Origin of the sequence: Luteolibacter flavescens (assembly GCF_025950085.1) — a bacterium.
GTDB lineage: Bacteria > Verrucomicrobiota > Verrucomicrobiia > Verrucomicrobiales > Akkermansiaceae > Haloferula > Haloferula flavescens.
In genome coordinates this window covers 1-55,783 of record NZ_JAPDDS010000003.1, presented here as the reverse complement: position 1 = coordinate 55,783, position 55,783 = coordinate 1, and the positions used below count along the sequence as shown (strand labels likewise).

The 55,783-nt window shown below is 63.2% G+C and carries 54 protein-coding genes (1 of these 54 cut by a window edge); 27 read left to right on the top strand and 27 right to left on the bottom strand.

The annotated features are described in order from the left end of the window. Positions 1-271, bottom strand: partial view of a hypothetical protein gene (locus OKA04_RS06030; protein ID WP_264500241.1) — the 5' portion only. 353 nt of this gene lie to the left of the window's left edge; only the first 271 of its 624 coding nucleotides appear in the window; it begins with the start codon at positions 269-271; its stop codon lies off the left edge, out of view. 95 nt (positions 272-366) lie between these two features. Here OKA04_RS06030 and thiD point away from each other — a divergent pair, with 95 nt between their 5' ends. The 3 genes from thiD (at position 367) to OKA04_RS06015 (ending at position 4,199) form a co-directional block, all read left to right on the top strand. Then, positions 367-1,164: a bifunctional hydroxymethylpyrimidine kinase/phosphomethylpyrimidine kinase gene (thiD, locus tag OKA04_RS06025; RefSeq protein ID WP_264500240.1), complete on the top strand. Its 798-nt coding sequence runs from the start codon at positions 367-369 to the stop codon at positions 1,162-1,164. 64 nt (positions 1,165-1,228) lie between these two features. Then, a complete protein-coding gene (gene coaD / locus OKA04_RS06020) occupies positions 1,229-1,717 on the top strand; it encodes a pantetheine-phosphate adenylyltransferase (RefSeq protein ID WP_264500239.1) in 489 nt (162 codons plus the stop codon). A 430-nt stretch (positions 1,718-2,147) separates the two neighbouring features. Then, positions 2,148-4,199, top strand: coding sequence for a carbon starvation CstA family protein (locus tag OKA04_RS06015; RefSeq protein ID WP_264500238.1), 2,052 nt, complete (start codon positions 2,148-2,150; stop codon positions 4,197-4,199). A gap of 225 nt (positions 4,200-4,424) precedes the next feature. On the opposite strand, the gene rpsU is transcribed toward OKA04_RS06015, so the two are convergent. Continuing rightward, entirely contained in the window at positions 4,425-4,691 is a 267-nt protein-coding gene (gene rpsU / locus OKA04_RS06010; RefSeq protein WP_264500237.1) for a 30S ribosomal protein S21, read from the bottom strand. A 140-nt stretch (positions 4,692-4,831) separates the two neighbouring features. Here rpsU and OKA04_RS06005 point away from each other — a divergent pair, with 140 nt between their 5' ends. From OKA04_RS06005 to OKA04_RS05970, 8 genes are all read left to right on the top strand, one after another. Then, positions 4,832-5,302 carry a peroxiredoxin gene (locus tag OKA04_RS06005; RefSeq protein WP_264500236.1) on the top strand — a complete coding sequence of 157 codons (471 nt, stop codon included), beginning with the start codon at positions 4,832-4,834 and terminating at the stop codon, positions 5,300-5,302. 46 nt (positions 5,303-5,348) lie between these two features. Beyond that, positions 5,349-5,777, top strand: coding sequence for a hypothetical protein (locus tag OKA04_RS06000; RefSeq protein ID WP_264500235.1), 429 nt, complete (start codon positions 5,349-5,351; stop codon positions 5,775-5,777). 17 nt (positions 5,778-5,794) lie between these two features. Beyond that, positions 5,795-6,394 (top strand): recombination mediator RecR, encoded by a 600-nt coding sequence (recR, locus tag OKA04_RS05995; RefSeq protein ID WP_264500234.1) that lies wholly within the window; start codon positions 5,795-5,797, stop codon positions 6,392-6,394. A gap of 54 nt (positions 6,395-6,448) precedes the next feature. Continuing rightward, positions 6,449-7,030, top strand: coding sequence for an ECF-type sigma factor (locus OKA04_RS05990; RefSeq protein ID WP_264500233.1), 582 nt, complete (start codon positions 6,449-6,451; stop codon positions 7,028-7,030). 141 nt (positions 7,031-7,171) lie between these two features. Further along, complete coding sequence (locus tag OKA04_RS05985; RefSeq protein WP_264500232.1) at positions 7,172-9,076, top strand: serine/threonine-protein kinase; 1,905 nt, start codon at positions 7,172-7,174, stop codon at positions 9,074-9,076. Between the two features lie 120 nt (positions 9,077-9,196). Then, positions 9,197-10,000 (top strand): SIMPL domain-containing protein, encoded by an 804-nt coding sequence (locus tag OKA04_RS05980; RefSeq protein ID WP_264500231.1) that lies wholly within the window; start codon positions 9,197-9,199, stop codon positions 9,998-10,000. 245 nt (positions 10,001-10,245) lie between these two features. Continuing rightward, positions 10,246-10,896: a hypothetical protein gene (locus tag OKA04_RS05975; protein ID WP_264500230.1), complete on the top strand. Its 651-nt coding sequence runs from the start codon at positions 10,246-10,248 to the stop codon at positions 10,894-10,896. A 120-nt stretch (positions 10,897-11,016) separates the two neighbouring features. Continuing rightward, positions 11,017-11,877, top strand: a complete 861-nt coding sequence (locus tag OKA04_RS05970) for a class I SAM-dependent methyltransferase (RefSeq protein ID WP_264500229.1) — start codon at positions 11,017-11,019, stop codon at positions 11,875-11,877. Here OKA04_RS05970 and OKA04_RS05965 read toward each other — a convergent pair. The 9 genes from OKA04_RS05965 to OKA04_RS05925 all read right to left on the bottom strand — a co-directional run bounded on the left by OKA04_RS05965 (position 11,864) and on the right by OKA04_RS05925 (position 18,833). Beyond that, positions 11,864-12,610 (bottom strand): hypothetical protein, encoded by a 747-nt coding sequence (locus OKA04_RS05965; RefSeq protein WP_264500228.1) that lies wholly within the window; start codon positions 12,608-12,610, stop codon positions 11,864-11,866. The genes OKA04_RS05970 and OKA04_RS05965 overlap by 14 nt on opposite strands. Positions 12,611-12,646: 36 nt before the next feature. After that, the gene (locus OKA04_RS05960; protein ID WP_264500227.1) at positions 12,647-12,997 is read right to left on the bottom strand and encodes a hypothetical protein; all 351 of its coding nucleotides are present in this window, start codon (positions 12,995-12,997) and stop codon (positions 12,647-12,649) included. A gap of 574 nt (positions 12,998-13,571) precedes the next feature. Beyond that, the gene (locus OKA04_RS05955) at positions 13,572-14,003 is read right to left on the bottom strand and encodes a GNAT family N-acetyltransferase (RefSeq protein WP_264500226.1); all 432 of its coding nucleotides are present in this window, start codon (positions 14,001-14,003) and stop codon (positions 13,572-13,574) included. Between the two features lie 338 nt (positions 14,004-14,341). Continuing rightward, positions 14,342-14,737 (bottom strand): VOC family protein, encoded by a 396-nt coding sequence (locus tag OKA04_RS05950; RefSeq protein WP_264500225.1) that lies wholly within the window; start codon positions 14,735-14,737, stop codon positions 14,342-14,344. A gap of 24 nt (positions 14,738-14,761) precedes the next feature. Further along, positions 14,762-15,619, bottom strand: a complete 858-nt coding sequence (locus OKA04_RS05945) for a carbon-nitrogen hydrolase (protein WP_264500224.1) — start codon at positions 15,617-15,619, stop codon at positions 14,762-14,764. Positions 15,620-15,703: 84 nt separating this feature from the next. Further along, positions 15,704-16,267, bottom strand: a complete 564-nt coding sequence (locus OKA04_RS05940; RefSeq protein ID WP_264500223.1) for a Uma2 family endonuclease — start codon at positions 16,265-16,267, stop codon at positions 15,704-15,706. 53 nt (positions 16,268-16,320) lie between these two features. Continuing rightward, positions 16,321-17,256 (bottom strand): DUF2167 domain-containing protein, encoded by a 936-nt coding sequence (locus OKA04_RS05935; RefSeq protein WP_264500222.1) that lies wholly within the window; start codon positions 17,254-17,256, stop codon positions 16,321-16,323. A 37-nt stretch (positions 17,257-17,293) separates the two neighbouring features. Next, positions 17,294-17,872: a hypothetical protein gene (locus tag OKA04_RS05930; protein WP_264500221.1), complete on the bottom strand. Its 579-nt coding sequence runs from the start codon at positions 17,870-17,872 to the stop codon at positions 17,294-17,296. 40 nt (positions 17,873-17,912) lie between these two features. Continuing rightward, entirely contained in the window at positions 17,913-18,833 is a 921-nt protein-coding gene (locus tag OKA04_RS05925; RefSeq protein WP_264500220.1) for a sigma-70 RNA polymerase sigma factor region 4 domain-containing protein, read from the bottom strand. 111 nt (positions 18,834-18,944) lie between these two features. Between OKA04_RS05925 and OKA04_RS05920 the strand changes: the two genes are divergently transcribed. Then, the gene (locus OKA04_RS05920; RefSeq protein ID WP_264500219.1) at positions 18,945-20,054 is read left to right on the top strand and encodes a hypothetical protein; all 1,110 of its coding nucleotides are present in this window, start codon (positions 18,945-18,947) and stop codon (positions 20,052-20,054) included. A gap of 14 nt (positions 20,055-20,068) precedes the next feature. Here OKA04_RS05920 and OKA04_RS05915 read toward each other — a convergent pair whose 3' ends face one another. Further along, complete coding sequence (locus tag OKA04_RS05915; protein ID WP_264500218.1) at positions 20,069-21,475, bottom strand: MBL fold metallo-hydrolase RNA specificity domain-containing protein; 1,407 nt, start codon at positions 21,473-21,475, stop codon at positions 20,069-20,071. 119 nt (positions 21,476-21,594) lie between these two features. Here OKA04_RS05915 and OKA04_RS05910 point away from each other — a divergent pair, with 119 nt between their 5' ends. Continuing rightward, complete coding sequence (locus OKA04_RS05910) at positions 21,595-22,071, top strand: ExbD/TolR family protein (RefSeq protein ID WP_264500217.1); 477 nt, start codon at positions 21,595-21,597, stop codon at positions 22,069-22,071. Positions 22,072-22,083: 12 nt separating this feature from the next. Here OKA04_RS05910 and OKA04_RS05905 read toward each other — a convergent pair whose 3' ends face one another. Beyond that, complete coding sequence (locus OKA04_RS05905; protein ID WP_264500216.1) at positions 22,084-24,063, bottom strand: ABC-F family ATP-binding cassette domain-containing protein; 1,980 nt, start codon at positions 24,061-24,063, stop codon at positions 22,084-22,086. A gap of 119 nt (positions 24,064-24,182) precedes the next feature. On the opposite strand from OKA04_RS05905, the gene OKA04_RS05900 reads away from it, so the two are divergent. Next, positions 24,183-25,415 carry a hypothetical protein gene (locus OKA04_RS05900; protein WP_264500215.1) on the top strand — a complete coding sequence of 411 codons (1,233 nt, stop codon included), beginning with the start codon at positions 24,183-24,185 and terminating at the stop codon, positions 25,413-25,415. Between the two features lie 191 nt (positions 25,416-25,606). Here the strand turns inward: OKA04_RS05900 and OKA04_RS05895 are convergent, their stop codons facing one another. The 6 genes from OKA04_RS05895 to gluQRS form a co-directional block, all read right to left on the bottom strand. Beyond that, complete coding sequence (locus OKA04_RS05895) at positions 25,607-26,626, bottom strand: hypothetical protein (RefSeq protein ID WP_264500214.1); 1,020 nt, start codon at positions 26,624-26,626, stop codon at positions 25,607-25,609. Beyond that, a complete protein-coding gene (locus tag OKA04_RS05890) occupies positions 26,623-27,135 on the bottom strand; it encodes a hypothetical protein (protein ID WP_264500213.1) in 513 nt (170 codons plus the stop codon). The genes OKA04_RS05895 and OKA04_RS05890 overlap by 4 nt, the downstream gene beginning before the upstream one ends. A 24-nt stretch (positions 27,136-27,159) precedes the next feature. After that, positions 27,160-27,873: a hypothetical protein gene (locus tag OKA04_RS05885; RefSeq protein ID WP_264500212.1), complete on the bottom strand. Its 714-nt coding sequence runs from the start codon at positions 27,871-27,873 to the stop codon at positions 27,160-27,162. Between the two features lie 297 nt (positions 27,874-28,170). Beyond that, entirely contained in the window at positions 28,171-28,674 is a 504-nt protein-coding gene (locus OKA04_RS05880; protein WP_264500211.1) for a peptidylprolyl isomerase, read from the bottom strand. 61 nt (positions 28,675-28,735) lie between these two features. Further along, positions 28,736-28,945: a hypothetical protein gene (locus OKA04_RS05875; protein WP_264500210.1), complete on the bottom strand. Its 210-nt coding sequence runs from the start codon at positions 28,943-28,945 to the stop codon at positions 28,736-28,738. A 29-nt stretch (positions 28,946-28,974) separates the two neighbouring features. Continuing rightward, the gene (gene gluQRS, locus OKA04_RS05870; protein WP_264500209.1) at positions 28,975-29,814 is read right to left on the bottom strand and encodes a tRNA glutamyl-Q(34) synthetase GluQRS; all 840 of its coding nucleotides are present in this window, start codon (positions 29,812-29,814) and stop codon (positions 28,975-28,977) included. Positions 29,815-29,948: 134 nt separating this feature from the next. Between gluQRS and glpK the strand changes: the two genes are divergently transcribed. Together glpK and OKA04_RS05860 are read left to right on the top strand one after the other, a co-directional pair. Beyond that, the gene (gene glpK, locus OKA04_RS05865; protein ID WP_264500208.1) at positions 29,949-31,427 is read left to right on the top strand and encodes a glycerol kinase GlpK; all 1,479 of its coding nucleotides are present in this window, start codon (positions 29,949-29,951) and stop codon (positions 31,425-31,427) included. A gap of 19 nt (positions 31,428-31,446) precedes the next feature. Continuing rightward, positions 31,447-33,000 (top strand): glycerol-3-phosphate dehydrogenase/oxidase, encoded by a 1,554-nt coding sequence (locus OKA04_RS05860; RefSeq protein WP_264500207.1) that lies wholly within the window; start codon positions 31,447-31,449, stop codon positions 32,998-33,000. On the opposite strand, the gene OKA04_RS05855 is transcribed toward OKA04_RS05860, so the two are convergent. Further along, entirely contained in the window at positions 32,997-33,902 is a 906-nt protein-coding gene (locus OKA04_RS05855; protein WP_264500206.1) for a DMT family transporter, read from the bottom strand. The two genes, OKA04_RS05860 and OKA04_RS05855, sit on opposite strands and share 4 nt — an antisense overlap. Before the next feature lie 98 nt (positions 33,903-34,000). Between OKA04_RS05855 and OKA04_RS05850 the strand changes: the two genes are divergently transcribed. Further along, a complete protein-coding gene (locus OKA04_RS05850) occupies positions 34,001-34,597 on the top strand; it encodes a trimeric intracellular cation channel family protein (protein ID WP_264500205.1) in 597 nt (198 codons plus the stop codon). A gap of 508 nt (positions 34,598-35,105) precedes the next feature. Here OKA04_RS05850 and galK read toward each other — a convergent pair. The 5 genes from galK to OKA04_RS05825 all read right to left on the bottom strand — a co-directional run bounded on the left by galK (position 35,106) and on the right by OKA04_RS05825 (position 41,895). Further along, positions 35,106-36,284 (bottom strand): galactokinase, encoded by a 1,179-nt coding sequence (gene galK / locus OKA04_RS05845; RefSeq protein WP_264500204.1) that lies wholly within the window; start codon positions 36,282-36,284, stop codon positions 35,106-35,108. A gap of 169 nt (positions 36,285-36,453) precedes the next feature. Next, the gene (locus OKA04_RS05840; RefSeq protein WP_425503662.1) at positions 36,454-38,460 is read right to left on the bottom strand and encodes a sodium:solute symporter family transporter; all 2,007 of its coding nucleotides are present in this window, start codon (positions 38,458-38,460) and stop codon (positions 36,454-36,456) included. 169 nt (positions 38,461-38,629) lie between these two features. Then, complete coding sequence (locus OKA04_RS05835) at positions 38,630-38,827, bottom strand: hypothetical protein (RefSeq protein WP_264500202.1); 198 nt, start codon at positions 38,825-38,827, stop codon at positions 38,630-38,632. 22 nt (positions 38,828-38,849) lie between these two features. Continuing rightward, positions 38,850-40,613 (bottom strand): sodium:solute symporter family protein, encoded by a 1,764-nt coding sequence (locus OKA04_RS05830; RefSeq protein ID WP_264500201.1) that lies wholly within the window; start codon positions 40,611-40,613, stop codon positions 38,850-38,852. Between the two features lie 136 nt (positions 40,614-40,749). Further along, positions 40,750-41,895: an aldose epimerase family protein gene (locus tag OKA04_RS05825; RefSeq protein ID WP_264500200.1), complete on the bottom strand. Its 1,146-nt coding sequence runs from the start codon at positions 41,893-41,895 to the stop codon at positions 40,750-40,752. Positions 41,896-42,210: 315 nt separating this feature from the next. On the opposite strand from OKA04_RS05825, the gene OKA04_RS05820 reads away from it, so the two are divergent. The 6 genes from OKA04_RS05820 to OKA04_RS05795 are packed head-to-tail and all read left to right on the top strand — an operon-like array spanning position 42,211 to position 47,770. Then, positions 42,211-44,319, top strand: coding sequence for a hypothetical protein (locus OKA04_RS05820; protein WP_264500199.1), 2,109 nt, complete (start codon positions 42,211-42,213; stop codon positions 44,317-44,319). A gap of 59 nt (positions 44,320-44,378) precedes the next feature. After that, positions 44,379-44,822: a GAF domain-containing protein gene (locus tag OKA04_RS05815; protein WP_264500198.1), complete on the top strand. Its 444-nt coding sequence runs from the start codon at positions 44,379-44,381 to the stop codon at positions 44,820-44,822. Positions 44,823-44,857: 35 nt separating this feature from the next. Then, a complete protein-coding gene (locus tag OKA04_RS05810) occupies positions 44,858-45,343 on the top strand; it encodes a Jag family protein (RefSeq protein WP_264500197.1) in 486 nt (161 codons plus the stop codon). Next, positions 45,340-45,807 carry a DoxX family protein gene (locus OKA04_RS05805; RefSeq protein WP_264500196.1) on the top strand — a complete coding sequence of 156 codons (468 nt, stop codon included), beginning with the start codon at positions 45,340-45,342 and terminating at the stop codon, positions 45,805-45,807. The genes OKA04_RS05810 and OKA04_RS05805 overlap by 4 nt, the downstream gene beginning before the upstream one ends. Positions 45,808-45,814: 7 nt before the next feature. Next, entirely contained in the window at positions 45,815-46,162 is a 348-nt protein-coding gene (locus OKA04_RS05800; RefSeq protein ID WP_264500195.1) for an acyl-CoA thioesterase, read from the top strand. Positions 46,163-46,213: 51 nt separating this feature from the next. Further along, complete coding sequence (locus OKA04_RS05795) at positions 46,214-47,770, top strand: NAD(P)/FAD-dependent oxidoreductase (protein ID WP_264500194.1); 1,557 nt, start codon at positions 46,214-46,216, stop codon at positions 47,768-47,770. A 65-nt stretch (positions 47,771-47,835) separates the two neighbouring features. Here OKA04_RS05795 and OKA04_RS05790 read toward each other — a convergent pair whose 3' ends face one another. Together OKA04_RS05790 and OKA04_RS05785 are read right to left on the bottom strand one after the other, a co-directional pair. After that, positions 47,836-49,560: a LamG domain-containing protein gene (locus OKA04_RS05790; RefSeq protein ID WP_264500193.1), complete on the bottom strand. Its 1,725-nt coding sequence runs from the start codon at positions 49,558-49,560 to the stop codon at positions 47,836-47,838. A 182-nt stretch (positions 49,561-49,742) separates the two neighbouring features. After that, the gene (locus OKA04_RS05785) at positions 49,743-50,675 is read right to left on the bottom strand and encodes an AraC family transcriptional regulator (protein ID WP_264500192.1); all 933 of its coding nucleotides are present in this window, start codon (positions 50,673-50,675) and stop codon (positions 49,743-49,745) included. A gap of 176 nt (positions 50,676-50,851) precedes the next feature. Between OKA04_RS05785 and OKA04_RS05780 the strand changes: the two genes are divergently transcribed. The 4 genes from OKA04_RS05780 (at position 50,852) to OKA04_RS05765 (ending at position 55,513) form a co-directional block, all read left to right on the top strand. After that, on the top strand, positions 50,852-51,583 hold the full coding sequence (locus tag OKA04_RS05780) for an SDR family oxidoreductase (protein ID WP_264500191.1): 732 nt from the start codon (positions 50,852-50,854) through the stop codon (positions 51,581-51,583). A gap of 22 nt (positions 51,584-51,605) precedes the next feature. Continuing rightward, the gene (locus OKA04_RS05775) at positions 51,606-51,827 is read left to right on the top strand and encodes a hypothetical protein (RefSeq protein WP_264500190.1); all 222 of its coding nucleotides are present in this window, start codon (positions 51,606-51,608) and stop codon (positions 51,825-51,827) included. 21 nt (positions 51,828-51,848) lie between these two features. Then, positions 51,849-52,610 carry an SDR family NAD(P)-dependent oxidoreductase gene (locus tag OKA04_RS05770; RefSeq protein ID WP_264500189.1) on the top strand — a complete coding sequence of 254 codons (762 nt, stop codon included), beginning with the start codon at positions 51,849-51,851 and terminating at the stop codon, positions 52,608-52,610. A gap of 1,169 nt (positions 52,611-53,779) precedes the next feature. Then, positions 53,780-55,513: a thrombospondin type 3 repeat-containing protein gene (locus OKA04_RS05765; RefSeq protein WP_264500188.1), complete on the top strand. Its 1,734-nt coding sequence runs from the start codon at positions 53,780-53,782 to the stop codon at positions 55,511-55,513. Positions 55,514-55,783 lie beyond the last annotated feature (270 nt).

The following is a 55,783-nucleotide window of genomic DNA, read 5'->3' as shown; positions in this document are numbered from 1 at the left end:
CCAGGTAGAACATGCTGGTCATCACGGAGATGGGCCATAGGTCCTCCTGATACTTCCGCTGCACGACGATCGAGGGATCGTCGGGGTTCATGGAGTGGATCATCGACTGGAACTGCGTTGAGAAGAAGCCAATGAGGGCGAAGATGACCCCAAGACCCGCCAGGACGAGGTGCAGGATTCCGAAAACCTTCACCGACTGGGGTGGCGGCCCCTGCGGCAGGGCAGGCGGGGCGGCACTGTGCGGCGTCTGGTAGGGTGAATACTCGTCCATGACGGAATGCATGGGATGCCAGATCCCCCGGACCTGTCGATGACGTATTGGCGTGCTTTGACCTTTGCCCCGGAGCTGTCTAACTTTTCCTCGGAATGAATGCCTCCCCGCCCGTCGCCCTGACCATCGCCGGCTCCGACTGCTCCGCTGGCGCCGGATTGCAGGCCGACCTGAAGACCTTCCAGCATTTCGGCATCTTCGGCCTGACCGCCGTCACCTGTGTGGTGGCCGAGACGCCGAAGGTCGTGCGCTCCGTCCACGCCGTGCCCCCGGCCATCCTGCAGGACCAGCTCCGCGTGATGCTCGATGCCTTCCCCGTGGCGGCGATCAAGACCGGCATGCTTTTCTCGAAGGCCCACATCGTGGCCGTCACCGAGATCCTCCAGCAATACCCCGGCATCCCGCTGGTGATCGATCCCGTGATGATCGCCTCCACCGGCGATCCGCTGCTGGAGGAAAATGCCATCTCCGCCTACAAGGAGCGGCTTTTCCCGCTGGCCACCGTCATCACGCCAAATCTGGACGAGGCCGAAGTCCTCTGGGGTTCCCCCGCCCGGGACGAGGCGACGATGGAGCGCGCCGCGCGCGAATTGTCTGCCCGGCATGGCTGCGCCGTGCTCCTGAAGGGCGGCCACCTCGGCGGCCCGGAGTGCGCGGACCTGCTGATGGAAAAGGATCTGCCCACGTGGTTCCGCTCGCCGCGGATCGCCACGCCTGCCTCGCATGGCACCGGCTGCACGCTCTCCGCAGCCATCGCCGCCAGCCTCGCGCTGGGGAAGGATCTCCACGAGGCGATCGCGGAGGCAAAGGGCTACCTGGAGGCGACGCTGCACACGTCCTTTGGCTGGGGAGATCTCGCCGTGCTGAATCAAGGCACGCTTCCGCTTCCGTGAGCCCCGGGAAAGCGGCTCATTCTTGGCACTTGGAAGTTCCGCGATCCCGCTCCACTTTCCCCGCATGCGCACCGCGGTGTATGCCGGCTCCTTCGACCCTCCGACGAATGGTCATCTCTGGATGATCCAGCAAGGCCTGGAGCTGTTCGACCGCCTGATCGTCGCCATCGGCAGCAATCCGTCGAAGAGCTATACCTTCACCGTCGAGGAACGCCTCGAGGTGCTGCGTGCTTCGGTGCCCTCGTGCGAGCGCCTCACCATCGCGCATTTCCACAACCGCTATCTGGTGGACTATGCGAAGGAAATGGACGCCCGCTTCATCCTCCGCGGCATCCGCGGGCCGGACGACTACGAGTACGAGCGCGTGATGCGCCACATCAATGCGGACCTCGCGCCGCACATCACCACCAGCTTCCTCATGCCCCCGCGCGACATCGCCGAGGTCTCGTCGAGCATGGTGAAGGGTCTCATCGGTCCCGAAGGCTGGGAAGACCAGGTCCGCCGCTACGTCCCTGCGCCGGTCTTCGAACTGCTGGAAGTGCGGACCCGGTAGCTTCAAGGGAGGCTCCGCAGGAGCATCCCGCTCTGGGAGCGAGACCGCCCCGAATTTTTCGACGCACCACAAAGGCTCGCATCGCCCGCCACTGGGAACGCGGAATTTATTCCGCTCGAGTGAGCTGGCGTGGCACGCTTCGCTAGGTGCCATGGTGGTCCGTATCGCTCCGCGTGCGGTGGAAGCAGTTATCACGGCGGGCTTTTAGGGACCACTCGGGCGGAATGAATTCCGCGTTCCCAGTGGTAGGCGATGAGGGCACCTCGGGTGACTCCAGCAGTCAGCGACCACTGGGGCCGGTCTAATGACCGGCGCTCCCAGGGGGCTGCCAAAGAGGGCACGCTTTCCCATTTCCAGCCGCCGCGACTTCGCTCATCTTCCCGTCTCGTCGATACCGGTGACCCAAGACACCGGTGTCGGCTTGATCGCGATGAAACCCTTCCTCCGGATACTTCTCTGGATCGCCATCTCCTTGCTCGGTGTCGCCGCGGTGTCGGTGGCTGCCTTTCAGCGTGGCGAGCCTGTCAATGCGCTGTGGCTCGTGGTGGCCGGCGTCTGCACCTTCGCCGTGTCCTACCGCTTCTACTCGGCGTGGCTGGTGGCAAAGGTGCTCACCATCGATGACCGCCGGGCTCCGGCCGCAGTCACGTGCAATGACGGCAAGGACTTCGTCCCCACGCCGAAGTGGGTGGTCTTCGGCCACCACTTCGCCGCCATTGCAGGACCGGGGCCGCTCGTCGGGCCTGTGCTTGCGGCGCAATTCGGCTACCTGCCCGGCACCTTGTGGATCCTCGTCGGTGCGACGCTCGGCGGCGGAGTCCACGATGCCGTGGTGCTCTTCGCCTCCATGCGGCGGAAGGGAAAGTCCCTCGGCCAGATGCTGAAGGAGGAGCTGAATCCCGTGATCGGTCTCGTCGCGATGATCAGCCTGCTCGCCATCATGACGATCATCCTCGCGGTGCTGGGACTGGTCGTCGTGAAGGCGCTTGCCGAGAGCCCGTGGGGCCTCTTCACCATCGCGGCCACCATCCCGCTCGCGATGGTGATGGGAATCGCGATCAAGAGCGGGAAGGTCGGCGTCACCGCCACGTCCGTCTTCGGAGTGGTCGGCCTCCTCGCTGCGGTCGTCGCGGGGAAATACCTCACGCCGGAAATGACGAGGGCGCTCACGCTGAGCTCCACGGATCTCGCGTGGGCCATCATGATCTACGGCTTCGCTGCCAGCGTCCTGCCCGTATGGCTGCTGCTCGCTCCGCGCGACTACCTCAGCACCTTCATGAAGCTCGGGACGGTCGCCATCCTCGCCGTCTTCATCGTCCTGCTCGCGCCCCCGCTGCACATGCCCGCGGTCACGCCATTCATCGATGGCTCCGGCTTCGTCGTCACCGGGCCGGTCTTTCCCTTCGTCTGTATCACCATCGCGTGCGGGGCCATCAGTGGCTTCCACGCGCTGATTTCCTCCGGCACCACGCCGAAGCTGCTGGGCCGGGAGAAGGACATCCGTCTCGTCGGCTACGGCTCCATGGTGGTGGAAATGCTCGTCGCGCTCATGGCGATCATTGCCGCCTGTGCGCTCCAGCCGGGGCAGTACTTCGCGATCAATTCACCCGTCGATCCGAACAATATCCCCGCCGTCGAGGCCCAGATCGCGAAGATCAATTCCTACGGCCCCGAGTACGCGGTCACGCGCGCGGAGATGGAACAGCTCGCCCACGATCTCGGCGAACCGCACATCATCGGCAAGGTCGGCGGTGCGCCCACCTTCGCCGTCGGCATGGCGCAGATGTTTGCGAAGGTCATCCCGGGGAATACCGCGCTGTCGCTGTGGTATCACTTCGCCATCATGTTCGAGGCGTTGTTCATCCTGACCACGCTCGATGCCGGCACGCGGGTCGGCCGCTTCATCCTCCAGGACCTGCTCGGCCAGATCGTTCCAAGGATGCGGGACACCGGCTCATGGACGGCGAATGTGATCTCCACCTTCCTGCTCGTCGCGGCGTGGGGATATTTCCTCTATCAGGGGGCCATCGATCCGGAAGGCATCGCCAAGAGCCTGTGGCCCATCTTCGGCATCGCGAACCAACTTCTGGCCGTCATCGCCTTCTGCCTCGGCACCACCATCCTCATCAAGATGGGCAAGGCGCGCTACGCCTGGTGCACCGTGGTGCCGATGATCTTCCTCACCATCGTCACCTTCACCGCGGGCATCATGAAGATCTGGTTGCCGAAGGCCGCAGGCTTCCTTCCGACCATCGAGAAACTGGAAGCGGCCATCGCCGGTGGCCTCAGCGGCGAGGCTCTCAAAAAGGCCCAGGTGTCGCTGACCAATGCGAAGGTGGATGTGGCGATCACCGCGCTCTTTCTCATCTTCGTCTCCATCATCGTCTTCGGCAGCATCCGCGAATGGTGGCTGCTCCTGAGCAAGCGGAAGCCCGCCGTGCTTCACGAGAGCGAATACGTCACCCTCGCCGACGAGGCGTGAGCAGGGCGGGGGAGCCAGCCCCCGGACCTTGGTCAGATCAAGCCCCAGACGGGTCGGCCATCACAGCAGCGATGGAAATCCGCAAATCATCATCCTCTTCATCTGCGTCCATCCCGTCCATCCGCGGTTGGAAAAGTCCCCATCCCCGATCTTCTCCCCCGGAAAAGCAAAACGGACGCCCTTGCGAGGCGTCCGTCCTGATCGACTTTGGAAAACGGAAAGTTTTTACGCGTTGGCGGCAGCGGCTGCAGCGGCGGCTTCTTCGGCCTTGGCGGCTTGGGCCGGGCTGGTGTAGCGCCAGCGCACCTTGTGGCGCTTCGGAGCGGTACGGGCCTTGCGAATCTTGCGGGCGGCCACGGACTCAAAGGAGCGGCGGCGGCGCATCTCTTCGAGGATGCCTTCGGTGTCGAGTTTGGTCTTCAGACGCTTCAAGGCGCGATCCACTGGCTCGCCCTTTTTCACGTTCACTCCACGCATGCTACGATCGCTCATTCGATTTGGGTATGGTTTTCCTAGAAGTCGGGGCGCGGAAGCTGAGGCGAGTGCGTTCCCTTGTCAATCCGGGAGTTCGGGATTTTTGCCACTTCTTGCCAGCCTTGCACCGGGCGGACAGGGATGCATTTTGGCGCTTCATGAAGCCAGCCATCGGATCGCCCGCCCCGGATTTCACCGCTCCCGTCACCGGGGAGGGACATGGAGAGGACGCTACCGTGACTCTGTCCGCCCTCCGTGGCCAGCGTGTGGTGCTGGTCTTTTACCCGAAGGACGATACCCCCGGCTGCACGAAGCAGGCCTGCGCGCTGCGGGACGGCTGGGCGGACGTGCAGGCTGCCGCCCGGATCTATGGCGTGAGCATCGATCCGGTGAAAAAGCACCGGAAATTCATCACCAAGTACGACCTGCCCTATCCGCTCATCGCCGACGAGGACCAATCCATCGTCACGGCCTACGGCGTCTGGGTGGAGAAGTCGATGTATGGGAAGACCTTCATGGGCACGGAGCGGACCACCTTCATCATCGGCGCGGATGGCACCATCGAGGCGATCTTGGAAAAGGTCTCGCCGGATGCCCATCTGGCGCTCTTGCTCGAAGCCCTGGGTTAATGGGATTGAGCTTTCCCGTCCGCTTTTCCTATTCTCCGCCCGTCCGATGTCCGCTTCCGCGCAAAAACCACCTGCCCACCCGCTCGCCGCACTGACGTCGATCGGCGGGATGTCGCTGGTCCTGGCGGGCGTGTTGGAGCTGCTCGGCTTTTCCCAAAAGGTCGATCTGATCGTCGCCGGCTGGGTGCAGACCACCGGCCTTGGCGGGGATTTCCGCATCCTGCCGTCGTATGTCCCGTGGCTGTGGACCATCCCGATGGTGCTCGGCCTCGTTGGCAGCATGCTCGGCTCGCGGAGGAATTGGCGGCGCACAGTCCTGTGGGCCACCGCCGTGGTGCTCACCATCGGGTGGGTCCCCGTGCTCGCGCTGGCAGGCTATCTGGCGGAGGTGACCATGCCGCTGCTGGCGCTGGTGTGGGGCGGCCTGTGGGCGATGATCTACGCGACCCGCCACCAGGAGCCGGGCGACGCCTGACCCCGACCGACTTTTCCATGGCCCGCATCGAATACCCCGAAGCCGTCGGCAAGCTGGTGGACGAGCTCCGCCGCCTCCCCGGTGTGGGACCGCGCAGTGCGGAGCGGATCGCCATCTGGCTGCTCCAGAGCGCCCGCGCCGAGCCGCTGGTGCTAGCCGCCGCACTGGAGAAAGCGAAGGCCGAGGTGGTGGCATGCCCCACCTGCGGGTTCTTCGCCACCGCCGACCGCTGCGCGATTTGCTCGGACCCCTCGCGCGACTCCGTCCTCTGCGTCGTCGAGCAGGCCACGGATGTCCTCCCGCTGGAGCGCTCCGGTGCCTTCAAGGGCCGCTACCACTGCCTCGGGGGAAAGCTCTCGCCGCTCGACAATGTCACGCCGGATGACCTGCGCATCGGCCCGCTGCTCCGCCGCATCGAGCACGAGCACGTCACAGAAGTCATCCTCGCCCCCGGCTCCGATGTCGAAGGCGAGGCCACCGCGAACTACCTCGCCGGCCTGCTGAAGGGGAAGTGCCACGTCACCCGCATCGCCCAGGGCCTGCCCGCCGGCGGCGGCCTCGAGCACGCCGACGCCCTCACCCTCGCCCGTGCCCTCGAAGGCCGTCGCGGGCTCTGACGGGAATTTGATGCTCGCCGGACCGATGGATTCCGGCAGACAAGATTCCCATCCATGGCGCAGACACAGGAAACCGGAGGCGACCAGATAACCCGCGTCCTCCATGCGGCCTGTGAGGGCGACAAGCAGGCGGCGGAGGATCTCATCCCGCTCGTTTACGGTGAGCTGCGAAAGCTGGCGGCCTGGCGGCTGAGACAGGAAGCGGAGGCTCCCACGTTGCAGGCAACCGCTCTTGTTCACGAGGCATTCCTCAAGCTCTCGCCCGGAGAACCCCGGTGGGAAGGCAACCGGCATTTCTTCAGCGCGGCCGCGGAGGCGATGCGGCGAATCCTCATCGACCGGGCGAGATACCGGCAGGCCGTCCGTCACGGCGGCGGATTGCAGCGGACAGGCTTCGCGGAAGATGCCATCGCCGTTCCCGTCGCCCAAGATGACGAAATCCTCGCGATTCACGGCATCCTTGACCGCTTCGCTCTGATCGAGCCTCGCAAAGCCGAAGTGGTGAAATTGCGCTATTTCGTGGGCATGACCATCGAGGAAACCGCAGAGGCACTCGGCATCTCCACTCCCACCGCGAAGCGCGACTGGCTCTACGCGCGGGCCTGGTTGTTTCGCGAGCTGCACCGGGACGATTGAAGGAGGCGTGTCTGGTTCCGCATCGCGCCGGGCAAATCTTTTGATCCACTTTTCGGGAAGATTTCGCATGGATAATCCCGCGCGATGGATTCCGCGGGATCGCACCCGCCTGCCGCCATGCCTGATCGACCTTCCTTGGAGATGATTCTGCAGAATGCCTTGGAGCTCCCGGGGCCGGAGGAGCGCGCCCTCTACCTCGCCGATGTCTGCCGAGGTGACGGAGACGTGCTCAAGGAAGTCGAGTCGCTCGTCGCCGCGCATCTTGCGGACGAAAGTTTCATGATGCCGTCAGCCCACCCCCTGTGGGACGATGCCCGCACCGAAAGGGAAGGCGACACGATCGGTCCCTTCAAGCTGCTCCGGCAACTGGGTGAGGGCGGATTCGGCACGGTCTATCTGGCGGAGCAATCCTCGCCGGTGAGACGCCAGGTGGCGCTCAAGTTGATAAAGCCGGGCATGGACTCCCGGGAAATCATCTCCCGCTTCGAGGCGGAGCGCCAGGCGCTGGCGATGATGGACCACCCGCACATCGCCAAGGTCTACGATGCGGGAACCACCGCAGGCGGGCGGCCCTACTTCGTCATGGAGTTGGTAGAGGGGGTGCCGATCACGGATTTCCGCACCAAGGCCAATCTCGGGATCGCAGCGACTTTGGGACTATTCGCCGACGTCTGCGCGGCTGTGCAGCACGCGCATCAGAAAGGTATCATCCACCGCGACCTGAAACCCGCAAACCTCCTCGTGTCTGTCCACGACGGCGAACCGGTCGTGAAGGTGATCGACTTCGGCATCGCCAAGGCGATCGGTACCGAAGCTTCCGGGATCACCCTCCACACCCAGATGGGGCGGATGATCGGCACCCCGCAGTACATGAGCCCGGAGCAAGCGGAACTCCACCCGCTGGCGGTGGACACCCGCAGTGACATCTATTCGCTCGGTGTCGTATTGCACGAACTCCTGACCGGGACGACGCCTCTGGATCCCGAGCGGCTCCGCGGCGTGCCCTACGGTGAGATCCGGCGGCTCATCCACGAGGTGATCCCGCCGAAGCCAAGTACCCGGCTTTCAGGTTTTCCCGCCGCCTCCAATGCCGATGGCCGGGCCGCCATCTCTTCTCGCGCCCTGCGTGGCGATCTCGATTGGATCGTCCTGAAAGCCCTCGAGAAAGATCCCGAGCGCCGCTACGAGTCGGCCGGTGCCTTCGCGGAGGACCTGCTGCGCTATCTCCAGCACAAGCCGGTCGAAGCCCGCCCGCCTAGCGTGGCCTACCTCATGCAGCGCTTCGCCCGCCGCCATCGCGGCCCGGTCGTCGCGGGCACCGCATTGCTGGCCGCTCTGATGCTCGGTGCCGCGGGGACCTCCATCGGTATGAAGCGGGCACTCGATGCCAAGGAGGAACTGGAGTGGAAGAACCGCGAGCTGGATCGGCAGAAGCTCGAGCTCGTCGATCACAAGGAACGCCTCTCCGATCTCCTCGAGTCGAACCAACGGATGCTCGGAGAGATCCAGCGGATGAGCACGAATGAAGCGCAACTGCCCGCGGAATTCGAAGCACTGCGGCAAGAGAACCAAGCGCTGCTAGACAAGGTGAGCAGCGGGGTGGCCGACCAAGAAAGACACACCGAGCAGCTCGGCGAGCTCCAGCGTGCCAACGCGCTGCTGGAGAAGCTGCTGATGGAATCCAAGGACGCCGACGCTGCTGTCGGATGGGCGCGCGCCCGGTTGTTCAAGACCTCTACCGTTGCGCTCGATATGAATGGACGCGGCCAGTTCTACCTCGATGGAATGCTGATTCCTTACCCCGTGCTGCTCCAGGCATTCGCCTCCCGTCCGGACGATGATGCCGGAGGGAAATCCCTGCCGCGCCGGCTGGATGTTTCCTTGCCCAAGGGTGCCAAGTCCACCGATCCAGTCTTCCACTCCCGCCTCATGCAACTCGCCGCTGCCGCCGACCGGATCGGGTTCCGGCACGACCTACCGCTGCCGCGGGAGAAGGCCGTGACACCGGAAAAGGCGCCGCCGAAGGAGAAGCTCCCGGCGAAGTGAGGGGTAGGGCGGAAATCTTCCGAGGCCTGCATTTTCCCTGATCCTTCCCGACGGGAAATTCCGCATCTGCTGATCGGCGGATGATCCGGTTCATCCGCGATCCTCCACTCCGATCCCACCATGAGCCTCGAATCGAGTCCGCAACGCCCTGTCCGCAACATCAGCCTCCCGCCGCTTGCCGCCATCCCGCTCGCGCTGGGTCTTGCGGTCTCCACCTACATCGCCGCCGACACCTGGCGGGACGTGCGGAAGCCGCCCGAGAAGAACAACATCCTCATCACCGGATCGGCCAAGAAGAGGATCGTCTCCGATTACATCCAGTGGTCGGCCACGATCGAGGGCTCGGGTGCCGACCGCACTGCAGCCTACCTTTCGCTCAAGGGCGGCACGGAGAAGGCGGTCGCCTTTCTGAAGGACCAAGGCATCGAGCCGGGCGACATCAAGATCGAGTCCGCCTCCATCACCGAGGAATTCGAGATCATCCGTGAGGACAAGGTTCTCCCCGGCACCAATGTGCCGCTGCGCACCGAGACTTCCAAGTCCACCGGTTTCCGCGCGGTGCAGGTGGTCTCCGTGGGATCCTCGCAAGTGATGCTGATCGAGAAGGCATCGCGCGAGATCACGTCGCTGCTGGAGCAGGATGTCTTCGTGACTTCCCATCCGCCGCGCTACTACTACACGCGCCTGGGGGAGCTGAAGCTGGAGATGCTGGCGGAGGCCGCCAAGGATGCCCGCAGCCGCGCCGAGAACATCCTCAGCTCGGCCGGCAACGCCGGGCTCGGGGCGCTCGTGTATTCCTCGATGGGAATCATCAACATCAATCCCGCGAACTCCACCGCCGCGTCCAGCGAGGGCAACAACGACACCACCTCTTACGAGAAGGATATCATCACCATCGTGCGCGCCGAGTACAAGGTGAACTGACGGGCCACATGGAATGGATCTCACGGAGGTGCGCACCCCGCTGCGCCCGGGCAGTGTCAATCGGGGCAGCCGCCGCTCCTTGAGCCATCTCTGATCTGTCGCGTGACCTCGATCCGCATCCGGGTATGACAAGCTCTCGCCTGACCAAGCATCGCATGAAGAGGGCTACCGCGCATCTCTCTCCCGCGGCCTCGATCCATTCCCAGATGCGATCGGGAAACACCGCACCGTTGCTTCATGATGGCATGGCCGCGCTCCTGATTTTCGGTATAGGATTCTCACCGATCACGGCTCTTGCCTTGTCGCTCATGGGGATTTTTACCCTTCCCATTGCCTCCGTCCTCTTGGTCGTTCCCGCGCTTCTCATCGCCATCGGATTGAGCTGCTACCGGGCTCGCTATGGCAGGTTGATGCGGCATGGTTTCATCATGGGGATCCTTGCGGTTGCCTGTTACGACGGCGTGCGGATCCCTTTCATCATGGCTGGTTGGCTGGGTGACTTCATCCCCCGTATCGGCGGCATGTTGATCGGGGATGGCAAAGATCATGCGGTCATCGGCTATCTCTGGCGATACCTCGGGAATGGAGGAGGGATGGGGATGGCGTTTGTTGGCGCATTTTCCCTACTCAGGCCACTCCTAGCGGAACACCATCAGGCACGCATCACGCCCCTCGTGATGAAACTCATCGGCCTTGGCTTCGGGTGTTTCGTGTGGTCGTGCCTCATCGTCACGCTCAAGATTTCCCCGCAAGGCGAGGAGAAGATGTTCGCGATCACCCCTGCCAGCTTGCTGCTCAGTTGGGTCGGGCATCTCGTTTTCGGTTACGCGCTCGGGTGCTTGGTCGATCGCTTCAGGTCGGAGAAAATTAGCAAGGGATTCTCACACTCGGGATAGGAACGGGGTGCGCGGGCGCGGGTTGGCCAGCGTGGGATGTCTTGCACAGGGGCAGGGCCGCTGCCAAACAAGCGGCGGGTTTCGCCCGTGACCCGACATTCCCACGCCCGTAGGTCTTCCATGTCAATTCCCCGCAAACGCCCGCAGTACCAAGCCAAGAAAACGTGGCAGCGTTCAGGCCCGCCGATGCCGAAGAAGCACGCGCGCTCTTCCGGCACCACCGAACAAGGCTGGGACCAGGTGGCCGGGTGGTATGACAAGCTCGTCGGCGACAAGGGCTCGGACTACCACCGCAACGTCATCCTCCCCGCCGCGATGCGCCTGCTTGCTCCCAAGCCGGGCGAAAGGGTCCTCGATCTCTGCTGCGGGCAGGGCGTCCTGATCCCCATCCTGCTGGAGGCAAAGGTGGGTCATGTCACCGGCGTCGATGCCTCGCCGCGGCTCATCGAGTCCGCGGGTGCGCGCTTTCGCGGTGAAAAGCGTGTCGAGCTCATGGTCGCCGATGCCTGTGCCCCCGGGCCGTGGGCCGATGGCTCGCACGATGCCGCCGCGTGCATCATGGCCGTGCACGATGTGCCGGACCTTCCCGCCATGGCCCGCCAGCTCGCCGCCGCGCTCAAGCCCGGCGGGCGCTTCGTCGCCATCTTCATGCATCCCTGCTTCCGCATCCCGCAGCAGGCGCACTGGGGCTGGGACGAAGGACGGAAGCTGCAATACCGCCGCGTCGATCGCTACGGCGTCCCGCAGGAGATCCCCATCGTCACCCACCCCGGGCAAGGGGGAGGGGACACCACCACCTTCTACCACCGCCCCATTGGCGAAGTCCTCACCGCCTTCGGCCAAGCCGGACTCGCCATCACCGTCTGCGAGGAACTCTACAGCCACCGCCGCTCCCAACCGGGGCCTAGGGCGAAGGGCGAGAACCGGGCCGTGAAAGAGTTTCCGGTGTTTCTGGCGGTGTCGTGCGTCAGGTTGCCGTGAATTTAGCCCGCCCCGCCTGACGGTTTCTTACGATACCGAGAAGAATGATGCCTGTTCCGGCAAGCATCAGGACGTAGCTCGCGATGATGCAAAGATCTATTTGAATGAAAGTTTCGTCGATTGAGATGTAATCTCCCCCATTCCCTGTCATAAATGCAGCTTCCACCTTTTGAAGCAGCCTTTTCCCGTAAGGGATCATCCAAGCTCTCAGGCCCAAGCCTGACAGGAAGACCAGCGCTCCGAAGATAAAACATTGTCGGATCGTCGCAGGCGGACGTTTGCTGGAATGGACGGCCTGATCCTGTCGAGGTTGCTTCGTGTGATTCTCGGGTGTGCCTCCTCGCATCGTAGGTAGGGACAGGGTGTTGGATAGAATTACCACCATCGCCAGTCCGTGATCGGCGGCGTAGCGGCACGCGTCGCGAAGTTTGTGAATCTCGGCCAAGGTCCATTCTTCCTCATGGAGCGTTGGCTCAGTCGCCACCAGATCGTCGAGTGCTACAATCGCTGCCGGAAGGTCCTCGGGAAAGTGGTAGTGTGGCTTTGCAATCGGATGCCACAGTTCGGTGTTCATTGGCGTGCCTCCATCAAGGATCGGTTTGATCCGGGGATGAGCGGCGATTAAATGAGAGCATGCGAAAGAACGGGTCACGCATGCGGAAATGGATTCGCGTGTATGGTGCTTCATCACCTCTTCCACAGGGATCATCAGCAATGATGAGAGGTAGGCCATGATCGTCAGGTCGGGTGCATGCAGAATGGCAGAAGGTCAGCGTCCCCCGGTTGAATTGTGGACCGACCGTTGTGTCAGCCACACGATCAGCCACGCCAGTGACGCCAGGCCGCACGGAACGAAACAGGAGATCCGTTCTTGGTGGAGGTAAGCCGATCCCAACTCCCGGACGACCAACTGGTCCATCACTCCACCTGACGAAGCGGCCAGGATGCCAAGGATGAAACATGGGATGACCATCACTCCGCCTAGCCACAGACGGATCATCGAGAATGCCGCCGTCAACATCGCGACGATGGCACCGAGAATGAACGAACGTCTCCAGACTTCGTCCAATGAGGGCATCTTGTCCGCGATCTCCGCGAGGATGGGCAACAAGGAATTCATGAATGGGCGCGCAAGTTGGTAAAATCCTGGCGAATGAGTTTCGGGCCTTGCTGACGGTGTTGCGGAAGTATTTCCACCGGTCGGTCAGCTTTCGGAGATCTTTGTGGCGTGGAGTTCGAGATGGAGTCCGCAGTCTGACACCAGTCGGGATAAAATCGGAGGAAGGACGACTGGCTCGTGATCCGGGAGTTCGAACGTGAGGTGGAGAGTGTAGTCTGCGCTCCCTCCTCGGAGTTTCTTGAGATGGTTTGAATGCATCTCCAATTGTCCGCAGATTTCGTCGATCTGATCGGCTTGGTGTCCATCCTGTGTGTAGCCGAGTTCCAGAACCCAAAGGTTCAGATCCGGTCGGACCAGATCGAACAGGCCGTCCGCCTCGCGATCCGGCCGCCTGCATCTGATCAGAGCGTTGGTGATGGAGCCTCTTGGCATGGTCTCAAAAGTTCGCGGGCTGATTATGGTCCACTCGTCGCTCATTTGAGCCGACTGGAGCGGAAAGGCGCTTACAAACGGGCGTCTGATCAGTAGGTGGTCCGTTGCTTTGTTTGATCAGTCAGACTGGTGAGCAAGAGTTTCATCCGGCGGTCGACGATTCCAGCAAGAGGTAGTCGCCATCGTCAGTGGTTCCGTTGCCGATCTCCACCCAGCCTAGCTTCTGATAGAAGGCAATCGCGGGGATATTGGCGATGAGGCATTTCAGGCGGAAGAGGCCGGGGATCCGCTGGTGGAGGTCGGTGAGAAGGGCTTGGCCGACGCCTTGTCTCCGGTGCTCCGGGGAGATGAAGAGATGATGGATGAAGTTGTCGGGTTCCCACAGGGAGAGGAAGCCGAGCAGGGTGCCGTCGGGTGCTTCGGCGAGTTGGATCAGTTCCCCCTCCGTATCCCGGGCGAAGTCTTCGTGGAGGAAGTCCGCGGGATCGCGCCAGGTGAATGCCGCGCGACGTGAGCTGAGGTAAAGGTCGGCAAGCGCCGTTTGATCGGCAGGTAGGGCGGGGCGGATGAGCATGGGTGCGACCTCGTTATGATGGGTTGGCGCCTGAAGTAGCGTAGCGACTGAGTCGCTCCGGCGGGGGACGGTCTGAAGATTGATGTCGAGAGCGCTTCACCAGTTGTTGGACAGCATGGAGATGACTCGCGGGCGGCGATTTCCGGCGGAGAGCGAGAAGCCAGAAGGGCGCAGCCCTTCTGCTACGGACGTAGCGAAACGACTGCGTCGTTTCGGCTGGGAGGGGCCATGAGGATGATTTCGGGCGGGATTCGCCAGTCGCTTGGACGGCTTGGAGATGACTTGCGGGCGGGGATTTCCAGCGGCGCGCGAGACGTCGGAGGGACCCAGTCAATCCGCTACGATGGTGGCGAGACCACCTGCCCGAATCCGATGTCGTATCCATCCAGATCCTGGATGCCGAATTCCCGGCAGCCGTAGGGTTGGTCGCAGGGACCGTAGTCGATCTTCGCGCCGTTCTCCACGAATTCTGCGTGCAGGGCGTCCGCGTCATCCACCCAGAAGTAGGCGTTCCACATGTTGTGACAGACGGTCCAGTGCGGGATCACATGCGCGGGATCCTCCGCCTTTCTGAGCATGAGATACATGCCGTCGCGGTGAAGGATGACGAAGTCAGGCGTCTCGCCCCAGAAGCGCTCGTAGTGAAAGCCCATCGTGTCCCGATAGTGATTCGCCGCCGCGACCACGTCGCGGACCAGCAGGACGGGCGCGCTGGAGGTGAGCTTGGCAGGCATGGGAGGGGAGAGATGGTCGGGTAATCAAGACCTCCAGCGCTTCGTCAGGTCGCCATACGCGTCGATGCGGCGGTCGCGGAAGAAGGGCCAGATGCGGCGGAAGTCTTCCACGGCTCCGAAGTCGAGGTCGTGGTAAAGGATTTCCTCCTGGTCGGTCGATGCCTTGGCGACGAGCTCGCCGTAGGGATTCGCGACAAAGGAGCGGCCCCAGAATTCAGTCTGGCCCTCGGTGCCGGTGCGATTCACCGCGGCGAGGTAGCAGCCGTTCGCGACGGCGTGGCCACGCTGGACGGTCTCCCACGCGCAGTGCTGGGCATCGCCGAGCGCCGGCTTTTCCTCCGGTAGCCAGCCGATGGCGGTGGGGTAGATGAGCACCTGTGCACCGCCGAGGGCCATCAGGCGGGCGGCTTCGGGATACCACTGGTCCCAGCAGATCAGCACGCCGATCTTGCCGAATTTCGTGTCCCACACCGGCCATCCTGTGTCGCCGGGGGTGAAGTAGAATTTCTCCTCGAAGGCCGGGTCCTGCGGGATGTGGCTCTTCCGGTAGAGGCCCATCAGGAAACCGTCCGCATCGTGGATGGAGGCGGTATTGTGATACAGCCCAGGTCCGCGGTGCTCGAAGAGCGAGGAGATGAGCACCACACCGCATTCGCGCGCGATTTCGCCCAGCCGGTCCGTCACCGGGCCGGGCAACGAGTCGGCGAGGTCGAAGAGCGCGGGGTCCTCGATCGTGCAGAAATACGGCGTCAGGAAAAGTTCCTGTGTCACCACGATATTCGCGCCTTCCTTCGCCGCCTTGCGGATAAGGGCTTCGTGGTGATCGAAGGCTTCGGCTTTCGTGGCGAAACCGCGGGACTGGAGCAGCGCGAGGCGAGGCATGCCGGTAAGGGAAAAGCACAGCGCCGCGGCGGGCAAGCGAGGAAGCAGCGGCGGATGCTCTGGCAGGCGAGGGGAGAGCCCGCTTCAGGCCAGATAAATGTCTTCGACTCTCAAGGTAAGGCCGATGGATCGGAGGATAAACTCGCCCGTCCGATGCGTTTCGCCGGGTTCCCATCCATCGGCGCGACGGAAGATGGACACTTCCGCGCGCTCCGGGTGTTGGCTGACCACCACGTATTCTTCCAAGGAAGGGATGCGTTGGTAAACGAGGAACTTCTCCACGCGATCCCGCATGATGTTGTCGGACAGGATCTCGATGATGAGCTTTGGTTTCCGGACGAAGTAGCGGGAGTCATCGTCCGGATCGCAGGCGACCATGATGTCCGGGTAGTAGAAGATGTCCGCACCGATCACCTCGGTGTGGAGCTTCATGTCCGACTTGTAAGTCCTGCAGCCTTTCCCACGGAGATGTCCATGGATGGAAGCGAACAGATTTCCTCCTACCAACTCGTGTTCCCGGCTGGCTCCGGCCATCGCGGTCACCACCCCGCCGGAATATTCGTGCTTGGCCTCGGAATGGCGCTCGCCTTCGAGGTAGTCATCCACCGAGACCAATTCGGGATACAGGTAGGCAAGGTTTCCGCTCATCCGGCTTGGAGAATACAGGGAGACGGCCACTGCCGCAAGTGACACCCTCCGGATCAAGCCTCGCTCTTGCGGCCGAAGAGCTTCTTCGCGACGGCGATGAGGGCGATGACGCCGATCACCACGAATTTCTTCCCGGCCAGCAGCACTGCTCCGATCTTCGCGATCAGACCGGCCTTGGCCGCCACCTTGGCTGCGACCGCGCCACCGAGCACCAGGCCGGCGAGCGAGTATTCCGCTTCCTTGTCGGTCTTCGGATTGAAGTCGGCATAGCGGTGGCCTTCGTTGAATTGCACCATCGACACGATGGCCGGCGTGGCGGCCTCGATGTCATTCACTCGGGAAATCCCTGCGATACCGTTGAGGGAAAGCACGCCGCGGCGGCCGAGCACGCGCATATCGTAGTTCAGCGTGTCTTCATCGCTTTCGGGCACGGCGAAGCGCTTCGCCCAGTAGAGGACCTTGCTGTCCTTGTCATAGCGGGGAGCCACCGCCCAGCCCATCAGGTCCATGGTGCCGTAGCCCGCGGCCTTGCGGGCCTCGTTGGACATCTTCGAGCTTTCCTTCAGTTGGGCGAGCAGGTCGTCGTAGTTGATGTCATCGGCGTCCTTGTCGGAGACATAGCCATCTTCCTCGAAGGAAAGCACGATCGCCCAGGAGTCGTCGGACGCGAGGTCTTCACCTGCGGGGACGATCATGCCGAGGATATCGGTCGCGGACTGCGGCGGATTTCCCCACAGGTCCACGACAACGGTCCGGGCGTCCTTGGGATCCAGATAGCGATATCCCGCGGGCAGATTCAGCTTGGCCATGCCGCCGGGGAGTTCGGCGGAGCTTTCCTGATAGTTCAGAGCCTTCACCATCTCTTGGACTTCCGCCTCGTAGGCGGCTTCCATTTGCTCGGGACTGGGCGACTCTTCAGGCTTGGGAGCTTCCTGCGCGAAGACAAGACCGGCGGAAAAAAGCAGCGGGACAAGGGAGGCGAAACGCATGTCGCATCCTGTTATCCCGTGCCATGTCTTCACAAGTTCATTTGCCGCCGATCCGCGAGATTGCGTCGGATACTATCGTAGGGGCATCCTTTATATTGGCAGGGAGCGGCGATGTATAAACCGTGGCACCCTCGCGATTCACGGAACTTACGGTCCCGGTATTAAAGTCGATCACGACCTTCGGCGCTGGCACCGAGTCGGCGTCGTTTTCAAATGCCAGCGGCTCGAAATGACCGGACGACTTGAGGGCCATTTCCAGACGAGGATTCTGACCGACGAAGGCGATCTTCACCATGTCCGTGGGCATGGCGACTTGCTTGTCAGTGCCGCGGAACATCTCATCCGGTGCCCAGATCATCGGCACGGCCACGCCCACCACCACGACGGCGGCGGCAGCCACGCCGAAGCCCGGCGAGGCCATCCAGTTCCTCAGCCTTTCCATCAGGCCCGGACTCGCGGGCGTGGTATCGTGTATCGGCGGGGCGGCAAAACGGGCGGCCAGGTCCTCGGCGAGGCCACTAGGCATGGCGGGAGCCAGATCCTGCGGATGGAGCACGAGGCTGCGGGAAAGGATATCCCGGGCGGGGAGGAGGCGTTCTGGAAGGTCGGGGTCCATGGCGTCATTGGCTCCAATCGCAGGCCTGATCAGTGGATTTTCAAAATATTAAGTTTTCCCTGATCTTCTCCAGCGCTTCCTCCACCAGCTCCCCGATCACGCGGCGTCGCGTCGAGGCGGACGCCCCGGGCTTGATGCCGAGGCGGCTGCAAAAGGCGTCGTTCATCACGAGGTCCTGCACGGTGGCGGTCTGCGCCACGTAGAGGTGATAGACGAGTTGCCACTCCATGGTCGTGAGGGCTTCGCGACATTCGGAGTAGATCTTGTCGAAGCTTAGGGATTCCTCGCAGGTGTCCTTGAATTGCAGCGGATGATCCGCGTCGCCGGTCAGCGCGTCGTAGCTCTCGCCCGAGTTCGGCTGGTTTTTCAGCGCGCTCTTGCGGCGGAACCAGTCGATCGCCCGGTATTGGACGATGCGGGAATGAAGCGGGATGATCTCCTCGAAGACCGTGGGATCGAGGATCGGGGCGCGGCGGCTTTCCTCGCGCTCCCGCACCAGTTCCACCAGCGTGTCGCTGAAGACATCCTCGGCGTCCGCCCCTTGGATGCCCTTGCGGCTCAGGGTGGCGAGGGCGAGGGGGCGCAGGATTTCCGGGAGGCGATTCCACTCGGGATCGCTAAAGCCGCGGTCGGGATGAGCCCGCTGGAGGCGGTCGAGATCCAGGTTTTGTGAATAGCGGCGATCCTCCGGGTCGTGATGCCTCTGGGGATCGGCCTCCTTCCGGCGAATCCCGGCCACCAGGTCACGGGTGGCCTCGGCAGTCTCCTGGATGACCCGGGCGGTGAATTCCGCCTCGGGAGGCAGTTCCACGTAGTCGAAGCAGATATTCCTCAGCACCTGCTCCGCGATCTTCGTCGCCTGCTCCTCCGGCACCAGCACGCCTTCCACCGGCCGGCGGGCACGATGCCAGCAGGCTTCCCAACACTTTTCCAAGTGCCGTTGGGGGTGAACGGGGGACATTGGGTGAGGCGGAAAATAGGAAAAACTAAAAAAGATGGCTTTGCAAGTGTCTAAGTGTCCCTTATTTTCAAAATCATACGAGCGGTCGTAAGTCCCACCGAACGCATCGACATGAAAATCTCCCTACTCCCCCTTGCCGGGTTATTACCGGTATTCCTTGTCGTATCCGCACATGGTCAGGCCGCAGGTGTGCCCGTGCTATCCACTCCAGGCACGGCCACATGGCTGAGCGAGATAACTTCCAGCGGCACCCGCACTGTTTTTACAATTACCGGTGATACGGTCCTTGATTGGGGCCAATTCAATCTTGGATCGGGAAGCGAGCTGGTCTTCGACTTCATCGGCGGGAATAGCGTGGTGAACATGCTCAATGGAACGTCCACGCAGACGATATCCGGGACCGTGTCTTCCAATGGCAATGTCGGTTTCTTTTCCCCGAATGCCCCGCTGCGGGTCACCGGCACCGTGACGGCGGAGAATGTTACGCTTGCCACGATGAATGTGGACCAGCAGGCATTCGCGGGCGGCGACACTTTCACAATGACCGCCGGCTCGGGCTCCGCGCTGACGGTGACGGGCTCGGTGACCGCCACGCGCGGGAATGTCGTGCTGGCGGGCCAGACCGTGCGCGTCGGCGGCAGCGGCGAGATTACGGCCACGGATGCGATCCGCATCGGCGGCGGTTCAAGGATCACGGTGGGGAAGAGCGGACTTGGCCGGCGTCTGAAGGCGGACAATGGCGATGGCTTCGTACTTCACATGGGACGCAGCCGGGCGCCTCGCATCGAGGTGGCTGCCGGTCGCGAAATCAATGTCGGCGGTCGTTTGGATACCGGGTCCTCCAGCCGCCGCATCTTCCTGGAAGTCGGCCAGGACGGGAAGATCCTCCGCGAAGGAACCGGCGTCATGGTCGGCCGCACCGCAATCAATGGAACCTACCTCAAGAACGGCGTGCGGGTGGGTCCTGACGACGTGGTCCGCTCGGCAGTGAATTCCTCCACCGTGAAGTTGCCGGTGGTGAAGCGCCCTGGCGGCACGACGGTCAGCACTTCCCGCACTCTCGTGAATGACGTTCCGATGTCCGCGAGCATGGACAGCGCGCGGGACAGCAAGCGCGAGTCCGCCCGGGTGGCGAGCCGGGCGGATGCGAAGAAGCCGATGCTCGCCCGGGCATCCTTTTTCGGCATGCGCGGCGGCAGCGGCGGTGAGGCAAAGCGCTGAGAAAAGACGAGGGGTCAGATCTCGACCTCCTCGCCCAGCACGGCCACGTCCACGGCTCCGTCGTGCTGGCTCGTCAGCGCATCGCGCAGTGAGTTCGCCCGCTGTGGTTCGCCGTGGACCAGCCACACGTTCGTCTTCGGCCCGGTCATGCGGTGGAACCAATCGAGCAATTCCGAGTGATCGGCATGGCCGGAGAAGGAATCGATGGCCTCGATCGTGGCGCGGACCTTCACCGGCTTGCCGAAGATATTCACCACCGGGCGACCGTCGCGGATCGCGCGGCCCAGCGTATTGTCCGCGCAGTAGCCGACGAAGAGCACAGTATTCCGCGGATCATCCAGCCCATTCTTCAGGTGGTGGCGGATGCGGCCTGCCTCGCACATGCCGGAGGCGGAGATGATGATGCAGGCTCCGTTGCTGGAGTCGTTCAGCTTTTTCGAGTCATTCACCGAGCGGATGAGCTGCAGCCCGTCGAAGAGGAAGGGATCTCGCTCGTCGAAGAGGAAGCGATACACCGTGTCATTGAAGCACTCCGGGTGGATGCGGAAGACCTCGGTGGCATTCACCGCCAGCGGGCTGTCCACATAGACCGGAACGGAGGCCAGCTTTCCCGAGTGGAAGAGCTGGTTAAGGATGTAGAGGAGCTGCTGGGTGCGCTCCACTGCGAAGGCCGGGATCATCACTTTGCCACCACGCTTCAATGCCGCCGCGAGGATATCGCCGAATTCATCCGTGGCTCCCGTGGGAAGCTCGTGCTCGCGACCGCCGTAGGTGCTCTCCATGAGGACGAAGTCCACGTCGCGAACCACGGCGGGATCGCGCAGGATCTCATTGCCACCGCGACCGATGTCCCCGGAGAAAAGGAAGCGCTTCTTCTTTCCTCCGTCCTCCTTGTCGATGACCTCCAGCAGCACCTGCGCCGCGCCGAGGATGTGCCCGGCATCGTAGAAGGTGACCGTGATCCCATCGGCGACCGGCATGGGCCGCTCGTAGCCCAGCGTCACGAACTGGCGCAGGCAGCGCTCCGCATCCTCCTTCACATACAGCGGCTCCACCGGGGGAAGGCCGTCTTTCTGGCGGTCCTTGTTCAGCCACTCGGTATCCTGCTCCTGGATGTGTGCGCTGTCCGCCAGCATGATCTGGCAGAGATCGCGCGTGGCGAAGGTGGTGTGGATGTTCCCGCTGAAGCCCTGCTTGCAGAGGTTCGGCAGATTGCCGCTGTGGTCGATGTGCGCGTGGGAGAGGATGACGAGGTCGATCTCCTTCGGATCGAAGTGCGGGAACTTGCAGTTCACCTCGTAGCTATCCTCGCGGCGTCCCTGATAGAGTCCGCAATCGAGCAGGATGCGGGTGCCATTGACCTCCAGCAAATGCTGCGAACCGGTGGTGGTGCCCGCGGCACCGCAGAATTTCAATTTCATGGGCTTGTTAGGAAACAAGCACGGTTGGCCGGGAAGGGAAGAGGGAAACTTGTCGGCAAATATCACAATACAGGCTTGTCGCGAGGTCATCGCGCAATGTTTTTGGAACCATTCATCCCATGGTAACCATCGGAATTCCTCTGCTCCTCTCGTTGATATGGGGAGCCATGATTGTCTTCGTCTGGAGATCAATCCCGGTCGCAGCACGGACGACCAAATCGATTGTTGCTGTTATCGGAGTTCTGACGTGCCTGGGGATATTCTGGTCGGGGAGAACCATTTTCTCTATGAGGGACAATATCAGAATCACCGAGGCCGAACTTGATCGCTATCACGCTGCTCCTTCCACGCCAGAAGTCGCAGAGCCGCTGTCGCAGGAAATAAAGATCCACGTCGATGGCTCTGGAACCATCAACTATAATGGACGGGTGGTGGACGCCTCGACCCTGAAGTCTGAGCTCGCAAAGCTATCCACGGAGGGAATCGTGATAAGCAGCGAGGAGGGTGCTCCTTACCAATTGCTGGAGGAGATTTTGAAACAATGCAAAGAAGCGGGAATCGAACAGGTGTCGCTCGAAATCCCGCCCATGGAGTGAGGCAAAGCCGGGTCAGACCAGCTTCGCCTTCACCGCTTCGATTTCCTCGGTCAGCGCTTCCCATCGCGAGATGGATGCTTCGAGCTTCGTGGTCACTTGCTCGATGGTGTTGCTTACCAGACGGAATTTTGCGGGGGACGCCACCACTTCCGGCTTGGAAAGGTCTGCCGTGGCATTCGTCTGTGCGACTTCCAGGTCGGCGATGCGCTTCTCCAGCACGGCGAGTTCTTCCTCCAGCGGCTTCAGCACCTGGTTGCGGAGCTGGCGCTGCTCGGCCTCGATGCGCTTCTGGTCCTTGCGGGAAAGCGTCGCGGCAGGTTGCCCTGCGGCAGGCTTGGTGTCGGTCGTGGTGGAGCGGCTGGAGAGGGACGGGCCGGACTTCTCGTCGGCGGTCTTTTCCAGATAGTAGGTGATGTTGCCCTGGAAGAGGCGCGGGTCTTCGCCGGGACGGAATTCCAGCGTCTTGTGAACCACGGGGTCCATGAAGGCGCGGTTGTGCGAGACGATCATCACCGTGCCGGCGTAGTCCGCCAGCGCGCGCTGGAGCACGTCCTGCGACTGCATGTCCAGGTGGTTCGTCGGCTCGTCCAAGATCAGGAAGTTCGCCGGGGCCACCAGCATGCGGGTAAGCGCGACGCGCGAACGCTCGCCGCCGGAAAGCACGCCGATCTTCTTGAAGACGTCGTCGCCGCGGAAAAGGAAGCAGCCCAGCAGATTCCGGCAATACGGCGCCGACTCCCGGGACGCGGCTTCCTCGACCGTTTCGAGCACCGTCTTGGTGGGGTCGAGTTCGTCGGCGTGGTTTTGCGAGAAGAACGAGGTCGCCACCCGCATGCCAAAGGTGTGCTCACCATTGTCCGGCTGCTCCTGGCCGGTGATGATGCGGCAGAAGGTGGACTTGCCCGCCCCGTTCGGTCCCACGATGGCGATGCGTTCACCGCGGTTCACCTCGAAGTCGAAGTTCTTGAAGACCTGCAGCGAGCCGTAGGCCTTGGAGACCTTCTCCAGCTTGGCCGTGAGATTGCCGCTGTTCGGCGGCGGCGGGAACTTGAAGTTCATCACCGCGTCCTCGGCTTCCGGCGCGGGGATGCGCTCGATCTTCTCCAGCATCTTGATGCGCGACTGCACCAGCGTCGCCTTGTTCGCGGACGCGCGGAAGCGGTCGATGAAGCGCTGGATATCGGCGATCTCCCGCTGCTGCGCGGTGTATTGCTTGAGCTGGATCTCCTTCCGCAGCACCGACTCCGTCTTGTAGTAGGAGTAGTTGCCCGAGTACTCCTCGCAGCGGCCGTGGTGGAAGGCCAGCGTGCGCGTGCAGAGCGCGTCGAGCAGGGCAAGGTCGTGGGAAATCAGGATGATCGCGCCGGGGTAGGCGAAGAGGTATTGCTCCACCCAGCGCTGGGTGCCGATGTCCAGGTGGTTCGTCGGTTCGTCCAGCAGCAGCACTTCCGGCTCCTGCAGGAAGAGCTTCGCCATCGCGATGCGCATCTGCCAGCCGCCGGAGAAGTGACCGCAATCGCGATCAAAGTCCGCGCGGGAGAAGCCGAGTCCCTGGAGCACGGACTCCACCTTCGGCTTCATGCGGGACGGGTCCACCGAGTCGAGCTGGAGTTCCAGCTCGCCGATTTCTTCCAGCAACTCGCCGTAGGGCGACGAGCGGGGATCGAGCTTCTCCAGCTCTGCCGAGAGACGGTCGATCTTCTCCTGCATGGCGATCGTTTCGCCGAAGGCGCTCATCGTCTCGTCCCACAGCGTGATGCCCTTCACGTGGATGCCTTCCTGGGGCAGGTAGCCCACGCGGGTACCGCGCGGGACCACGACCTTGCCGCCGGAGACTTCCACGATGCCGGCGATCGCCTTCATGAGCGTGGACTTGCCCGCGCCGTTGTGGCCGGCGAAGGCGATGCGCTCCTTCGGCAGGATCGAGAAGGTGAGGTCCGAGAAAAGGACACGGGCGCCATATTCGACGCGGAGATTGTGGACGGAGAGCATGCTGCGGGGCGGAGACTTGCGGGACAGCGCCGCGGGGTCAAGGTAAGGGGTGAGGCGATGCGGCCTCGCTCGGGGCGATTTGGGATAGAAAACGGGCCGGGATGCCGTTAAGCCGGGCCGTGAGATCTTTCCTGCTGCTGCTGGCACTGGCGCAAGGCGCGCTGGCGGAGGCGGATTTCTGGGATCTGCCGCCTATCCGGTATTCGGACACGAAAGCGGAGGATTCCCTCGCGAAACTGGCCGCGGACCTGGAATCCGGCGCGCGGAGGATCGAGGGCACCACGCCGCTGGAGCGGCTGAAATTCGTGCTGCGCGAGCTGAAGGTGCCGGAGGAGTCGCAGATGATGGTATTCTCGAAAACGAGCCACCAGAACCCGCTGATCCACCCGAAGAACCCGCGGGCGCTGTATTTCTCCGAGAATGCCTACGTCGGCTACGTGCCCGGTGGGGTGGTGGAGGCCGTGGTGCAGGATCCGGTGCTGGGTCCGGTCTTCTACACCATCGACACCGCGGCGGAGCAGGGCATGAAGATCCAGCGGGATCTGTCGAATTGCCTCTCCTGCCACGGCACCACCCGGACGGAGGGCGTGCCCGGCCTGCAGGTGCGCTCGGTCTTTCCCGATGTGGACGGTCATCCCATCCTGCCAATGGGGACCAGCCACGTGAATCACGATACGCCGCTCGCCGAGCGCTGGGGAGGCTACTACGTCACGGGTCGGAGTTCGCTGCCCCACCTGGGAAACCGCACCTATGTGAAAGGCGGCGACGGGGCCCCGCGGGCAAGCGATCTGGCGGATCTCTCCGGCCTCATCGACGCTGCGAAGTACCCGCAAGCGACGAGCGACATCGTCGCCCTCATGGTGCTGGAGCACCAGTGCCGCATGCACAACCTGCTGACCGCGGCCACGCTCCAGTACCGGCGGGCACATTTCCTCAGCCGCGCCTTTGATTCGCAGTCGGACCCGGATGCGGGCAGCGCTGGTCGGGTGGCGGATGGTGCCGCGGAGAAGATCGCGGCGCACCTCTTCTTCAAGGACGAGGCCGATCCCGGCGAGGGCATCGCGGGCGGCGAGGCCTTCCAGAAGATGTTCGAAGGGCGCTTCCCCCGGGCAAAAAACGGGGACTCGCTGGTGGACTTCCAGCTCTACAGCAGGGTCTTCAAGAACCGCTGCTCCTACATGGTCTATTCCGATGCCTTCCGCGATCTGCCTCCACGGGTGAAGTCGGCGGTGATCGTGAAAATGAAGTCGGTCCTCGCGGGCGAGGATCCCGCTTTCGGCTGGCTGGGGGAAACCGAGCGGAAGCGGATCACCGGCATCTTGTCGGAGACGCTGCCCGGGTGGCAGCTTTGACCGGAGCCCTTCCTGGAAAAAGCGGCACCGGCCGGGCGATGGGGTGGGCACCTTGGGGGGAGTAAGGTGTCCTCCGGGTCATCGCCGGCCGGTCCGGTTTCGTCGGGGGGACGGGGGGACGGGGGGATATGGGGGGTGTTTTGTCCGGGGGCTGGGTGAAAGAGGGTGAACAGGCCTCTTTAAATCTTTCTTTACTGGCTGCTGATCTCGCCCATCTGGGCGCGGATCTCGAGCTTGCGATCGACCTCGACGCTCACGTAGCTGAGGCGGTCGATGCCGAATGGAGTCTGGGTGAGGAGCTCCATCGTGTAGGTGCCGTCTTGGGGGAAAACGGTGTCGTAATTCGAGACCGAGAGGATGTCGCTGTGGGACTTGTCCTGGTCGATGACGAGCTGGGAGCCCTGCACGGTCACGCCTTCCGTATTCAGCTTCGGCGGGCCGGGGTAGACCTGCAGCCAGGTGTAGCTGTCGGGATAGAGATCCTTCAGGGTGAGGGTGAGCGGTGGGGCATTGTAGCGGATGCGCTCGCCTTCCTTGACGCCGGCGATGGTGCCGGAGGCCACGGGCCAGATCTGCACGTAGGCATTCGCGATCTGGGACTGGGTGATGGTGCCGTCGCTCAGCGCGTGGATCACGAAGTGCTCTTCTCCGGTCGCCTTCGTCGGGTCGGTGGCCTTCAGGTTCGTCACGGGGAAGCTCAGGACGCCCGGGCCATTCGTCGAGATGTAGGCGCTCGTGAGCGGCTTGCCGGAGATGGCCGTGGTGAGCGGTATCGAGCTCTGGCCGGCCGCGTAGCTCGCGGTATGGTGCTCCAGCAGGACCCGTGTGGAAGCCACCGGCAGGTTCGCGCCGCTGAGCAGCTTCGAGACCTCGTAGTTCACCGTGAAGGGCTGGTCGGCGCGGGTGCGCGGGACCTTCGTGTAGGGGTCCGCCGTCTTGATGGAGATGGTGGCGGCGGGCATGTAGGCACCCACCAGCTTTTGATCGAGCAGGTAGTCGGTCGCGCTCGCCTGCTGGATGGTCCAGAGCTGGAAGAGCGAGCCCTTGCCCTCGAGCACGAGTGCGGAAGGGGAGTTGCCTTGCGGCACCACCGGCATGTTCCACACCACGCCAGTGTCCTGCTGGATCTGGCTGATGAAGTTCGTGTATCCTTCTCCCGCGCCAAATGCCTGCGCGCAGAGGAGGAGTGCGGAGAAAAGTGTCGCTTTCATCGGGTGGCGGCGACGGGGGCTTCAGGTTGCGGCTGGGGGCGCACGGAGATCGGTCCGCCCAGGTGGACGGCCACGACGACCTTGGCCTGCTTCTGCCAGTTCTCCTGCTTGGCCGGCGGCAGCGCGGTCTTCCCGGCAGCGTTGTCGAAGCTGACTTCCTCGGTGTTGAGCCAAGCGCGGTTGGCAGTGAGGAATTCAGACCACGAAAGCAGCGTGCCGATCGGCTTGGCTCCCACCTTTGCGGCGAAGGCCGGCGGGGTGTGGAGGACGGCACCCTTTGGGACGATGGTCCAGTGGGTGCCGTCGCTCAACACTTCCGATTTCTTGATCAGCGACTGTTCTCCCGGGCGCACCACCGGCGCCTCGTCCGGGGCTGCCGGTTGGGGAATGGCAGACAGGGGAGATGGCTTCTGACGTGCCAGGATCTCTTCCGGCGTGACGCGGTCCGTCATGCGGGGAGCGGCGGCCGCGACGCTGGCGAGTGCCAACAGGATCAGGGTGGATTTCATCTGGGGAGATGCGGGGAGAATGGTTTATTCGAAGGTCACCAGCACCACGAGGTCCTGGAGGTCGAAGCCGGAATTGGCGGGGTTCGTCTGGCCCAGCTCCATGAGCAGGATCAGGTCGCGGTCACCGATCTTCACGGTCTTGGTCACGGTATCCATGTAGGGCTTGAGGAAGCTTTCGATGGAGCTGCCGTTGAGAGCCGGCACCGTCGTGGGGACGCGGTCGCCGTTCTTCAGCATGATCAGGTTCTTCGTGGACTGCGACGTGTTGTAGAAGGGCAGCCATGCGCCGTCGCGCCAGCCGCGTCCGCCGATGTTGATCGTGTCGCCCTTCTTCACGTTCGTCTGCAGCACCGGGATGGCGGGCAGCACGTTGGTCTGGAGACCGTAGTAGATGCGGGACCACGAGGCGCTGTTCTTGCTCCACATCACTTCGACGGGCAGGAACTTCGTGATGGTCTCCTGGAACGAGGCACCCAGCACGCGGACCTTCAGCTTGAGGTCCTTCTTCGGCTTGATGATGTTCGGAGGGATGATCTCCACCACGCTGGTGACCGGCGCGGGGTATTCGATTTCCCAGGCGAGCTGGGACTTCACGCCGGCACGGACCATGTCACGATCAACCGTGAGGGAACCACGCGGGACATCAAGATCGGCAGCCGAGGAGATGCCAAGCAACGACGAGCATGCAAGGATGCCGAAGGCAAGGCACCTGCCGCCAAGAGGCAGGGGGAACTTCATTTCGGGGGGTGGGGGTGTAACAGCTACGGCCGGGGAGCCGAGAGGGGGTGAGTTCGTCAGCGGGGGAGCTGACGGCGCGATCTAGCGATCATCGCTCCGGAAAATCAAGAAACCCTATGCAACCTACGCGAACGCGTAATGCGATCCGCGCTCCGGGAAATCGGGTGACAGGCCGCTCTAACATTGAGATATCAAGGATTCCGGCCAAAAGAAGGCCCCCGCGACCGGCCCGTAAAAGGGTGCGGCGGCGGGGGCGAAATCTAATTCGGAAAACTTAATCAAGTTTCCAAACCGGCCTCACTTGGCGTCCAGGATGGAGTTCCAGTGCTCCACATTGTCCTTCTGCGCCTCAAGCAGTGGAGCGATGTCGTCGTGCAGGGTGATGGACTTGATTTTGTCGCCCTGGCGGATGGCATTCACCACGTCCTGGCCCTTGGTCACTTCGCCGAAGACGGCGTGCTTGCCATCCAGGTGCGGGGTGGGGAGGTGGGTGATGAAGAACTGGCTGCCGTTGGTATTCGCTCCGGCATTCGCCATGGAGAAGAGACCCGGCTTGTCGTGCCTGAGCGAGCGGTCGATCTCGTCAGCGAAGCGGTAGCCCGGGCCGCCGCGGCCGGTGCCGGTCGGGTCGCCGCCTTGGATCATGAAATTGGCGATCACCCGGTGGAAGCTCACGCCGTCGTAGTAGCCGCGCTTGGCGAGGTTCAGGAAGTTCGCGGAGGTGACGGGCACCTTGGAGGCGAAGAGGGTGCCGTCGATGTCGCCCTTGTCGGTATGCAGCGTGATGCGGATGTCAGACATGGGCACGAGCCTCCGGGAGTCCGGGACTCGAAGCCAGAAGGAAATGCGCTTCCCCGCGTGATCAGGCGTCGTGGTGGAACCACAGCGTGACGCACAGTATGGTGCCCACCGTCCACGTCAGCCACGCCCACGGCGTGAAATACGGGTAGATCATGAGCGCGAGGCCGATCGAGAGGGGTTTCCACCGATCGAGAGACTTGCCATAGCGCCACGCCCCGATGCCGATGACACTGAAGAGGAAGCCACCAAGGAGGTTGTAGGCCGTGAACATCTGCGGAGATAACTACCACATTCCTCCGCTCAAAACAAGCGGGCTAGTACGTATGCCGGGGTGTTTCCCGCCTCGCGCAGGGCCCGGATCGAGAGCGCGTCGTGCCGCTTGGCGAGGCGCACCCCGTTTTCATCCAGCACGAGCGCATGATGGAGGTAGGAAGGCTCGGGGAATCCCAGCAGCGTCTGGAGCATCCGGTGGACGTGGGTGGATGGCAGCAGGTCCTCGCCGCGCGTCACGGTGGTGACTTGCTGGAATGCATCATCCACCACCACGGCGAGGTGGTAGGAAGTGCCGATGTCCTTTCGTGCGAGGACCACGTCGCCGAGAAGATGGGGATCGACGGCGATGGTGCCGTGACGCGAGTCGGAGAAGGAGAGCGCCCCGGTGATCCCGGCGGCCATTGAGGCATCGAGTCGCCAGGCGGGTTGCTCTCCCGCGGCGAGGCGCGCGTTCCTTTCCTCTGCGGATAGTCGGCGGCACGTCCCGGGATAGAGCGCACCCTCCGGCCCGTGCGGGGCGCTGACCATGCGGGCGACTTCTTCCTCGATTTCCCGCCGCGTGCAAAAGCACGGATACGCGACCCCGATCCGCCGCAGCTCTTCCAGCGCCTCCGCGTACGCGTCGGTCCGCTCCGACTGGCGCAGGGCAGGGCCGTCCCAGCCGAGGCCGAGCCAGCGCAGGTCTTCCTCGATGCCACCGTAATACTCCGGCCGCACGCGGGTGTGGTCGATGTCCTCGAACCGCAGCAGGAAGCGCCCGTCATCCTGCCGCGCCAGATCATGTGCGACCTTCGCCGCATGTGCGTGGCCGAGGTGCAGCCTGCCGGTCGGGCTCGGGGCGAATCGGGTGACGGTGGTCGTGGGCATCGGGCGGTGCGCTGGCCGCAGCCTAGGAAATCCCCGCCGCGTAGCAGAAGGGGAAAGAAGCGGGCGGAAGATCCTTCGCGCATTTTCCGATCCGGTGTTAGGATGGGAAGAACCCAGATTTCCCCGTTTTCCCCATGCCGCGCACCCACATCCTCGCGCTCGACCAGGGCACCACCTCGTCGCGCGCCGTCGTCTTCGATCAGGCGGGGAGGCAGGTCGCCGTCGGGCAGCGAGAATTCACCCAGCACTACCCGCGGTCCGGCTGGGTGGAGCACGATCCGCTCGCCATCTGGGCCAGCCAATGGTCCACGGCCGTCGAAGCTCTTGGGAAGGCTGATCTCGTCCCGGAGGACATCGCGGCCATCGGCATCACGAACCAGCGCGAGACCACCGTGGTGTGGGAGCGCGACACCGGTCGCCCGATTTGTCCCGCCATCGTATGGCAGGATCGCCGCACCGCCGACGACTGCGCGCGGCTGAAGGCGGACAGTGTGGAATCGCTTTTCACCGCGAAGACCGGCCTGCGGCTGGACCCCTATTTCTCCGGCACGAAGATCCGCTGGATCTTGGAAAACATCGACGGAGCACGGGCGAAAGCCGAGGCGGGCAAGCTGATGTTCGGCACCGTGGATACCTGGCTGCTGTGGCGGCTCACCGGTCGCTCCGTCCACGCCACCGACGCGACCAATGCTTCGCGGACCCTGCTCTACGACATCCATCGCGGGGAGTGGGATGACGAGCTGTTAGAGATTCTCGGCATCCCTCACTGCATGCTTCCTGAGGTGAGGGACAGCAGCGGTGTCTTTGGTGAGTCGATGGAGGGCATTCCTATCGCAGGCATCGCGGGCGACCAGCACGCGGCGCTCTTCGGGCAGGCATGCTTCTCACCCGGCATGGCGAAGAATACCTACGGCACCGGCTGCTTCATGCTGATGAATACGGGCGAGGAAGCCGTGACCTCGCGGAACAATCTCCTGACCACCGTCGCATGGAAGATCGGCGGCAAGATCGAATACGCACTGGAGGGCTCCGTCTTCATCGGCGGCGCGCTCATCCAGTGGCTGCGCGATGAAATGCAGCTCGTCCGCTCCGCCGAGGAGTGCAATCAACTCGCCGCCACCGTGCCGGACAGCGGCGGGCTCTACCTCGTCCCGGCCTTCACCGGGCTTGGCGCTCCGCATTGGGATCCCTACGCGCGGGGTGCCGCCTTCGGCATGACGCGGGGAACAAATCGCGCGCACTTCTGCCGCGCGGCATTGGAGGCGATCGCCTTCCAGAGCGCGGAACTCGCCGACTGCATGGTGCGCGACAGCGGCATCGGGCTGAAGGAGCTTCGCGTCGATGGCGGTGCGGTGCGCAGCGACCTGCTGATGCAATTCCAGGCAGACCTGTTAGGCGTCGATGTCCTTCGTCCCCGCGAGATCGAGAGCACCGCGGCCGGTGCTGCCTACTTGGCGGGATTGGGCACGGGTTTCTGGAAGAGCCGCGAGGAAATCGAGGGCTGCCACGAGATCGAGCGCGTCTTTTCCCCGGGGCGTCCATCCGACGACATGGCACCGCTCATGGCGGGCTGGCGAAAGGCTGTCGAGCGGTCGAAGGAATGGGAAAGCTGAACGTCTTGTCGCCACCCTGATGAATCGCCCCGACCACATCGCCGCGCTGGAGTCCGAGAGCTTTGACCTCTGCATCGTCGGCGGTGGAGCCACCGGTCTCGGTGCCGCGGTGGATGCTGCGGCGCGTGGTTACCGTGTCGCACTGGTGGAGCAGACGGACTTTGCGAAAGGGACCTCGTCGCGCTCGACCAAGCTCGTCCACGGCGGCGTGCGCTACCTGAAGCAGGGGAATGTCTCCCTCGTTCTCGATGCCCTGCGCGAGCGCGGACGACTTGCCCGGAATGCGCCGCACCTCGTGAAGGATCTGCCTTTCGTAATCCCCACGTATCACTGGTGGGAGGGGCCTTTCTACGGCATCGGCATGAAGGTCTATGACGCGCTGGCGGGGAAGCTCGGATTCGGTGCCAGCCATCATCTTTCGAAGGAAGAGACGCTTGCCCGCATCCCGACCATCGAGCCCGACGGGCTCACCGGCGGGGTGATCTACCATGACGGGCAATTCGACGATGCGCGGCTGGCCATCCACCTCGCGATGACCGCTGACGATCTCGGGGCGAAGCTGGCGAATCACGTGCGCTGTGTCTCCCTTGTGAAGGAAAGCGGCAAGGTTCGCGGCATCGAGGCGGTGGATCTTGAAAGAGGACGCTCCTTCAGGATCGCTGCCCGCGCGGTGATCAATGCGACCGGTGTCTTCGTCGATGAACTGCGTCGCCGCGACGAGCCGTCTGCCGGAGAGATCGTCGCGGTGAGCCAGGGCGTGCATCTGGTGCTGCCGAAGGATTTCCTGCCGGGTGACTCCGCAATCATGATTCCGAAGACCGCCGATGGCCGGGTGCTCTTCGCCGTGCCGTGGCATGACCGCGTGGTGCTGGGCACCACGGACACGCCGCTGCCGGAGAAGTCGATGGAGCCGCGCGCGCTGCCGGAGGAGATCGATTTCCTCATGACCCATGCCGCGCGCTATCTCAGCCGCGATCCTAGGCAGGAGGATGTGCTCAGCGTCTTCGCCGGGCTGCGGCCCCTCGTGAAAGCGGGTGGTGGACAGGACACGGCGAGCCTTTCCCGCGATCACACCATCCTCATTTCGGAGAGCGGCCTCATCACGATCACGGGCGGGAAGTGGACCACCTACCGCAAGATGGCCGAGGACGTCATCGACCGCGCGGCGGACTTTGCCGGATTGGAGGAAGTCCCGTGCCGCACCGCGGGACTACCCGTCCATGGAGCGACGACGGAAGAGATCGCGGAAAGCAACCTTCGACCCTACGGCAGCGATGCCGCCCGCATTCATGACATGGGGGACACTGCCCGCTTGCATCCGTCCCTGGAACTCACCGCTGGCGAGGTCCGCTGGCATGCGCGCGAGGAGATGGCGCGCACGGCGGAAGACGTGCTTGCCCGTCGCAGCCGCAGCCTTCTGTTAGATGCGCGGGGCAGCATGGATGCCGCACCGGCGGTAGCTGCGATCCTGGCGGAAGAGCTTGGCCGGGACGGGGAGTGGCAGTCCCGGCAGGTCGAGGATTTCCGAAGGCTGGCCAGCGGGTATCTGTTAGGCGGAGCTGCCTCCAGCTAGCCCTTCCGATTCACCACGCTGATGCCGATCAGGACCAGCACCGCGCCTATGATGAATCGCGGATCGAGCGGCTCCTTCAGCAAGATCACACCCAATGCCACGCCGAAGAGCGGCGTGAGGAACGAGAAGATGGAAAGCCGCGTCGCGAGATACTTTCGCAGCAGCCAGAACCAGAAGAGATAGCTGGCGAAGGCGATGACGACGGTCTGGAACGTGAGATTTCCCACGAGTCCCCACGACCACCCGATGCCATCGAAATTCCCGCGCAGGAATGCCGCGGGCAGGAGCAGGGCGGATGCTCCGGCGAGTTGGTAGAGCAGGGTCTTCGACGGCGGTGCTTCCGATAGAGAACTCCCGCGGATGACCAGTGTTGTGGCGGCCCACAGCAGGCCGCCCGCGATTCCCAGCGCATCGCCCAGCAGGAGATTTTGCCCGCCAGGCACGAAGAAGCTCCCGGAGTAACCGATCACGATGCCGATGAAGGCGAGCGCCACACCCCACCACTGGCGCTTGCTGAGGCGCTCGCTTTTCACCCGCCAATTCAGGCCGAGTGCCGTGAAGATGGGAGCGGTGTAGAGGAAGACGGCCATGTGGCCCGCGGTGGTGAAATTCAGTCCCCACGCGACCACGAGGAATTCACCACCAAAAAGCAGCCCGACCAGAATCCCGGCCCGCAGGGTGCCGTCCCGCAGCGACAGGCTCTCCCGTCGCAGGAGCATCAGTCCCGCCACGAGGAGGGCCGCCAGGAAGGACCGCAGCCCGACCTGCAGGACCGGATTCATCTGCGGGGCGGCCGCCTTGATCGCCACCTGCTGCAGACCCCAGAGGAGACAGAGGCAAACCATCACCGAGGCGGCGAAGCCATCCAGAGGCTTGCGGATCGGGGCGTCGGTGGTTGACATGGCGGGGCCGTGCTGTGATCGCGCGGGGCGGTCAACGCAAGCTCTCGGGCGGAGATTTTCCGCGGGTCATCCGGGGTGAGGCAGGCTAGCTCTGGTCCGTGCTTCACCTCTGGGAAATCCTCGGCACCTTGGTCTTCTGTGTGTCCGGCGCGATCGCGGCGCGGGAGAAGGAGATGGATTGGTTCGGCATGTTCGTCGTCGGGCTCATCACCGGGACGGGTGGGGGACTGCTGCGCAGCGTGCTGATCGGCGATGTGCCGCCGCGGATGCTGACGGACCCGCTGCCTTTCCTGCTGGCACTTGGGGCGGTCGTGATCGCGTTGCTGGGCGCGGCCTGGTGGCGGAAGATCCGCCGCGTGGTCTCGACCGTGGATGCGCTCGGGCTCGGGCTCTTCACGGTGACGGGCATTCGCATCGCGGAGAGCAAGGGGCTGCCATGGTGGTCCTGCCTCGCCCTCGGCGTCATCACCGCCACCTTCGGCGGGCTGCTGCGCGACGTCCTGCGCAATGACGTGCCGCTGGTGCTGCGGAAGGAAATCTACGCCACCGCGAGCCTCATCGGCGGGCTCGCGATGCTCGGCATGACACACCTCCGCTGGCCGGATGGCGCGGTGCTGGTGACGACCACGGCGATCATCGTCACCATCCGCCTGCTGGCGATCCGCTATGCGATCCATCAGTCGCAGGACGGGTGATACGTGGCATTTTTCGTAGCAAGCTTTTCCGTAGTACAATGGCTGCGCCATTCTGGCGGGGCGAGGCGTGAAGGAGAGTCGCCAAGTCGCCTCATAGAGCGGTCCGCCCCCCAGCCAGAACGACGCAGTCGTTCTGCTACTCGGAGGTAGCAGAATGGCTGTGCCATTCTGGCGGGGCGAGTCGTGAAGGGAGATCGCCACGTCGTCTCATGGAGCGGTCCGTCCACAGCCAGAACGACGCAGTCGTTCTACTCAGAGGTAGCAGAATGGCTGGGCCATTCTGGCGGGGCGAGGCGTGAAGGAGAATCGCCACGTCGCCTCATGGAGCGGTCCGCCCCCAGCCAGAACGACGCAGTCGTTCTGCTACATTGGGAAAGACGGCGAGGTCCGAGTGCGACCCGCATTGTATGTATACCGGAGTGGCGATCTTCTGAGAGACCTCGCCCCGCCAGAAGGGCGCAGCCCTTCTGCTACGCCCCGCTCCGCTCCTTTGCGCTATCCTCGGCTCTCAAAGCAGATGCGCGCCTTGCGACGGGCGGGAGGCGAAGATCTGGGCGGTGATGCCGGTGGCTTCCTTGTATTTCTCCGCGAGGGTCGCGGCGATCTCGGGGGCCTTGCTGGATTCGCAGAGGGTGACAGTGGAGCCGCCGAAGCCGCCACCGGTCATGCGCGCGCCGATGACGCCGCCATTGCGACCGATCGCACGGGCGATCTCCACCATCAGGTCGAGTTCCTTGCAGCTCACCTCGAAGTCATCGCGCAGCGAGTCGTGGCTGGCGGACATGAGCGGGCCAAGCGCTTCGAAATCGTTCTTCGCCAGTGCCTCGGCAGCGGCGACGGTGCGGGCGATCTCGCCGACCACGTGGCGCGCACGGCGGTTCACAGGGTCGCCCATGGCGTCCCAATTATTCTCCACGTCGGCATGGGTGGCGTCGCGCCACGACTTCTTCCCGATGATCGCGAGGCCGTCCTCGGTGTTCTTGCGGCGGGCGGCGTAGCCACCGTCGGAGAGCTCGTGGTGCACCATCGTGTTCGCGATGAGCACGGTGAGGTCGGGATTTTCGAAAGGGACCAGCTCCGGTTCGCCGGTCTGGCAGTCGATCAGGATCAAGCGGTTCGCCTTGCCGAAGGCGGACGCGAACTGGTCCATGATGCCGCAGGGCACGCCCGCGTAGTCGTGCTCCGCCTTTTGGCAAAGCAGAGCCTTCTCCTTGGTATCCAGCACGGTATCGAGAATGCCCTCCAGCAGGGTCGCCACGCAGCACTCGAGCGCGGCGGAGGAGGAGAGGCCGGCACCGCCGGGGACGGAGGAGAGAATGTAGGCGTCGAAGCCCGGCAGGTGATGCCCGCGGTCCTGGAAACCCTGGAAGACGCCGCGCAGGTAGTTCGCCCACTTGGGCGCGGTGACCTCCTGCTTCACATTCAGCGGCAGGATTGCCGGTTCGCCGCCAAGGGCGGTGGCGACGCGGGCTTCATTCGTGCCATTCAGCGCTGCCGCCATCACGATGTAGCGGTCGATCGCGAAGGGTAGCACGAAGCCGTCGCAGTAGTCGATGTGCTCGCCGATCAGGTTCACGCGGCCCGGCGCGGCGGCGGTCACGGTGGCGTCGCAGCCGAATTGTTCCTTGAGGCCGGCGGCGGCGTCGGCGGCGAGATCGGTCAGGGTGGTGGCGAGGTCGAGGGACATGGACGAGAAGGGAATCGATCGCCCGTTTCATGATGCGGCAGCGGGCGGCCGACGCCGGGGCCGGAGGGGCTGGCGTCGGCCGGGATGCTGTCGAAATCCCGGGCTTTGGCAAAGGGGAATGCTGTCCGCAAAGCGTCTGCGTTTCCCCCCAAGCAAAGATGGCCGTGGATCACCAGAAGATCACGTAGAGCACGATGGTGGCGACGATCGCCAGCGCTCCCCAGACCTTCGCGGATTTGGAGGATTCCAGGTTGATCAGGTCGGTCACGGGCAGCTTCACCGGCTCCTTCAGCGGATTCACCAGGGTGACGACAGCACCGATCAGCACGACGGTCAGGAAGCAGAGGCCCATGCGATCCACATACGAAATGTCAGGGGCCCACCACATGCCTGCCGCCCCGATGGAAGGGCCGAATTTTTTCAGCAGGCCGTAGAGCGCGATATTGGTGAGGATGCCCACCCAGCCGAAGTAGCGTGGGGTGCGCGGCGAGAGGAAGCCGAAGAGGAAGACGGCGAGCACGCCCGGGCTGATGAAGCCCTGGAACTCCTGGATGAACTTGAAGATGCCGCCGTAAGCCGGATCCCCGAGGCCGGGGGCGATGACGCAGGAGATCAGCACGAAAAGCAGCGTGAAGCCCTGCCCGGACAGCACCGTGGCCCTCTCGGACATGTCCTTCTTCGCCATGTGAACGAGGTCCATGGTGGCGATGGTCGCGGCGGAATTCAGCATCGAGGCGAGCGAGGAAACGACCGCGCCGAAGATAGCCGCGAGCACGAACCAGGTGATGCCCGGGCGCATGAGATTCCGCATCAGGGTGGGGAAGGCGGCATCATAGTCGTAGCCGACGAGCTTGGTGCCGGTGGGAATCGGCTTGCCGTCGATCTGCTTGCCGGCTGCGGCGGTGAGGGCGGTCTGGTTCAGTGCGACCAGATCCTTGGCGGTGGCACCCTCGGGGATGACAGCCTCGATGCCTGCGACCTTTGCATTGTGGGCAATGACCGTGGCGGCTTGGTCCGGGGTATTGAGGGCGAAGTTCTCGGTGATGGGATACACCTTGCCCGTGCTGGCGGTGACTTCCGCCATGGTGCTCGTGTTCTTCTTCACCGCCTCGGCCCGCAGGTCCTTGTGGTAGAGATTGAAGCAAAGGATGCCGGGGATCACGACCAGGAAGGGGATCACCAGCTTCAGGATGGCGGCGAAGACGATGCCCTTCTGGCCCTCCGCCAGCGACTTCGAGCCAAGCGTGCGCTGGACGATGTATTGGTTCAGACCCCAGTAGAAACAGATCGGCACCCAGATGCCGAGCAGCAGCACGGTCCATGGCAGCTCGGGATCCTGGATCGGGCGGATCATGTGGAGCTTGCCGCCGGACAGGTTTTCGCCCGCCGCGACGATGGCCTCGCCGTCCTTGCCGTCATTCAGTAGCTTGAAGCGCTCCCATGCCCCGGCGTTTTGCAGGTCCTCCACGGTGGCGGTCGAGTTGGCCACCTTGGTCTTGATGAGTTCATTCGGATCTGCGGATTCCAGCGCGCCGAAGGCCAGCCACATCACGACCGCGCCACCGGCGATGAGCCCGGCACCCCAGATCAGGTCGGTCCAGGCGCAGGCCTTGAGCCCGCCGACGAGCACGTAGATCGCGGCGGAGATGCCGATGATCCAGCAGCCGACCTCGATGCTGCCGAGGTCCGCATTCATGATCATGCGGCCCTGGAAGAAGACGGAGATGACCTTCGCCCCGGAATAGATCACCGACGCGGTCGGCACGCCGACGAGGATGACCAGCGTGGCAACCGCCATCACCAGTCGTGAAAAGGTCCCGTAGCGATACTGGAGGAACTCCGGGATGGTGTAGATGCCGCAGCGCAGCAGCTTCGGGAGGAAGAGGAAGGCGACCAGGATCAGGGCGATCGTCGAGAGCCATTCCCACGACGACACCGCCATCCCCAGCCAGTCGGCGGCCTGGCCGGACATGCCGACGAATTGCTCCGTGGAGATATTTGCCGCGATCAGCGAGAAGCCGACGAGCCACCAGGTGAGTCCCCTGCCGGCGAGGAAGTAGCCGGCGGCACCGCCGGACTCCGCGGCACCGGAGGATTCCTTTCGCCCTTGCCAGATGCCGAAGGCGATGACGCCGACGACCGCGACGAGGAACAGCACGATATCTAGCGTGCTCATTTTGCCAGCCTCCAGGCTGACGTCGGCAAGCAGGGTGGGGATCATTGGGTTTTGATATTGAAAACGGGTTTGAATCGGAGAGGCGGGCAGCAAACGGGGCCAATCCTGCCGGTCTTGCGCGAAATGCGCGTTTGGCGGGATTGGCCCCGGAGTCGGGCGGCGGGCGGGCTCAGGTGCCCTTGCCAGCCCGTTTCGCGAAGAAGTACATCACCAGCCCGAAGATGAGCATGACGATGCCCCAGATGGTATTCACCGGGATGTCGAGTGACTTGGCATACATCGGATCGCCTTTGGTGAAGAGGCCGTAGGCCGTGAGCATCACGCCGTAGATCGTGAAGACGTAGCCGATGGGAAGTCGGAGGTCCATGGTGGTAGGGGTTTCGGGTTTCTTACCAGAAGATGTAGTTCAGGACGATGACGGACACCATGACGATGGAGCCGAGGACGGCGGGGCGCAGGATCCAGGCTTCCTTCTCGTCCCGATACTTCGGCGTGAGCGAGTAGACCAGTCCGCGGAGCTCCTCGTCGCTCTTCTCACGCTTGGTCAGCAGCGAGAGCACGGCATTCACCAGGAAGGTCACGCTGAAGGCCACGATGGCGATCCAGAAGTTCTGCGACATTTCCTTCGGATACTCGATCATCTGGTTGATCCAGCCGCCCTTCACGCCAGGCGCGTTGCCGGTGGCGAAGCTCAGGCCGTGGAATGCGACCGCCGAGCTGGTGCCGATGACCAGACCCCAGAAGGAGCCGACGCTATTGGAGCGCCTGGTGAACATGCCCAGCAGGAAGGTCGCGAACAGCGGCGCATTCACGAAGCCGAACACGAGCTGCAGGATGGACATGATGTTGTTCCACTGCGAGGCCACGAGCGCGAAGCCCATGGCGGCGATGATGCCGAAGATCGTGGCAAGCTTGCCCATATAGAGCAGTTGCTTGTCCGTTTGGTTCGGCTTCATGGTCTTGTAGAGGTCGTAGGTCCAGACCGTGTTGAAGGCCGTGACGTTCGCCGCCATGCCGGACATGAAGGAGGCCATCAGCGCGGTAAGCGCCAGGCCCAGCAGGCCGTTCGGGAAGTAGTGGAAGATCATCGACGGCAGCACCTGGTTGTAGTTCAGGACCTCGGTGCCATCCGCGGCGATCTTCTTGGGGATCGAGTAGCCCAGCTCCGGATTCATGGTCAGGGCGTAGGCGATCAGGCCGGGCAGGATGACCACGGCGGGGAAGAGCATCTTCGGGATTGCGCCGATGATCGGGGTGCGGCGGGCGGCACCCATCGAGTTCGCGGCCAGTGCGCGCTGCACCTCGGCGAAGTTCGTGGTCCAGTAGCCGAAGGAGAGGACGAAGCCGAGGCCGAAGAGGATGCCGTACCATGGCACGCCCATCGGGTTGTCGGTGCCGCCGGTCTGTGCCCACGAGTGCAGGGCGCCCTGGCCTTGCGGGGATGCCTGCAGCTTTGCCACCAGGCCGTCCCAGCCGCCCACGTTCTTCAGGGCGATGTAGGCTAGCGGGGCGATACCGAAGACGATCATGAAGAACTGGAGCACCTCATTGTAGATCGCGGAGCTCAGGCCGCCCTTCAGGACGTAGGCGAGCACGATCACCGAGGTGCCGATGAGGCAAATGTAGTAGTTCCAGCCGATCAGCGCGTGGAGCAGGTCCGCCAGCGCGTGCATCGAGATGCCGGAGGAGGCCACCGTCATGAAGGCGAAGGAGACGGAGTTGAAGACGCGCGTCGGTTCATTGTAGCGCATCTTCAGGTATTCCGGCACCGACTTGGCCTTCGAGCCGTAGTACATCGGCATCATGAAGACACCGAGGAAGACCATGGCGGGAATGGCACCCACCCAGTAGAAGTGGGTGGTCATGATGCCATACTCGGCACCGGAGGCGGCCATGCCGATCAGCTCCTGTGCGCCGAGGTTGGCCGAAATGAAAGCGAGTCCGCAGACCCAACCCGGGATGGAACGGCCGGAGAGGAAGAAGTCCTCCGCGCTGTTCATGTACTTCTTCAGTGCGAAGCCGATGCCGAGGACAAAGGCCAGGTAAATCGCCATGATCGACCAGTCGATCACATGGAGATCGGGTTTCGCCATTCCCTCCGTGGAAATGGCCCCGCCGGTCGCGGCGAGAAGCGAGGTGAGTTCGAGGAACATCTTGGGTTGGGCAGACGGGGTAGTGGGTAGAGGAGGCTAGCGCGCGATTTGAATCGGCGCTTTCCCCCGCTAGCAAGCGGCCAGTGTGTGCGCCTCCACGATTGTGAAGGCGCACACATCAGGAGATTCCGGCGACTTATTCCGCCGAGAACTTGAGGACCATCGTGTGGGTGTAGGTCTCACCCGGCTTGAGCTCGGCGCTCGGGAAGGACGGCTGGTTCGGTGCGTCCGGGAAGCCTTCGGTCTCGAGGCAGAGCGCGGTGCGCTTCTCGTACTTCGCGCCGCCCTTGCCGTCCGCAGCTCCCTTGAGGAAGTTGCCGCCGTAGAACTGGATGGCAGGCTGGTCGGTGGACACTTCCAGCACGCGGCCGGACTTGGGGTCCTTCAGGCGGGCTGCCAGGCGGAGGCCTTCCTTCGGGGTCAGCACCCAGGCGTGGTCGTAGCCGCCGCCGAGCTTGAGGGCTTCGAAGTCGGCCTCGACGCGGTCACCGATGGCGGTGGGCTTGGTGAAGTCCATCGGGGTGTCCGCGACCGGGGCCAGCTCGCCGGTCGGGATCAGGCCTGCATTGGTGGGCAGATACTTGTCCGCATCCAGCATCAGCAGGTGGTCGTTGATCGAGGTGCTCGGGTCGCCGCTGAGGTTCCAGTAGGTATGGTGGACGATGTTCAGGACGGTCGGCGCGTCGGTGGTGGCCTTCACTTCCCACTTCAGCTCGTTGTCGTCGTTGAGGGTGTAGGTGACCTTGGTTGTCAGCGTGCCCGGGTAGCCTTCCTCGCCGTCCTTGGAGACGTAGGTGAGGGTGACGGAGTTGTTCGCGTCATTGGCCTCGCCGGTCCACATGACCTTGTTGAAGCCGACGTTGCCGCCGTGAAGGTGGCACGGGATGTCGCCGGGCGCGTTGTTGGTGGCCAGGGTGTATTCCTTGCCCTCGATCGTGAACTTGCCGTCCTTGATGCGGTTGCCGAAGCGGCCGACGGTAGCGCCGAAGTAGTCGTTCCCGGGGGAAAGATAGCCGGCGGCATTGTCGAAGCCGTGCGTGACGTCGGCCAGCTTGCCAGCCTTGTCCGGGACTTCCATGGACACCAGCGTGGCGCCCAGGTCGGAGATCTTGGCGCGGAGGCCGTTCTTGTTGGTGAGCGTGAAGATCTTTGCTTCACGGCCGTCGGGGAGCTTGCCGAAGTTATCCACGGGAATTTTCGAAGTGGCGGAGGAAGATCCGGATTCTTTGCAACCGACAAGGCATGCGGCTGCCATCAGCGTCATCAGAGGTGCTGCTTTCATGGGTTAGGTCAAACGTAGTCGAAACTTCAAACCGGGACCTCGGGGTGTAAATCCGAAATCCTGTCCTCAGTGCTTGGGATTCCAGATGCTTCTCACGCAGGGCCGGGCGAGGGCAAGAAATCCTTGCGGGAAGTTGTCGGACAAATCGCGGAAAATGGACTGCGGACGCTCGGTCCGGGGAGGAACGACGCGCGGGAATCGCTTGAAACGGCAAGGGTTGCCCGTTGCAGTTGGCACGGTGATCATTCGTGGCTTGTCACGACCGGCGATTTGAGCCGTTTTTGTAACGTATCTCCCTCTCCTCCTTTCCCCCGGATGAAACTATATCCTCTTTGCGGAGCGATCGTCGCCCTCGTGTCGCCGCTGCTTGGACAGAGCACCCGTCATAACTTCAGCCCGCCTCCGCAGGACGTCCTCTGGCCTGCTCAGATCGTGGACGAGGACCTGCTCATGACTTCCGAGTGGGCCGGTGAATTCTCGATCAACAACCGGACCAACAACACGGTCTTCATCGACGACAACTATCTCGCGACCGGCAACGCCGCCGGGATCTCGGGCAATGCCTTCTGGGGTAATCCGCGGAGCGGCTTCCCTTTGGGCTCGCCCTTCATGCAGTTCACTTTCAGTGGCTACTTCGGGAGCTCGGTGGAGGATGGGGCTTTGGACCAGGTGACCGAGGTGTCCTTCGACTTCGCCTGGGCGTCCACGGACTTCGAGGCGGATCTCACCCAGTTGGCGATTCAGGTGATGGACTATGACTTCAACACCGAGGTCATCTATATCGATCTGGAGAATACCTTCAACCACTCGCTCGTCAGCGGAGGGGAGGGACGCAGCGGACGTGTCACCATCCGCCCGGTGGATGTAGCCAATGTTTTCGCGATCTCCTTCACCAATCTCCACTACGCCTCGTCGGAAGGGAATGTCGGGGAGTTCGCGATCGATAACCTGGAGATCATCCAGAACGGGCAGGGCGTCGATGACCTCTACCCGGTGCGTTCGAACGGTGATCGGGAAATCGGCTACAGCACGAATGCCGTGACCGGCACCGGGGGCTTCTCCGTGGCCAGCCAATTGAAGAATCAAGGCACGATCCCGACGACTTATTCGGTCACGTGGACATCGAGCAGCCCGGCCCTGTACCAGTACATGCAGCAGGATCACCTGCCCATCGCCGCCGGTGCCACCATTCCCGCCGCGCTCCAGTGGTCCGTGAATACGGACACCACCCCCTCCGGCTCCTACACCGGGAAATTCACGGTGGTGAACCACGGTGCCCCGATGGATCCGGACAACGAGGTGAATATCTCCGACTTCCGCCTCTACGATCCCGCGCTTCCTGTCGCGAACAACGGCACAACGAAAGCCCCGGGTGATAACGTCAGCCTGACGAATGCAGCGCCCGCCGCCCATCCCGGCGCCCTCAGGGCCTCGATGAAGGTGACGGAAGTGAGCGTGTCGCACCCGCGCTTCTCGGTCTCGGGCCTTGCGGTGGACACGGTGTTGGATGCCGGGGAAAGCACGGGCGGCAGGGTTTCCTTCAATGCCTCCGGCCTTGTGCCGGGCACCTACGCCGCGGAGCTCCGAGTGAAGCTCCAGATGACATCGCCCGCCGATAACTATCTGAACAGCGCCCCGGCCATGAGCGACGTGGTGTGGCCGTTGAGCTACACGATCGGAAACTCGGACAGCGTCGTCTTCAATGTCGCCTCGGGCCAAGGTCTCGTGAATGCCGGGCTGCAGATCAGCGGGGGAGGAACGGCTGCTTCCTTCGCGGGTGGTTCGTCCGGAGCCACTCAGGATGTGGGGATTGAGTTCGTGCCCAGCCCGCCGACGCCGAATCCTTCCGGGACCGCGCGTGCCGTCAGCACCAGCTTCAGCGTCTCGCCAGGCCTCCATGTCCTCCAGATTTCCTATCCGAATCTCCCGGCGGGCTACTCCGAGGAAGACCTGCGCATCCATGCCCTGAGTAACGGCATCTGGGTGCCCGCGATCTCTCTGAATGGAAATGGCAGCGCGACGGTGGGGTCGGCGCCGTTCATGGGCTCCTATGCCACCTATCTGGCAGGGCCGGGTGGCGGCACGCTGGATGTATCTGACTTGGGTGCCTTCGGCATCGACATGGAAAATAACCGCGCTTGGGTGGTTCTTGATTATCAGGGCACATTTCAGATCACGTTGGGTGAGGCCGAGCCGACCGTGACTCCGGTGATCACCGCGGTCACTTATGACCGGGCGACGAATACCACAACGATTCACTACCAATCGGTCGCCGGGATCGTATTCCGCGTGCTGGGGGCTCCCGGTCTGACCGGATTCACCCAAGTGGGCACCACCGCTCCTGGGACCGGCGCGGTGATGCAATTCACCCATCAGCCGCCGGGCGCACCAAACCGCTACTTCTACCGGCTCGCAAATCCCTGAGCCGGAGTCGTCCGGAACTTCGGGGTTGTGCCCCCATCGTCCCGCGCGAAAGCTGCGGCATGATTCCTGATTTCGCGAAGGCGGAGGACGCGCGCGCCTGGCTGGCCGGGGTGCTGGAGGGCTTTTCCTGCCAGACCGGTACCCTCCACAAGGCGGATGGCGAGTGGCTGGATCTGGTCGTCCAGGTCGGCGTGCCGGACTTTCTGCTGCCAAAGATCGAGCGGATTCCCTTCGGAAAGGGGATCGCCGGGGTGGCCGCGGAGCGCCGCGAGCCGGTGGAGCTGTGCAATCTCCAGCAGGATCTCGGCGGTGTGGCCCGACCGGATGCCCGCGAGACAAAGGTCTCCGGCTCGCTCGCCGTGCCGGTGATCTCGCCGGATGGCTCGGTCGTCCTCGGCACGCTGGGGGTCGGCATGCAGGATCCGCATGATTTCACGGATGAGGAAAAGGCCCGCCTGTCCGGGATAGCGTCGGATATTGGAAAGACATGGTCCGGATGCTGACCGCGCCATTGACCAGCGTGCGCAGGAATCGTTAGATGACGGCCATGACACCCGTCGCGGCAGCGAAGAAGATTCTCGATACCATGTTGGGCCAGCTCGGCTTCCATGTGGACATCGAGGTCATCGACAGCGAGGAGGAGCCGTGCCTGCAGATCCACATGCCGCGCAGCGAGCTGCTCATCGGCAAGGACGGCGAGCGGCTGGACGACCTCCAGTATCTCGTGAACCGGGTGCTGCGGAAGCACTTCCCGAAGGCTCCCCGCGTCCGCATCGACTGCGAGCACTACCGCGCCATCCAGGAAGACAAGCTGAATGCCGAGGTGCGGGCCGCCGCCGAAGGAGTGAAGGCCACCGGCAAGCCCTTCAAAATGCGCCCGCTGAATGCTTACTACCGCCGCCTCGTCCACAATGTGCTGGTGGACGACACCACGGTGGAGAGTGTCTCGCCGGGAGGCGAGGAGCGCCTGAAACGCATCATTATCCGCCCCCGTGGCACGGGTGGCACCCCAAGCGCTGAATGAAAAAGTTCTTTTTTGACTGTGGAACCCGCGACCCTCTGGCGTCGAGCGGCTTGCTCCTGATGCGGATCGGTTTCGGCTGGATGATGCTCTATGGCCACGGGATCGCGAAGATCCAGAATTTCGAGAAGCTGAAGGCGACGTGGGCGGTGCCCGGAGTCTTCCCGCTGAATTTCATGAGCAGCCCGGTCAGCCTGATGGCGACGATCTGCGCGGAGGTCGGCGCGGCCTCGCTGCTGATCCTGGGCCTGATGACCCGGCCGGCGGCATTCGTGCTCGGCTTCGCGATGTGCGTGGCGGCCTTCCAGGTGCTGGCCCATTCTCCGATGTATCTGCCCGCCCCGGGAGCGAAGGAGCCTGCCGTGATGTATCTCTTCTTCTGCTTCACCCTCATCATCACGGGCGCAGGGAAGTGGTCGGTCGATGCGGGCTTCGATACCGACAAACGCCGCCGCCGCTGGCGCTGATTTCTCCATGGAAACGCACCGCCTGGTCCTGCCTGCGGACCTCAATCACTTCGGCGCGCTTTTCGGCGGTCGCCTGCTCGCGTGGGTGGACGAGGCCTGCTGGATTGCCGCCTCGCTGCAATTCCCGCACTGCCAGTTCGTCACCATCGGGATGGACAAGGTGGAGTTCCACCACTCGGTGAGCCAGGGGACCATCCTGAATATCCGCTGCACCAAGGAGCGCGAGGGTCGCACCTCCGTGACCTACCGTGTGGATGTCTTTGACCGGCGGAATCCCATCGCCCCGCCCATCTTCGCCACGTCCATCACCTACGTCAGCGTGGACGACAGCGGGCGGAAGCGGCCGATCCGTTAGCCGCTCGCGGAGCTTGCCGACCGCCCGGCGTCCTGCGATGACGCCTTGCCGATGATCGAAACGCTCGACCTCATCCTGCCCCTCGACGCTTCCGAGGACGAAGTCGCGTGGAAAGCTGCCGCCGCGAAAAAGCTCGGCGTGCCCGCATCCCGGGTGACCGGCGTGCGCCTGCTGAAGCACTCGCTGGACGCCCGCCAGCGCGCGGTGAAGGTGCAGCTCCGCCTGGAAGTCGCCGTCGATGTGCCCTTGCCCGCCGAGATCGTGCCGACGTGGTCCACGCCTCCGCTGCCTGCAAACGCACGGACGGCCGTCATCGTGGGCTGTGGCCCGGCGGGGATGTTTGCGGCGCTGCATTGCCTGGAGCGCGGCATCAAGCCGATCGTGCTGGAGCGCGGCAAGGACGCCTCGGCGCGGCGCTTCGACCTTGCGCCCATCCTTCGGCAGGGAGTCGTCATCGAAGATTCGAACTACTGCTTCGGCGAAGGCGGAGCCGGCACCTTCTCGGATGGCAAGCTCTACACCCGCGCCACGAAGCGCGGCCCGGTCGCGCGCGTCTATGAGATCCTCGTCGCGCACGGGGCTCCCCAGCGCATCCTGACCGACGCGCACCCGCACATCGGCTCGAACCTGCTGCCAAACGTGGTGAAGGCCATGCGTGCGTCCATCCTCGAAGGGGGAGGGGAGGTCCGCTTCCAGACGAAGGTGGTGGATTTCATCGTGGATGGGGATTGCCTGCGCGGCGTGATCACCGCGGAGGGTGAGGAGATCACCGGCGATGCCGTGGTGCTGGCCACCGGCCACAGCGCCCGCGACATCTACCGCCTGCTGGCGGAGAAGAAGATCCTGTTGGAGCGCAAGCCCTTCGCCGTGGGCGTGCGCATCGAGCACCCTCAGCCTTTCATCGATGCCCAGCAGTATCACCTGAAGAAGGACGAGGAGCGCCCCGACCTGCTGCCCGCAGCTCGCTATGCCGTGGCGACGAAGATCGACGACCGCGGTGTGCATTCCTTCTGCATGTGCCCGGGTGGCTTCATCGTCCCGGCCTCCACCGAGAATGACGAGGTGGTGGTGAATGGCATGAGCCTCGCCCGGCGCGACTCGCCCTTTGCAAATTCCGGCCTCGTCGTGACCGTGGAGCCGGAGGATACCGACTCCTTCTCAAAGGAACACGGCGTGCTCTCCGGCATCGCCTTCCAGAAGGCGCTCGAAGTCGCGGCGAAGCAGGCAGGCGGCGGCGGCCAGGTCGCGCCCGGCCAACGCGTCGCGGATTTCCTCGTGAACAAGGTCTCCGCCGACCTCCCGAAGACCAGCTACTTCCCGGGCGGCAAATCCTCGCCGCTGCATGAGATCCTGCCCAAGGGCATCGTGCGCCGCATGCAGACGGGCCTGAAGCTCTTCGACCGGAAGATCCGCGGCTATGCGGGGCAGGAGGCGCTTTTGCTCGGCTTCGAGACGCGCACCAGTTCCCCCGTCCGCATTCCCCGCCGGGACGACACGCTGGAGCATCCCGAGGTCCGCGGTCTCTATCCCTGCGGCGAAGGCGCGGGCTATGCCGGGGGCATCGTCAGCGCGGCGCTCGATGGCATGCGCGTTGCCGAGGCCCTGTGAGCGGCACGGCGAAATGAAAAAGCGGGACGCCGCGCGATCGCGACGCCCCGCCTTGTCGTGATCGGTCAGAACTTCAGGCGATAGAAGTGACGCGGCCCGTCATTCGGCTGATAGGGCGGTGTCACAAGCACGTCCTGCCAGTTGTTGTTGAGGTCGTCCGACTGCTGGAGCGTGCCGCCGCCCCAGTCCAGCGTGATCACGCCATTCGGGCGTGAGATGACGAGCGGTTGCGGCCCGAGGCCGGCCATGAAGTGGGCCTTGATGCGGTCGGCGGACAGCGCGGTATTGTAAATCGCCGCGTCTGATATGCCGCCGTTGAAAAGGCGTGTATCCCCGGGAACGAGCGCGCTGGGGAAGGTCTGGGCACGCTTCCAACGTCCGCGGGCTCCGATGCCCCAGTTGGCGTTGTTCACGAGCACTGCGCCGGTGGAGTCGGCACCGGTGGCGACTTCCACGCCATTGCGATACAGCCGCCACTGGCCGCCGCTCCAGGTGCCCGCGAGGTGGATCCAGTTCGTGCCTGTTAGATCGCCGGCAGGCACGGCGAATGATGCTTTCCCGCCGAGTGACCCTACCTCGTAGTTGCCGTTTTCGATGCGGAAGAAAACCTCCTCTTGGGGAAGCGCTGCGCCGACATCATCGTTCAGTCCGTGCGCGATGATGTTTGCCGCGAAGTTCGTCTGGGTCGATGGCTGGATCCATGCCTCCAGCGTGATCTGTCCGGTGAAATTCAGCCCTGTCGGATTCAGCACGTCCACGTAGGTGCTGGTGCCATTGAAAAGGCTGGCCGCGTTGTCTGCGGGGAAGCCTCCGTGCTTTGGTGGCTGTGGGCCGTCGATCACGGCGGGCGTGTTCGCCATCACGGCATCCGCCGCGGTGCCCAGCGTGCCGAGATTTGTCACGGTCGTCTGGGCGGCTTCGTCGAGGCGGTAGTAGGCCACCGGCGTATCGGCCAGCACCAGATCCTTGTAGGCCGTGGTGGGGTTCGGGTTGGTCGCGGCCTGGTAGTGAGCCTGCACCTCCGGTGCGGTGAGCGCGAAGTCATAGAGCGCCACTTCATCGATGCCGCCGATGAATGGATTCTCGCTGCCATTGGCCACGCCGCCAATGCCGAGCGGATTCGTGGCGAGGCTGTTTGGCATGTAGACCTCACCGCTGGCGAGTGTGTCGCTGCCTGCAAACACGCCATTGATGTAGATGGTGGCGGTGTTCCCGTTGAAGGTGGCCACGAAATGCTGCCACTGGCCCACCGTGTAGGGTCCTCCATTGAAGTCAATCGAGGCACCGGTGCCGGTACCGGTATACATGCGGAGATTCCAGCCGACCTCCGGGGCGCGTTGATAGACGATCCAGCCGGTACGTCCTCCGTCGGCCTTGCGGTTTGCCAGCGGCGACTGCGCATTGCCGGCGCCGGTCACATCGGGCTTCAGCCAGGCTTCCACGGAGAATGTCTGCGTGTTCAGCGCGGGCAGGAAGGGGATCACGGTCGGCACACCGCCGTCGATCGAGCCGGTGTCGATCGCCGTATAGCCCGCCGCCACATTCGTGTCGCTGGCGAGCGCTCCGGCGATGCGGTGGCGCAGGCCGGGGAAATGAAGGCCGTTCGCGGTGGCACCCAGCGTGCCCAGATTCGTCGCGGTCGAGCGCCATGCGCCTTCCGGCGGCTCGTCACCGAGAGGGAAGTAAGCCAGCGGTGAATCGCTGAGGACCGCTTCCGTGTAGGTCTGCGCGTGCAGGGGAGATGCCAATGCGGCAAGCCCCGCAAGAGGGAGGATGAGTTGGGATTTCATGGGTCGAGGATTTGGTAGCATGGGAACTCCAGCGGATTTCCCGGGTGTCTTCCGGCGCTATCGGGGGGCGCTTTCGACACCCGCGGAACGGCTGTCCAAGTCTGGATGTTTCCTAGCGGAGCAAATCCGGGAGGTAAACGATTAATGAGGCTGTTTTCAACCAGTTGGAGACGCCGCCGTTCTTACGCCAGGCGCATCAGACTTGCCTTCAGCTTCTCCGTTTCCGCGGCGGGTGTGGCGCCGAAGAAGCGCTTGAATTCGCGGCTGAATTGCGACGCGCTTTCATAGCCCACGAGGCGTGCGGCGCTGGCCGCGGTCTCGCCTCCCTGCACCATCATCAGGCGGGCCTTGTGGAGGCGGATGGTCTTCAAATATTGCAGCGGCGGCGAGCTCGTGACCGCCTTGAAATGGGAGTGGAAGGTGGACACGCTCATGCCCGCCTCGCTCGCCAGCGTGGCCATGTCCACGGGGGTCGCGTAGTCATCATGGATGCGCTGGAGCGCCCGGCTGATCTGGCCGAAGTGACTGTGCGGTGCGGCCAGCGCACGCAGCGGCCCGCCTTCCTCGCCGGCCAGCACTCGGTAGGTGATCTCGCGCACGATCTGCGGGCCCAGGATGCGTGCGTCCTCCGCGGAATACAGGGCCTCCACCAGGCGCACGGCGGCATCGTAGAGCGGGTCGCTGAGGGGATTCGCGCGGATCGCCTCGGGCTTGCCCATCGGGATCGGCATTGGCTTCTCCATCGCCATCATCAGCTCGGCGATGATGGCGGGCGTGACACCGACGGAGATGCCGAGCATCGGCCCCTCGGGCGAGGCCAGTGTCTCGCACTCGAAGGGTAAGGGAACGGAGAGCACGAGGAAGTGATTTGCATCGTAGGTGAAGACCTGGTCGCCGAGATAGCCGCGCTTCCGCCCCTGCGCGATGATCACGATACTAGGGTCATAGGAGACGGGGCCCTTCATCATCGCACAGCTCAGTTGCATCAGCTTCACGCCGGGCAGGCGCGTGGTGCTGAAGCCGTCATTCTGCGTGAGCCCTCTCAGCAGCTCCACCAGACGACCCGGGCGGGCGGCGGCGATGTCATGGTCCAGTTCACGTTGTTTCGCGCTCATGCGTAGGAATAGGCAATGAGGAGGCAGAATTGTGCAAGTGGGATCTGGCGCTTAGGAGAATCGGGCAATCATTCCGGGCCATCAGGTATATCCTGAAATCCCGCGTGGAGCTACGGTGTGTGCATGTGAGAGCGGCCTCCGCTTCCACCGCTACCAACCTCAAAAAGGACCACAAAATGAACACTGAACGCAAAGTCATCCTCGTCACCGGAGCCAGCAGCGGAATCGGTGAAGCCACCGCCCGTCACCTCGCCGCGAAGGGCCACCACCTAGTCATCGGTGCCCGCCGCACGGACCGGCTTGAGAAGCTCGCCGCCGAGCTCAATGCCGCCGGAGGCTCGGTGGAATTCACCTCGCTCGACGTGACCGATCTCGAGGACGTGCGCGCCTTCGCCGGCCTCGCGCTGGAGAAGCACGGCCGCATCGACGTGATCGTCAACAACGCCGGCGTGATGCCGCTGTCTCCGCTGGAGGCGCTCAAGATCGACGAGTGGAACCAGATGATCGACGTGAATATCCGTGGCGTGCTCCATGGCATCGCCGCAGCACTGCCGGTGATGAAGAAGCAGGGTCGCGGCCAGGTGATCAATGTGTCCTCCATCGGCGGGCACCAGGTCTGGCCGACCTGCGCGGTCTACAGTGCCACGAAATTCGCCGTGGTCGCGATCTCCGACGGCCTGCGCCAGGAGAATACGGACATCCGCGTGACCGTCATCTCGCCCGGCGTCACCACCTCGGAACTGGCGCACACCATCACCCACGATGAGACCGCAGGCTTCATCGACAAGTTCCGTGAGATCGCCATCCCGGCCGAGGCCATCGCGAAGGCGATCAGCTTTGCCATCGACCAACCCGACGACGTGGACGTGAACGAGATCATCGTGCGCCCCACTGCGAGCCCGAACTGAAACCCCCACACCCCGACCGGCCATGAGCGTGGACATCATCCCCGTCTTGCGGAAGCGGAGCCGCACCCTGCTGGAGCGGCATCCCGAGTGGCGCACCGCCTTCATCCTCGGTTCGCTCGTCCTCTTCGTCGCTGCCGCCGCCCTCCCTGCGGAGGGGCGGCATGGCGGGGAGTGTGCCTACCCCTGCCAGGTGATGCTCTCGGATGATCCCTTGCTCGAGGCCATCGCCCCGCAGAACCGCTGACAACCATCTAACAAAACGACCATGAATCTCGACCAGAAGATCGCCATCGTCACCGGTGGCAGCCGCGGCCTCGGCCGCAATATCGCACTCGCACTCGCCGCCCGCGGGGCCGATGTCATCCTGACCTACCGTGAGAAGAAGACGGAAGGTGAAGCCGTCGCCGCGGAGATCGAGGCGCTGGGGCGAAAGGCCATCGCCTTGCCGCTCGATGTCTCGTCCACGGACGGCTTCGCCTCCTTCACGGATCAAGTCGGCGCGGCCCTCGCGCAGAAATGGGAGCGCGGGAGCTTCGATTTCCTCGTAAACAATGCGGGCATCGAGTCGTCCGCTCCCTTCCCGGAGATGACCGAGGAGAATTTCGACCGGCTCTATCAGGTTCACCTGAAGGGCGTGTATTTCCTCACTCAGCGCCTGCTGCCACTGATCGCGGATGGGGGGCGCATCGTCTGCACCTCCACGGGCCTGGCTCGCTTTTCCATCCCCGGCTACTCCGCCTACGCCGCGATGAAGGGCGCGGTGGAAGTGATGTCCCGCTATCTGGCGAAGGAGCTTGGGCCGCGCCGCATCAATGTGAACGTGGTCGCCCCCGGTGCCATCGAGACGGACTTTACCGCCGGGCACCTCGCGCATGCAGGCGTGCGTGAGATGATCTCCGCACAGACCGCGCTCGGACGCGTCGGTGTGCCGGATGACATCGGCGGGGTGGTCGCCTTCCTCTGCTCGGAGGAGGGGCGCTGGGTGAATGCCCAGCGGCTCGAGGCTTCGGGCGGGATGTTTCTCTGAGGCCGGGTCCCCCGAAGGACCAATGACTTGCCGGATCGTCCGGCCATCCGGGTCACGGGCCGCCGACGTCATGTCGGCGGCCCGTGATCCGTTTTCGTATTCTGGAAGATCGCTCCCGATGAAGTTTGGGGCCGCGCAATATACCCTGCCGGTATGGATAAAATTGTCTTATTTCGTTTGAGGCGGGAGGAGCGCTGGGACGAAGATTCCGGGGGGTATGGAGACGAGAAGGAAAGGGAAGGATCGTATCGGGCTATTTCCGCAGCAGAAGCGATAGGTCTCGTTTTTGAATCCTGTGTAAGTGATTGAGGATTTGGAGGAAGCGATTCTTGTGCGTGGTCTTCATGGTGGCATTAAATATCACTTAATGCAGGGTGTTGGTCCTATAGAATTACATAGGATAGCAGGGAATCCCTTTTTTTTAGCTGGTTACGCACGCATCGTGCTCGCGACGTCCGCCTTTTTCATGGGCCGAAAGCTCACTCTTCGACCCGCGTGAAGGGCCCTCCTCCGTTACCTCGAAACCCTACCCAAAAAGACCACAACCGCTTAATGCGCCCCAAAAAATTATCATGATTCGAACTTATCTCATCCCAATCGTCGCGGGTTCACTCTCACTCTCCGCTTCCGGGGAGAATCTCATTTTTTGGGATACCTACGATGCAGGTGTTCCACAGGTGAACCTGGATTCGTCATCGCTTGTCAACCGACGCTTCGGAAAGGAAGCGGAGACGATCATGTCCCGCTCTTCCCAGACCCAGCATCTCACGATCGACAATCAACTGTACATGTTCGGTGGTGGTCGTGTCCGATTCCAAACGGACACCTCGACCTGGTGCAACTGGGCAGCCCTTCCATCTGCGCCCGATATTCTGGCAGCTCGCGGCATGTGCGTGGAGTTCCAGATCACACATGCCCTCAACACCTCTGACCCTGCCCACTGGGTAGGTTTTGCCACAGGCATCTCCGGTCCGAGTGCGGGCGAGCCGACGGTTCGGACAACTGATGCTGGAACTGACTACGGATTCCAGATCGGCAAGACCGGCATTCACACACGATATGCGAATGGTGTTGCGATCGGGTCTCCGGTTCAAGGAGCCAACGGGATCCAGCGCCGTGTGAAATTGGAATATCTTTTCACTTCCTTCGATGATGGTACCCTGGTTGACGTGAAAGCCAGTGTGGAGGGCAACGTGATCTCGGAAGATCAGTTTACCTGGAACGGCAATGCTGGTGAGCTTTACATGGAATTGGAGAACCGGGGTGGTGGCACCTACTTCGACAACTTCAAGGTCACCACGGCGTTCGGAATGACGGTGCTGCTGTCCCCGGATTTCCGCTCGGGATCGGATGCCGGCACGCTGGCAGGAACCTTCGACATCAATTCGCTCCACACCGGCGGCTACGAGCAATCGACCTTCCAGCTCGTGTCGGGGACGGGTGATACCGATAACGACAAGTTCGTGATCTCCGAATTCGGCGAACTGGTCACGGGCTCCTATGACTTCAAGCTGGGCGAAGCTGGAAAGGCCTACACCGTCCGCGTGCGCGCCACCGGTCAGGAATCAGGCGCGGTCACCGAGGAAGTCCTCACCCTCGTCCCGATCAAGGACGACGACATGGACATGCTGCCGGATGACTGGGAACTCAGCTTCCCCGGCAATACCAGCCTGGCAAACCTGAACGGCAATGTCACTGTGACTGGTTCGGGCCCCGGCTCCGGCGACTACGATGGCGACGGCATTTCGGACTATGACGAGTACATGGCCTGGCTCATCGAGCCGGGTCTCTCGCCCTTCTCCCTGGATAGCGACGGTGACGGCATCAACGACACCGATGAGACCAACCCGCCTGCCGGTCGCATCGCGACGAATCCTCGCCGCGCCGATAGCGATCTCGACGGTCTGAACGATCTTGAGGAGTTCAACCTCGGCACGAATCCGACGGTTGCCGATACCGATGGTGACGGATCCCGCGATGGCTTCGAAGTCGAGCGTGGAAGCAACCCGCTTGACGCGGCTTCGCGCCCGTCGCTCCCCGCGGCATTCTCGATCGTCCCGGTGACCACCGATGCCAGCACCGGCATCGACTCAAGCAAGACCTACACCCACAAGATCAGCGGTGGCGGCGCTGCCACGATCAACGGTGTGGCCTTCGATGCGCTGACTCCGGCGGTCACTCCCGCGAACTTCAATTGGACGGTGAATGGCGGCAAGGCTGCGTTTACCACGGCCAATCTCGGCGGCTGGTCGCCTGACGCAGCCGGCGTTCCCGCCGGTAGCGGCTTGCGCGAGATGATGGGCACGTTCACTTACGGCGGGGACAATACCACCGGTATCCACACCTATGAGTTGAGCGGACTCACTCCTGGTGCCACCTACGAGACGAAGCTCTTCATCCGCAAGTTCGGCAACAACAGCCTGCGTCCGATCGACCTCATCTACACCAACGGAAGCGATGTGCAGATGCCCTTCGGATCGCTCCTGTATGACCGTCCGGACATCGTCCTGAGCAACACCAACGACAACTCGGTCTTCTACGTGAGCTACACCTTCGTCGCGCAGGATACCAAGATGACGATCGTGGCAGCGAATCCCGCGTCCGCGCTCTTCGACAGTGGTGCTGCTCACTTCTACGGCCTGACGAATGAACTGACGGTTCCGGCAGCGGCGGACCTGAAGGTGGTGAATGTGACCCGCGACGCCACCGGCGCCGTGACGATCAACTTCACGGGCCTGCCGAACACCGCCTACCAGGTGACCAAGTCCGCGGACCTCACCTCGCCCTTCGTGCCACTGACGGCTCCGCTGTCGGTCACGACGGATGCCAGCGGTGCGGGACAAGCGGTCATTCCTGCCTCGGAAGCTTCCGAGCCGAAGGAATTCTACCGTATCGAAGACTGACATTTCCATGGCTCCGCTCCGGCGGGGCCATGAAGGATCTTGAGGCATAACAGCGAACGGCGCGGGGTGGGTTTCCACACCGCGCCGTTTCGTTTTGTCCCTGAGGCGAGCAATTCAAGGCGGAGGCTTTCCCCGATGCTGCAATGGCGATTTCCACGAGACGCCGGAGTATCGCGGCATCCGCAACGCCATCGTAAGCGTGGTCCGAGCCGCCGTGTGATTTTCCTTGGCGGTTCTCGTGCTCAGGCCGCTTTCCGAACCGGCTTGCCT

Coding starts and splice junctions, on each gene's coding strand:
- OKA04_RS05950 (WP_264500225.1), bottom strand. CDS start 14,737: ATGCCTGCCAAGCTCACCTCCAGCGCGCCCGTCCTGCTGGTCCGCGAC.
- OKA04_RS05815 (WP_264500198.1), top strand. CDS start 44,379: ATGATTCCTGATTTCGCGAAGGCGGAGGACGCGCGCGCCTGGCTGGCC.
- recR (WP_264500234.1), top strand. CDS start 5,795: ATGGCCCGCATCGAATACCCCGAAGCCGTCGGCAAGCTGGTGGACGAG.
- OKA04_RS05955 (WP_264500226.1), bottom strand. CDS start 14,003: ATGCTCATCCGCCCCGCCCTACCTGCCGATCAAACGGCGCTTGCCGAC.
- OKA04_RS05935 (WP_264500222.1), bottom strand. CDS start 17,256: ATGCGTTTCGCCTCCCTTGTCCCGCTGCTTTTTTCCGCCGGTCTTGTC.
- OKA04_RS05975 (WP_264500230.1), top strand. CDS start 10,246: ATGGCCGCGCTCCTGATTTTCGGTATAGGATTCTCACCGATCACGGCT.
- OKA04_RS05905 (WP_264500216.1), bottom strand. CDS start 24,063: ATGCTCTCCGTCCACAATCTCCGCGTCGAATATGGCGCCCGTGTCCTT.
- OKA04_RS05830 (WP_264500201.1), bottom strand. CDS start 40,613: ATGTTCCTCGAACTCACCTCGCTTCTCGCCGCGACCGGCGGGGCCATT.
- thiD (WP_264500240.1), top strand. CDS start 367: ATGAATGCCTCCCCGCCCGTCGCCCTGACCATCGCCGGCTCCGACTGC.
- OKA04_RS05960 (WP_264500227.1), bottom strand. CDS start 12,997: ATGAATTCCTTGTTGCCCATCCTCGCGGAGATCGCGGACAAGATGCCC.
- OKA04_RS05790 (WP_264500193.1), bottom strand. CDS start 49,560: ATGAAATCCCAACTCATCCTCCCTCTTGCGGGGCTTGCCGCATTGGCA.
- galK (WP_264500204.1), bottom strand. CDS start 36,284: ATGTCCCTCGACCTCGCCACCACCCTGACCGATCTCGCCGCCGACGCC.
- OKA04_RS05890 (WP_264500213.1), bottom strand. CDS start 27,135: ATGAAATCCACCCTGATCCTGTTGGCACTCGCCAGCGTCGCGGCCGCC.
- OKA04_RS05915 (WP_264500218.1), bottom strand. CDS start 21,475: ATGAAATTGAAATTCTGCGGTGCCGCGGGCACCACCACCGGTTCGCAG.
- OKA04_RS05985 (WP_264500232.1), top strand. CDS start 7,172: ATGATTCTGCAGAATGCCTTGGAGCTCCCGGGGCCGGAGGAGCGCGCC.
- OKA04_RS05840 (WP_425503662.1), bottom strand. CDS start 38,460: ATGAGCACGCTAGATATCGTGCTGTTCCTCGTCGCGGTCGTCGGCGTC.
- OKA04_RS05820 (WP_264500199.1), top strand. CDS start 42,211: ATGAAACTATATCCTCTTTGCGGAGCGATCGTCGCCCTCGTGTCGCCG.
- OKA04_RS05910 (WP_264500217.1), top strand. CDS start 21,595: ATGGTAACCATCGGAATTCCTCTGCTCCTCTCGTTGATATGGGGAGCC.
- OKA04_RS05970 (WP_264500229.1), top strand. CDS start 11,017: ATGTCAATTCCCCGCAAACGCCCGCAGTACCAAGCCAAGAAAACGTGG.
- OKA04_RS05775 (WP_264500190.1), top strand. CDS start 51,606: ATGAGCGTGGACATCATCCCCGTCTTGCGGAAGCGGAGCCGCACCCTG.
- OKA04_RS05835 (WP_264500202.1), bottom strand. CDS start 38,827: ATGGACCTCCGACTTCCCATCGGCTACGTCTTCACGATCTACGGCGTG.
- OKA04_RS05795 (WP_264500194.1), top strand. CDS start 46,214: ATGATCGAAACGCTCGACCTCATCCTGCCCCTCGACGCTTCCGAGGAC.
- OKA04_RS05805 (WP_264500196.1), top strand. CDS start 45,340: ATGAAAAAGTTCTTTTTTGACTGTGGAACCCGCGACCCTCTGGCGTCG.
- OKA04_RS05895 (WP_264500214.1), bottom strand. CDS start 26,626: ATGAAAGCGACACTTTTCTCCGCACTCCTCCTCTGCGCGCAGGCATTT.
- OKA04_RS05855 (WP_264500206.1), bottom strand. CDS start 33,902: ATGTCAACCACCGACGCCCCGATCCGCAAGCCTCTGGATGGCTTCGCC.
- gluQRS (WP_264500209.1), bottom strand. CDS start 29,814: ATGCCCACGACCACCGTCACCCGATTCGCCCCGAGCCCGACCGGCAGG.
- OKA04_RS05925 (WP_264500220.1), bottom strand. CDS start 18,833: ATGTCCCCCGTTCACCCCCAACGGCACTTGGAAAAGTGTTGGGAAGCC.
- OKA04_RS05920 (WP_264500219.1), top strand. CDS start 18,945: ATGAAAATCTCCCTACTCCCCCTTGCCGGGTTATTACCGGTATTCCTT.
- coaD (WP_264500239.1), top strand. CDS start 1,229: ATGCGCACCGCGGTGTATGCCGGCTCCTTCGACCCTCCGACGAATGGT.
- OKA04_RS05825 (WP_264500200.1), bottom strand. CDS start 41,895: ATGAAAGCAGCACCTCTGATGACGCTGATGGCAGCCGCATGCCTTGTC.
- OKA04_RS05810 (WP_264500197.1), top strand. CDS start 44,858: ATGACGGCCATGACACCCGTCGCGGCAGCGAAGAAGATTCTCGATACC.
- OKA04_RS05875 (WP_264500210.1), bottom strand. CDS start 28,945: ATGTTCACGGCCTACAACCTCCTTGGTGGCTTCCTCTTCAGTGTCATC.
- OKA04_RS06005 (WP_264500236.1), top strand. CDS start 4,832: ATGAAGCCAGCCATCGGATCGCCCGCCCCGGATTTCACCGCTCCCGTC.
- rpsU (WP_264500237.1), bottom strand. CDS start 4,691: ATGAGCGATCGTAGCATGCGTGGAGTGAACGTGAAAAAGGGCGAGCCA.
- OKA04_RS05930 (WP_264500221.1), bottom strand. CDS start 17,872: ATGGACCCCGACCTTCCAGAACGCCTCCTCCCCGCCCGGGATATCCTT.
- OKA04_RS05945 (WP_264500224.1), bottom strand. CDS start 15,619: ATGCCTCGCCTCGCGCTGCTCCAGTCCCGCGGTTTCGCCACGAAAGCC.
- OKA04_RS05780 (WP_264500191.1), top strand. CDS start 50,852: ATGAACACTGAACGCAAAGTCATCCTCGTCACCGGAGCCAGCAGCGGA.
- OKA04_RS06015 (WP_264500238.1), top strand. CDS start 2,148: ATGAAACCCTTCCTCCGGATACTTCTCTGGATCGCCATCTCCTTGCTC.
- OKA04_RS05980 (WP_264500231.1), top strand. CDS start 9,197: ATGAGCCTCGAATCGAGTCCGCAACGCCCTGTCCGCAACATCAGCCTC.
- OKA04_RS05880 (WP_264500211.1), bottom strand. CDS start 28,674: ATGTCTGACATCCGCATCACGCTGCATACCGACAAGGGCGACATCGAC.
- OKA04_RS05860 (WP_264500207.1), top strand. CDS start 31,447: ATGAATCGCCCCGACCACATCGCCGCGCTGGAGTCCGAGAGCTTTGAC.
- glpK (WP_264500208.1), top strand. CDS start 29,949: ATGCCGCGCACCCACATCCTCGCGCTCGACCAGGGCACCACCTCGTCG.
- OKA04_RS05885 (WP_264500212.1), bottom strand. CDS start 27,873: ATGAAGTTCCCCCTGCCTCTTGGCGGCAGGTGCCTTGCCTTCGGCATC.
- OKA04_RS05990 (WP_264500233.1), top strand. CDS start 6,449: ATGGCGCAGACACAGGAAACCGGAGGCGACCAGATAACCCGCGTCCTC.
- OKA04_RS06000 (WP_264500235.1), top strand. CDS start 5,349: ATGTCCGCTTCCGCGCAAAAACCACCTGCCCACCCGCTCGCCGCACTG.
- OKA04_RS05800 (WP_264500195.1), top strand. CDS start 45,815: ATGGAAACGCACCGCCTGGTCCTGCCTGCGGACCTCAATCACTTCGGC.
- OKA04_RS05965 (WP_264500228.1), bottom strand. CDS start 12,610: ATGGCCTACCTCTCATCATTGCTGATGATCCCTGTGGAAGAGGTGATG.
- OKA04_RS05770 (WP_264500189.1), top strand. CDS start 51,849: ATGAATCTCGACCAGAAGATCGCCATCGTCACCGGTGGCAGCCGCGGC.
- OKA04_RS05940 (WP_264500223.1), bottom strand. CDS start 16,267: ATGAGCGGAAACCTTGCCTACCTGTATCCCGAATTGGTCTCGGTGGAT.
- OKA04_RS05785 (WP_264500192.1), bottom strand. CDS start 50,675: ATGAGCGCGAAACAACGTGAACTGGACCATGACATCGCCGCCGCCCGC.